The sequence below is a fragment of the Limnohabitans sp. MORI2 genome, assembly GCF_027925025.1.
In the GTDB taxonomy this organism is placed as follows: domain Bacteria; phylum Pseudomonadota; class Gammaproteobacteria; order Burkholderiales; family Burkholderiaceae_C; genus Limnohabitans.
Genome location: NZ_AP027058.1, coordinates 1 through 57671, shown reverse-complemented (window position 1 = coordinate 57671; position 57671 = coordinate 1). Strand labels below are relative to the sequence as shown.

General features: G+C 54.9%; 46 protein-coding genes and 1 riboswitch. Of the genes, 14 read left to right on the top strand and 32 right to left on the bottom strand.

What is annotated here, in order from left to right; genetic code table 11:
• Positions 1–158: 158 nt before the first annotated feature.
• A complete protein-coding gene (locus QMG27_RS00230; protein WP_281811973.1) occupies positions 159–1352 on the top strand; it encodes an MFS transporter in 1194 nt (397 codons plus the stop codon).
• Here the strand turns inward: QMG27_RS00230 and QMG27_RS00225 are convergent.
• From QMG27_RS00225 to QMG27_RS00210, 4 genes are read right to left on the bottom strand one after another with little or no spacing between them, the layout of a single operon-like run.
• Positions 1265–1840, bottom strand: a complete 576-nt coding sequence (locus QMG27_RS00225; RefSeq protein ID WP_281811970.1) for a DoxX family protein — start codon at positions 1838–1840, stop codon at positions 1265–1267. The two genes, QMG27_RS00230 and QMG27_RS00225, sit on opposite strands and share 88 nt — an antisense overlap.
• The gene (locus QMG27_RS00220; RefSeq protein WP_281811967.1) at positions 1837–2577 is read right to left on the bottom strand and encodes a putative DNA-binding domain-containing protein; all 741 of its coding nucleotides are present in this window, start codon (positions 2575–2577) and stop codon (positions 1837–1839) included. Before QMG27_RS00220 ends, QMG27_RS00225 begins: the two co-directional genes overlap by 4 nt.
• Positions 2577–3422: a DUF692 domain-containing protein gene (locus tag QMG27_RS00215; RefSeq protein WP_281811965.1), complete on the bottom strand. Its 846-nt coding sequence runs from the start codon at positions 3420–3422 to the stop codon at positions 2577–2579. The genes QMG27_RS00220 and QMG27_RS00215 overlap by 1 nt, the downstream gene beginning before the upstream one ends.
• Positions 3423–3452: 30 nt before the next feature.
• Positions 3453–3698 (bottom strand): hypothetical protein, encoded by a 246-nt coding sequence (locus QMG27_RS00210; protein WP_281811963.1) that lies wholly within the window; start codon positions 3696–3698, stop codon positions 3453–3455.
• Positions 3699–3844: 146 nt separating this feature from the next.
• Here QMG27_RS00210 and QMG27_RS00205 point away from each other — a divergent pair, with 146 nt between their 5' ends.
• Both QMG27_RS00205 and QMG27_RS00200 read left to right on the top strand, forming a co-directional pair.
• A complete protein-coding gene (locus QMG27_RS00205) occupies positions 3845–4393 on the top strand; it encodes a sigma-70 family RNA polymerase sigma factor (RefSeq protein WP_281814680.1) in 549 nt (182 codons plus the stop codon).
• Entirely contained in the window at positions 4390–5031 is a 642-nt protein-coding gene (locus QMG27_RS00200) for a DUF1109 domain-containing protein (protein WP_281811961.1), read from the top strand. The genes QMG27_RS00205 and QMG27_RS00200 overlap by 4 nt, the downstream gene beginning before the upstream one ends.
• Positions 5032–5086: 55 nt before the next feature.
• Here the strand turns inward: QMG27_RS00200 and metH are convergent, their stop codons facing one another.
• From metH to QMG27_RS00185, 3 genes are all read right to left on the bottom strand, one after another.
• Positions 5087–7822, bottom strand: a complete 2736-nt coding sequence (metH, locus tag QMG27_RS00195; RefSeq protein WP_281814678.1) for a methionine synthase — start codon at positions 7820–7822, stop codon at positions 5087–5089.
• 50 nt (positions 7823–7872) lie between these two features.
• Positions 7873–7954, bottom strand: a riboswitch (S-adenosyl-L-homocysteine riboswitch).
• 86 nt (positions 7955–8040) lie between these two features.
• Positions 8041–8283, bottom strand: a complete 243-nt coding sequence (locus QMG27_RS00190; protein ID WP_281811959.1) for a hypothetical protein — start codon at positions 8281–8283, stop codon at positions 8041–8043.
• Positions 8284–8400: 117 nt separating this feature from the next.
• A complete protein-coding gene (locus QMG27_RS00185; protein ID WP_281811957.1) occupies positions 8401–9444 on the bottom strand; it encodes a homocysteine S-methyltransferase family protein in 1044 nt (347 codons plus the stop codon).
• A 74-nt stretch (positions 9445–9518) separates the two neighbouring features.
• Between QMG27_RS00185 and recQ the strand changes: the two genes are divergently transcribed.
• Complete coding sequence (recQ, locus tag QMG27_RS00180; RefSeq protein WP_281811955.1) at positions 9519–11408, top strand: DNA helicase RecQ; 1890 nt, start codon at positions 9519–9521, stop codon at positions 11406–11408.
• 210 nt (positions 11409–11618) lie between these two features.
• Positions 11619–13466: a phosphoenolpyruvate carboxykinase (GTP) gene (locus tag QMG27_RS00175; protein ID WP_281811953.1), complete on the top strand. Its 1848-nt coding sequence runs from the start codon at positions 11619–11621 to the stop codon at positions 13464–13466.
• Between the two features lie 101 nt (positions 13467–13567).
• Here QMG27_RS00175 and QMG27_RS00170 read toward each other — a convergent pair whose 3' ends face one another.
• The 4 genes from QMG27_RS00170 to QMG27_RS00155 form a co-directional block, all read right to left on the bottom strand.
• Positions 13568–14401 (bottom strand): ion transporter, encoded by an 834-nt coding sequence (locus QMG27_RS00170; protein ID WP_281811952.1) that lies wholly within the window; start codon positions 14399–14401, stop codon positions 13568–13570.
• Between the two features lie 79 nt (positions 14402–14480).
• Positions 14481–15170 (bottom strand): response regulator, encoded by a 690-nt coding sequence (locus tag QMG27_RS00165; protein WP_281811948.1) that lies wholly within the window; start codon positions 15168–15170, stop codon positions 14481–14483.
• Positions 15167–16684, bottom strand: a complete 1518-nt coding sequence (locus QMG27_RS00160; protein WP_281811945.1) for an ATP-binding protein — start codon at positions 16682–16684, stop codon at positions 15167–15169. Before QMG27_RS00160 ends, QMG27_RS00165 begins: the two co-directional genes overlap by 4 nt.
• Before the next feature lie 39 nt (positions 16685–16723).
• On the bottom strand, positions 16724–18610 hold the full coding sequence (locus QMG27_RS00155; RefSeq protein WP_281811943.1) for a potassium transporter Kup: 1887 nt from the start codon (positions 18608–18610) through the stop codon (positions 16724–16726).
• Between the two features lie 224 nt (positions 18611–18834).
• On the opposite strand from QMG27_RS00155, the gene QMG27_RS00150 reads away from it, so the two are divergent.
• From QMG27_RS00150 to QMG27_RS00135, 4 genes are read left to right on the top strand one after another with little or no spacing between them, the layout of a single operon-like run.
• Complete coding sequence (locus QMG27_RS00150) at positions 18835–20016, top strand: ABC transporter substrate-binding protein (protein ID WP_281814675.1); 1182 nt, start codon at positions 18835–18837, stop codon at positions 20014–20016.
• A gap of 55 nt (positions 20017–20071) precedes the next feature.
• Positions 20072–22066 (top strand): ABC transporter permease, encoded by a 1995-nt coding sequence (locus QMG27_RS00145; protein WP_281811941.1) that lies wholly within the window; start codon positions 20072–20074, stop codon positions 22064–22066.
• Positions 22063–22836, top strand: coding sequence for an ABC transporter ATP-binding protein (locus QMG27_RS00140; protein ID WP_281811938.1), 774 nt, complete (start codon positions 22063–22065; stop codon positions 22834–22836). The genes QMG27_RS00145 and QMG27_RS00140 overlap by 4 nt, the downstream gene beginning before the upstream one ends.
• Complete coding sequence (locus tag QMG27_RS00135; RefSeq protein WP_281811936.1) at positions 22833–23501, top strand: ABC transporter ATP-binding protein; 669 nt, start codon at positions 22833–22835, stop codon at positions 23499–23501. Before QMG27_RS00140 ends, QMG27_RS00135 begins: the two co-directional genes overlap by 4 nt.
• Here QMG27_RS00135 and QMG27_RS00130 read toward each other — a convergent pair.
• The 9 genes from QMG27_RS00130 to QMG27_RS00090 all read right to left on the bottom strand — a co-directional run bounded on the left by QMG27_RS00130 (position 23498) and on the right by QMG27_RS00090 (position 37047).
• Positions 23498–25054: an alkaline phosphatase D family protein gene (locus QMG27_RS00130; protein ID WP_281811933.1), complete on the bottom strand. Its 1557-nt coding sequence runs from the start codon at positions 25052–25054 to the stop codon at positions 23498–23500. The genes QMG27_RS00135 and QMG27_RS00130 overlap by 4 nt on opposite strands.
• Before the next feature lie 38 nt (positions 25055–25092).
• The gene (locus tag QMG27_RS00125) at positions 25093–26373 is read right to left on the bottom strand and encodes an HlyD family type I secretion periplasmic adaptor subunit (RefSeq protein ID WP_281811930.1); all 1281 of its coding nucleotides are present in this window, start codon (positions 26371–26373) and stop codon (positions 25093–25095) included.
• The gene (locus QMG27_RS00120; RefSeq protein ID WP_281811928.1) at positions 26370–28532 is read right to left on the bottom strand and encodes a type I secretion system permease/ATPase; all 2163 of its coding nucleotides are present in this window, start codon (positions 28530–28532) and stop codon (positions 26370–26372) included. Before QMG27_RS00120 ends, QMG27_RS00125 begins: the two co-directional genes overlap by 4 nt.
• Positions 28533–28535: 3 nt before the next feature.
• Complete coding sequence (locus QMG27_RS00115) at positions 28536–29825, bottom strand: TolC family protein (RefSeq protein ID WP_281811926.1); 1290 nt, start codon at positions 29823–29825, stop codon at positions 28536–28538.
• 233 nt (positions 29826–30058) lie between these two features.
• Positions 30059–31261, bottom strand: coding sequence for a tetratricopeptide repeat protein (locus tag QMG27_RS00110; RefSeq protein WP_281811923.1), 1203 nt, complete (start codon positions 31259–31261; stop codon positions 30059–30061).
• Positions 31262–31425: 164 nt separating this feature from the next.
• The gene (locus QMG27_RS00105) at positions 31426–34002 is read right to left on the bottom strand and encodes a hypothetical protein (protein WP_281811922.1); all 2577 of its coding nucleotides are present in this window, start codon (positions 34000–34002) and stop codon (positions 31426–31428) included.
• Positions 33992–34975 (bottom strand): Ig-like domain-containing protein, encoded by a 984-nt coding sequence (locus QMG27_RS00100; RefSeq protein WP_281811920.1) that lies wholly within the window; start codon positions 34973–34975, stop codon positions 33992–33994. Before QMG27_RS00100 ends, QMG27_RS00105 begins: the two co-directional genes overlap by 11 nt.
• A 45-nt stretch (positions 34976–35020) precedes the next feature.
• Positions 35021–36052: an OmpA family protein gene (locus QMG27_RS00095; protein ID WP_281811918.1), complete on the bottom strand. Its 1032-nt coding sequence runs from the start codon at positions 36050–36052 to the stop codon at positions 35021–35023.
• Between the two features lie 428 nt (positions 36053–36480).
• Positions 36481–37047, bottom strand: a complete 567-nt coding sequence (locus QMG27_RS00090) for a cob(I)yrinic acid a,c-diamide adenosyltransferase (protein ID WP_281811915.1) — start codon at positions 37045–37047, stop codon at positions 36481–36483.
• Between the two features lie 102 nt (positions 37048–37149).
• On the opposite strand from QMG27_RS00090, the gene QMG27_RS00085 reads away from it, so the two are divergent.
• Positions 37150–38577 carry an FAD-linked oxidase C-terminal domain-containing protein gene (locus tag QMG27_RS00085; RefSeq protein ID WP_281811913.1) on the top strand — a complete coding sequence of 476 codons (1428 nt, stop codon included), beginning with the start codon at positions 37150–37152 and terminating at the stop codon, positions 38575–38577.
• On the opposite strand, the gene QMG27_RS00080 is transcribed toward QMG27_RS00085, so the two are convergent.
• From QMG27_RS00080 to mnmG, 8 genes are read right to left on the bottom strand one after another with little or no spacing between them, the layout of a single operon-like run.
• Positions 38546–40309, bottom strand: a complete 1764-nt coding sequence (locus QMG27_RS00080) for an ATP-binding protein (RefSeq protein ID WP_281811911.1) — start codon at positions 40307–40309, stop codon at positions 38546–38548. The genes QMG27_RS00085 and QMG27_RS00080 overlap by 32 nt on opposite strands.
• Positions 40306–42060, bottom strand: a complete 1755-nt coding sequence (locus QMG27_RS00075) for an ATP-binding protein (protein ID WP_281811909.1) — start codon at positions 42058–42060, stop codon at positions 40306–40308. The genes QMG27_RS00080 and QMG27_RS00075 overlap by 4 nt, the downstream gene beginning before the upstream one ends.
• Positions 42061–42065: 5 nt before the next feature.
• Positions 42066–42986: a ParB/RepB/Spo0J family partition protein gene (locus tag QMG27_RS00070; RefSeq protein WP_281811906.1), complete on the bottom strand. Its 921-nt coding sequence runs from the start codon at positions 42984–42986 to the stop codon at positions 42066–42068.
• Entirely contained in the window at positions 42976–43521 is a 546-nt protein-coding gene (locus QMG27_RS00065) for an alpha/beta hydrolase (RefSeq protein ID WP_281811905.1), read from the bottom strand. The genes QMG27_RS00070 and QMG27_RS00065 overlap by 11 nt, the downstream gene beginning before the upstream one ends.
• A gap of 31 nt (positions 43522–43552) precedes the next feature.
• Positions 43553–44350, bottom strand: a complete 798-nt coding sequence (locus QMG27_RS00060; RefSeq protein WP_281811902.1) for an AAA family ATPase — start codon at positions 44348–44350, stop codon at positions 43553–43555.
• A gap of 27 nt (positions 44351–44377) precedes the next feature.
• Positions 44378–44992: a LysE family transporter gene (locus QMG27_RS00055; protein WP_281811900.1), complete on the bottom strand. Its 615-nt coding sequence runs from the start codon at positions 44990–44992 to the stop codon at positions 44378–44380.
• Positions 44993–45022: 30 nt separating this feature from the next.
• Positions 45023–45676, bottom strand: coding sequence for a 16S rRNA (guanine(527)-N(7))-methyltransferase RsmG (gene rsmG, locus QMG27_RS00050; protein WP_281811898.1), 654 nt, complete (start codon positions 45674–45676; stop codon positions 45023–45025).
• The gene (gene mnmG, locus QMG27_RS00045; protein ID WP_281811896.1) at positions 45676–47712 is read right to left on the bottom strand and encodes a tRNA uridine-5-carboxymethylaminomethyl(34) synthesis enzyme MnmG; all 2037 of its coding nucleotides are present in this window, start codon (positions 47710–47712) and stop codon (positions 45676–45678) included. The genes rsmG and mnmG overlap by 1 nt, the downstream gene beginning before the upstream one ends.
• 151 nt (positions 47713–47863) lie before the next feature.
• Between mnmG and QMG27_RS00040 the strand changes: the two genes are divergently transcribed.
• Positions 47864–48235, top strand: a complete 372-nt coding sequence (locus QMG27_RS00040; protein ID WP_281811894.1) for a c-type cytochrome — start codon at positions 47864–47866, stop codon at positions 48233–48235.
• 4 nt (positions 48236–48239) lie between these two features.
• Here QMG27_RS00040 and QMG27_RS00035 read toward each other — a convergent pair whose 3' ends face one another.
• Positions 48240–50507 (bottom strand): heavy metal translocating P-type ATPase, encoded by a 2268-nt coding sequence (locus tag QMG27_RS00035; RefSeq protein ID WP_281811892.1) that lies wholly within the window; start codon positions 50505–50507, stop codon positions 48240–48242.
• 33 nt (positions 50508–50540) lie between these two features.
• Here QMG27_RS00035 and QMG27_RS00030 point away from each other — a divergent pair, with 33 nt between their 5' ends.
• The 3 genes from QMG27_RS00030 to QMG27_RS00020 all read left to right on the top strand — a co-directional run bounded on the left by QMG27_RS00030 (position 50541) and on the right by QMG27_RS00020 (position 52187).
• On the top strand, positions 50541–50735 hold the full coding sequence (locus tag QMG27_RS00030) for a cation transporter (protein WP_281811890.1): 195 nt from the start codon (positions 50541–50543) through the stop codon (positions 50733–50735).
• Positions 50732–51595: a pirin family protein gene (locus QMG27_RS00025; RefSeq protein ID WP_281811889.1), complete on the top strand. Its 864-nt coding sequence runs from the start codon at positions 50732–50734 to the stop codon at positions 51593–51595. Before QMG27_RS00030 ends, QMG27_RS00025 begins: the two co-directional genes overlap by 4 nt.
• Before the next feature lie 115 nt (positions 51596–51710).
• On the top strand, positions 51711–52187 hold the full coding sequence (locus QMG27_RS00020; RefSeq protein ID WP_281811887.1) for a Spy/CpxP family protein refolding chaperone: 477 nt from the start codon (positions 51711–51713) through the stop codon (positions 52185–52187).
• On the opposite strand, the gene gyrB is transcribed toward QMG27_RS00020, so the two are convergent.
• From gyrB to dnaA, 3 genes are all read right to left on the bottom strand, one after another.
• Positions 52184–54748, bottom strand: a complete 2565-nt coding sequence (gyrB, locus tag QMG27_RS00015) for a DNA topoisomerase (ATP-hydrolyzing) subunit B (protein WP_281811885.1) — start codon at positions 54746–54748, stop codon at positions 52184–52186. The genes QMG27_RS00020 and gyrB overlap by 4 nt on opposite strands.
• Before the next feature lie 70 nt (positions 54749–54818).
• Positions 54819–55925, bottom strand: coding sequence for a DNA polymerase III subunit beta (gene dnaN, locus QMG27_RS00010; protein ID WP_281811883.1), 1107 nt, complete (start codon positions 55923–55925; stop codon positions 54819–54821).
• A 233-nt stretch (positions 55926–56158) separates the two neighbouring features.
• The gene (dnaA, locus tag QMG27_RS00005) at positions 56159–57571 is read right to left on the bottom strand and encodes a chromosomal replication initiator protein DnaA (protein ID WP_281811881.1); all 1413 of its coding nucleotides are present in this window, start codon (positions 57569–57571) and stop codon (positions 56159–56161) included.
• Positions 57572–57671: the final 100 nt, after the last annotated feature.

Below are 57671 nucleotides of genomic sequence, written 5' to 3'. Positions count from 1 at the left end.
AGTGCCAATCGATGGCTCCAGGCCTCGTATTCGGCAGAGCTTCTGAGAACATGAACAAACGAATTTGCAAATCACCACCTTTTTGATAACAGCCCCAAAACCTCACAAATCGCGTAGGCGTCAATCTAAAAATTGAGGCTGCGTATCATTGACAACCCATGTCTCAAAACCATTTCCATCCGCGTGACGCACGCTTTGTTTGGGCGCTTTCGCTACTGCAACTCATCAGTTGGGGAAGTGTGTTTTACGGATTCGCTTTGTTCATGGAGCCGCTCGAACAAGCCTTGGGCATGAACCGGGCTGAATCGTCTTTGGGCTTTAGCTTGATGTTGTTGGCCGAAGGCGTGTTGGCTTTCCCAGTGGGTCGCTGGATTGATCGCGGGCATGAACGCACAGTGATGACAGTTGGCTCACTGCTGGTGGCATTGGCGTTTGTGCTGCACAGCCAAATCACGACAGTGCTTGAGTTTTATGCGGTGTGGGCTGTATTGGGTGTGGGCTTGGCGGGCACGTTGTACCCGCCTGCGTTTGCAGTGCTGACGCGACGATTTCCGCAGCACTTCAGACGCGCCATCATCATCCTCACGTTTTTAGGTGGCCTAGCCAGCACCGTGTTTATTCCGCTCGTGGCGTGGCTCATTGATGCGCTAGGCTGGCGCGATGCCCTGTGCGTGTTGGCCGCCATGCACTTGCTGGTATGTGCACCCGTGCATTGGCTGTTGTTACGCGATGCACCGCAACGCGCCGTGCTGGCATCCACACAAACCGACAGCGCCACGTTTTGGCACTTCGTGCGCCAGCCACAGTTTTGGCTGCTGGCCACATTTGTGGTGTTGCTCATGGGCGTCACGTCCGCCCTGCCCGCCCACATGGTGAGCTTGCTGCGCGAAAGTGGCATGGCCGAATCATGGGCGATTGCCGTACCGGCCAGCATTGGTGTGCTGCAAGTGATGGGCCGTTTGGGCTTGTATATGGCCGAACACCGCGTAGACGTGCACGCCACCAACCGTTGGGTGACGGTGCTCATTCCACTAGGCTTTTTAACGCTGCTCATTGGCGCTGGCCACGGACTGTGGGGCGTGCTTTTTGTGGTGTTTTATGGTTTGGGGAACGGCATGCTCACCATCGTCAAAGGCACGGTCATGGCGCAATACGTGAGCCGTGAACACATGGGCAGCTTGAACGGCTTGCTGGGCTTGCCCATGGCATTGGCCCGGGCCGCAGCCCCATGGTTGATGGGGCTGCTGTGGTCTGCCGAGGTCGGTTACACCGTGGGCTTGTGGGTCATGCTGGCGGCCAGCGTGGTGGGTGTAGCAGCGTTGTGGTTAGCACAGCGGCTGCGCAACACATAGTCAAACGACAACCGGCCAGGCCCCATCCACAACAAGGTCCACAACATGCCCATCAGCACCACGGGGTACTTGAAGTTGCCAAAACCTTTGTCGGTGAACACATAACCTTGCGCCAGCTCGCGCCAAGTGCTCCATGCCTCGGGCCAGTGCACGCTGGCTATGGCCACCACACTCAGCACCAGCAACGACACCGAGAAAAAGCGCGTGCCAAACCCGATGACAAAAGCAATGCCACCAAGCAACTCAAACCACATGGCCATTTGCCAGCTGATGTTGGGCGGCACGAGGTTGAAGGGAAACGGGAACTGATCTTGAATATCTGCAAACCAGTTTTCGCCGTTGAATTTTTCTAAACCGGATTCAAAAAAGTCCCAACCCAAGATCAAACGCAAGCTGAGCAGACCTAGCCACAAACCCAACGCGTCGAATGTGCCGAGGTATTGATTGAGGCGTGTTTTCATACACACGTGATGGATGCTGTGGCTCATGGCAGCGTTCCCAAAATAATGTCTTGTTCTTGAAGTTGCTTGAGCAAGCTGGTACCAAACGCCACCAGTTGTTCAGGCTGCGGGTGTTGCATTTGTTCGGCGATGTGCTGCATCGCTTGTGTACCGGTCATGGGCTGCACGTCTAGCAGCGCGAGCACATGTGCGGTGGCGGCATTCACTTCGGTGAACTGCACCGCATCGTCTGCATCGCGGTACACCACCAAATGCGTGTCCAAAGGTTTGCGTGGTTTGTGTTGCTCGCCAATGCGATGCACCGCCCAGTCGTAGTGCAAGTCCATGCGTGCAGGGTTGAGCACCACGGTGTTTGCCATCAGGTCGCCTTGTGGGTTGGCCGCTGGGCGCGTCACGTCCATCACATCCACCGCCAGCTCGGCCCACTCGTAATGCGCCAAGTCAGGCAACCAGCGCAGCAGCGGTTGCTTGGGGCTGCCCTCTTGCAAATAGCGCACAAACTCACGCGGTATGTCGCGAAACCATGGCGTGTGCAAAGGCCAATCGCGGTAAAAAGTACGGCACAAACGTCGCCATGCGGTGTCACCCAGCAACTTACGACTCAGCGGCATGCAGGTGTCGATGAAGCCGCACACGTTGTTGAACAGCATCTCGTTGTACACCGACATGCGCCGCACGGGCACGCCTGCTGGGCGCATCGTGTGATGCGGGTCACGCACGTGGCGCGCCATGTCTTGCTGAAAGCTTTGAAACATCGCCGTCATCACGCCACCTTCTTCATGCGTGGCGCTTGGGCCTGCAACCGTGCGATTTGCATGACTTCGGCCGCCAACTCGCTCAAGCCGGGTAAATTGAAATCTCGCTCTAAGCAAGTGGGCACATGGCCGCCGATGCGCTCATACGCGGCCAGCAGCAAATGCCACACAGGGTCAATCACCTCTGCGCCGTGTGTGTCGATCAGCAGGCCATCGGGCTCTACATAGTGGCCTGCCACATGCACATAGCACGTGCGCTCGAGCGGCAAGGTGTTGAGGTAGTCCAAGGCATCAAAGCCAAAATTTTGGCTGTTGACGTAAATATTGTTCACATCCAAATGCAGCAGGCAGTCGGCCTCTTTCACCACCGCCGCCACAAATTCGGCTTCGCTCATGTCAGCGCCGGGTGGAGCGATGTAGGTGGATGCGTTTTCAATGCCAATGCGCATTTCCAAAATGTCTTGCGCTTGCTTGATGCGCTTGGCTGTCCACATCACGGCCTCTTGGGTGCAGGGGATGGGCAGCAAGTCGTACAAGTGCGATTCATCATCAGAACACCAAGACAAATGCTCGGTGAAGAGCTGCATGCCATGCGCCTTCATGAAGGCTTTGGTTTTGTGCAGCAGTTGTGTGTCCAGCGGTGCAGGCCCACCCAATGAGAGGGACAAGCCGTGGCATACAAACGGGTAGCGCTCGGTGAAGTGACGCAAATCTTTGGCCGACCGGCCTCCCAAGCCAGCCCAGTTTTCGGGCGCGACTTCAAAGAAGTCGATGACGTTTGGCACGCCGTGTTTCAGCGGCTCTATCAATTCACGGCGAAAGCCAAGGCCTGCGCCTGAGAGGGGTCGGTTCATGATGGCGTCACTCCACGCGAGTTGCTTGAATTACTTCTTACCGCCGCAAGAAGCATCTTTCTTTTTGTCTGCGCCACATGAGGCTTCTTTTTTCTTGTCAGCACCGCACTTGGCTTCGCCGCATTTGCCGTCTTTTTGCTTCATGTCGGCTTGGGCCAATTGGTAGCCGCTGTCGAGCTTGCTAGCCTCAAATGGGTTGGCTGCGATAGCGGGGCTGATGGCGGCCACAGCAAAGGCAGAGCCCAAAGCCAATGAGAGGAATTGTTGTTTTTTCATGATGAGAGTCCTTTGAAAGGTGAGTTGATAATCATGACCAGCGGTCTTTGGGTAATTCGCCGCCGCAAACAAATTGGTTACAGATATTTATTTAATTTTTTCTGTAACTTTTCATCGTCCTCTGACGAACTGATGTCACCGTGGATATACAAACCTTAGAAACCTCATTGCACGCCACATGGATGCAAGCGTTAGCAGGCCATGCGCCCAGCTACGAAAAAGCGCTGTCTGCCATCAGTGGGCATTTGCGTGCGTTTTTGAAGCGTCGTTTGTATTCACGGCCCCAAGACGTCGAGGACCTCGTGCAAGAAACCTTGTTGGCCATTCATCAAAAGCGACACACCTACCAAAGCGACCAACCGCTGACGGCTTGGGTGTATGCGATTGCGCGCTACAAGTTGATTGACCACTTGCGTGCCCATTCGCGCCGCGAAAGCAAGCACGACGACATCGACGATTGGGCAGAGCAGCTGTGGACAAGCGAGGACGCACAAGCCAGCGATGCCTCGCGCGATGTGCACCAGCTGTTGTCTGAACTGCCCGACAAGCAACGTGTGCCGATTGAACACACCAAGCTGCATGGCCTGTCGATTGCTGAATCCGCGCAACTCACAGGGCAAACCGAAGCCGCTGTCAAAGTCAATATCCATCGCGGGCTCAAAGCCTTGGCTCAAAAATTTGGAGTCACCCCATGAAAACCAACCATCTCATTGCCATGCTGGCTGCTGAAGCCAGCGCCACTCCCACTGCCTCGCCCTTGCGCCGCTGCGCACAAGCCACCGCTGCCGGCATTGCCCTCAGCTTGGCACTGGTGCTCACGCTGTGGGGCTTGAACCCCGAGCTGAATACCCTCGCTCACACCCCAGCGTTTTGGGTGAAGGTGGTGTGGTTGGCCCTCATGTGTGTATTTGCAGCACCAGTGGTGATGCACTTGGCGCGCCCCGGCGTTGCTGCTGGCAAAGGCATGTGGGGCATCGTCGCAGCGCTTGCGGGCATAGCCCTGCTGGCGTTGATGCAAGTGGCCACTGTGGATGCGGACACGGGCATGCAGCTGATGCTTGGCCGTTCGTGGCAAGAGTGCAGCGCCAGCATTGCGGCGCTGTCTGTGCCCCTGCTCGCTACATTGCTCTGGATGCTGCGCGGCATGGCCCCTACGCGCCCAGCATTCGCGGGCGCAAGTGCTGGCTTGATGGCGGGCGCTATGGCGAGCTTGGTCTATTCACTGCACTGCACCGAAACCGCCTATGCATTTGTGGCAGTTTGGTATGTGGCGGGCATCGCCGTGATGACTGGTGTTGGCGCGTTGCTAGGCTCACGCTTGTTGCGTTGGTAAACCGCGAACCACGCACAAACAAAAAAGGCTCCGTTCACACGGAGCCTTTTTGCTTTTACAAATTAGGCGCCAGCAATCGCTCTAAATCTTTCACCGCCACCCCTTGGCGTTGCGCCAAGTCTTGCACTTGGTCTTCGCCGATGCGACCCACGTTGAAGTAGGTGGCCTCGGGGTGCGCCAAGTAAAAGCCGCTCACGCTGGCTGCGGGCGTCATGGCCAAGCTGCTGGTCAGGCCCATGTCGATTTCGTCGCACTGCAACACGGCAAACATGTCCTGCTTTGCACTGTGGTCGGGGCAGGCAGGGTAGCCAGGCGCGGGGCGAATGCCTTGGTATTTTTCTTTGATGAGGTCTTCGTTGCTCAGCGCCTCATCTGCGGCGTAGCCCCACAAATCGGTGCGCACGCGCTGGTGCATGCACTCGGCAAAGGCTTCGGCCAAACGGTCGGCCAAGGCTTTGAAGAGGATGGCTGAGTAGTCGTCGTGCGCGTCGATGAAGCGCTTTTCTTGCTTCTCTGCACCGAGACCTGCTGTCACGGCAAACAGGCCCACATAGTCTGCCGCTTGAGTTTGGTCGGCCACGAAATCAGACAAGCAGCGGTTGGGGTTTTGCACACCATCGCGCTCGGGCTTGACGGTTTGCTGGCGCAAGCCATGCCACGTCATCACTTGCTGTTGGCGGGTTTCGTCGGCATAAAGCACGATGTCGTCTCCCACGCGTTGCGCGGGGTACAAGCCCACCACCGCGTTGGCGGTGAGCCAGCGGTTGGCGATGATTTTTTTCAGCATCGCTTGGCCGTCGGCATAGACCTTCTTGGCTTCCGCGCCCACGACCGCGTCGTCGAGGATGGCGGGGAAAGGCCCTGCCAAATCCCAGGTCTGGAAGAACGGGGCCCAGTCAATGTATTTCTCCAACTCGGCGAGGTCGAAGTTTTTGAACACGCGACGGCCAATGAACTTTGGCTTGGCGGGTGTGTAGTGGTCAAAGCTCACATGCGCGGCGTTGGTGCGGGCTTCGGCCAAGGTCACCAAAGGCGTGTGCTTTTTGTTGGCGTGTTGCTCGCGCACTTTGGCGTAGTCAGCATTCAACTCGGCAATGTACTTGGCCGCTTGGTCTGACAACAAACCTTGCGCCACGCTCACGCTGCGCGAGGCATCGGGCACGTACACCACGGGGCCGTCGTAATGCGGCGCAATCTTCACGGCGGTGTGCACGCGGCTGGTGGTCGCGCCGCCAATCATCAGGGGCATGAGGCGGCTGCGGAAGTAGTCGTCTTTTTGCATCTCGCCGGCGACGTATTGCATTTCTTCCAAGCTCGGTGTGATGAGGCCAGACAGGCCAATGATGTCCGCGCCCTCTTCTTTGGCCTTGGCCAAAATTTCGTGGCAAGGCACCATCACGCCCATGTTCACCACTTCGTAGTTGTTGCACTGCAAGACCACGGTGACGATGTTTTTGCCAATGTCGTGCACGTCGCCTTTGACGGTGGCCATGACGATCTTGCCCTTGGCTTTCACGTCTTGGCCCGCTGCGGCTTGCTGGCGTTTTTCTTCTTCGATGTAGGGCACAAGGTGCGCCACCGCTTGCTTCATCACGCGGGCTGACTTGACCACTTGCGGCAAGAACATCTTGCCTTGGCCAAACAAATCACCGACCACGTTCATGCCGTCCATCAAGGGGCCTTCAATCACGTGCAGCGGGCGGCCGCCCTTGGCCAAGATCTCGCGATACGCCTCTTCGGTGTCTTCGTTGATGAACTCAGTGATGCCGTGCACCAGTGCGTGCGAGAGGCGCTCGGCCACCGCCACGGGTTGCTCGGGCGTGCCGCGCCACGCGAGTTTTTGGCTGTCGTCTTTGGCCGCGCCTTTGGCGGTTTCGGCCACTTCGATCAGGCGTTCGCCTGCCGTGAGGTGGGCCTCACCCTCTTTGTATTTCGGCATGCGGTTCAGCACCACGTCTTCCACACGCTCGCGCAGCGTGGGCTCGAGATCGTCATACACGCCCACCATGCCCGCGTTCACGATGCCCATGTCCATGCCCGCTTGGATGGCGTGGTACAGGAACACGGTGTGAATGGCTTCGCGCACAGGGTCGTTGCCGCGGAAGCTGAACGACACGTTGGACACACCGCCGCTCACCTTCGCGCCGGGCAGGTTTTGCTTGATCCAACGCGTGGCTTCGATGAAGTCCACAGCGTAGTTGTCATGCTCTTCAATGCCGGTGGCAATAGCGAAGATGTTGGGGTCGAAGATGATGTCTTCGGGTGGGAAGCCCACTTCATCCACCAACACGCGGTAGGCGCGTTCGCAAATTTCAATCTTGCGGGCGTAGGTGTCGGCTTGGCCTTTTTCGTCAAACGCCATCACCACGGCCGCTGCACCGTAGCGCTTGACCAGCTTGGCTTGACGCTTGAACTCGTCCACGCCCTCTTTCATGCTGATCGAGTTGACGATGCCCTTGCCTTGGATGCAACGCAGGCCCGCTTCAATCACGTCCCACTTGCTGGAGTCCACCATCACAGGCACACGCGCAATGTCGGGCTCGCCCGCCATGAGGTTCAAAAAGCGCACCATGGCAGCTTGGCTGTCGAGCATGGCTTCGTCCATGTTGACGTCAATCACCTGTGCGCCGTTTTCGACCTGCTGACGCGCCACGGCCAAAGCCTCTTCGTATTGGCCGTTCAAAATCATGCGGGCAAACGCTTTGGAGCCCGTCACGTTGGTGCGCTCGCCCACGTTGACAAACAAGGAGCCCTCGCCGATGGAGACAGGCTCAAGGCCAGACAGCTTCATGGGGGGAACGGCTTTTGAAATCATGGGGGTACTCACCTGGGAACTCGCAAATCAGGTGAGCGTCGTTGCAAAAGATTCGGCCCCAAGCCTGACTTCACGCGAGTTGGTGAAGCTGCAACGCTCCTCGGGGGATTGTGTATTTTAGCTGCACCGTAATGCCGCGCTAAAAAGCAAAAAGCCCGCATGAAAGCGGGCTTGGTAAGCATCGCATGGCTAGCTCAATGAACCTTGAATTTGCTGTGTGCTCGGTAGCTGTTGTGCATGGTGTCCCATTCCAGAACTGGCGCATGGGCGCTGAGAAATTCGCGCAGCAATTGGCTGGACTGCAACTTGGTCAGCTCCAACTTTTCAGAGATCAAACTACGGTTGACGTGGCCGTGCTCTTTGTAAATGGCCATGACGGCCTCCACACGACTTCTGAGATGGCGACCAGCTGGGGTATCGATGAATTTTTGAGGCATCACAAAACTGACAAAACTTCTAATATGTCAATTTTGTGAATATTCAATCCCCGTGTAAATCCGCCAAATGGCGTATTTAGGCACATGCAACTTACGTTTTTTGTAAGTTGCGATTAATTATGCGGCTTCTCTGTAAAACGGCCCTGCACTCAGCGCACGCGCTTTGTCATTGGCCACGGCTTGGGCAATCGCACCAATGTGGTCAGGCGTGGTGCCGCAGCAACCGCCCACGATGTTGACCAAGCCTTCGGCCGCAAACTCGTGCACCAAGCGGCTGGTGACGTCCGGCGTTTCATCAAAGCCGGTATCGCTCATGGGGTTGGGCAAGCCAGCATTGGGGTAGCAGCTGATGAAGGTATCTTCGGCCACGCGGTTGAGTTCTTGGATGTAGGGACGCATGAGCGTGGCGCCCAAAGCGCAGTTCAAGCCAATGGCCAAGGGCTGCGCGTGGCGCACGCTGTGCCAAAACGCGGTCACGGTTTGGCCGCTCAAGATGCGACCCGAGGCGTCGGTCACGGTGCCGCTGATGATGAGGGGCAAGCGCTCGCCGCTGGCTTCAAAAAACTCTTCAATCGCAAACAACGCAGCTTTGGCATTGAGGGTGTCAAAAATGGTTTCAACCAACAGCACATCGGAGCCGCCCTCGACCAAACCTTTGACTTGCTCGTAGTAGGCCGCGCGCAACTCTTCAAAGCTCACATTGCGTGCGCCGGGGTCGTTCACATCGGGGCTGATGCTGGCAGTTTTAGGCGTGGGGCCCACGGCGCCCGCCACAAAGCGGGGTTTGTCGGGCGTGCTGTATTTGTCGCAAGCTTCGCGGGCAATGCGGGCCGAGGCCACGTTCATCTCGTAGGCCAAGTCGGCCATGTCGTAATCTTCTTGCGCAACCGTGGTGGCGCCAAAGGTGTTGGTTTCAATCAGGTCAGCACCGGCGGCGAGGTAACGCTCGTGGATGTCGCGAATCACATCGGGGCGGGTGAGGCTGAGCAACTCGTTGTTGCCCTTCACGTCTTTGTGAAAGTCTTTGAAGCGCTCGCCACGATACTGCGCTTCGTCTAACTTGAAGCGTTGAATCATGGTGCCCATCGCGCCGTCAAGGATGGCGATGCGTTTGGCCAAGATGGCGGGTAATTCTTTTGCGCGTGTGTAGGCTTGAGTCATCCCGCCATTGTAAGAAGCAGGGACAATAGCGCCTTCATGCCTCTGCCAACGCCCACCTCCCCCCGAAAGTCGCCGTGCCCACGTCTGTGAATCCGCAAGACATCTTGCGCGAAGTGTTTGGCTACAACGCGTTTCGCGGCCCCCAAGAAGCCATCGTCAACCACGCGTGTGGCGGTGGCGATGCGCTGGTGCTCATGCCCACGGGCGGTGGCAAATCACTCTGTTACCAAATACCAGCCATTGCCCGTCAACGCGCGGGGTACGGCATCACCATCGTGGTGTCGCCGCTCATCGCCCTCATGCACGACCAAGTGGGTGCGCTGCATGAGGCGGGTGTAGAAGCTGCCTTTTTAAATTCCAGTTTGAGTGGCGAAGAAGCCAATGCAGTAGAGCAACGCCTGCGCCGTGGCGACATCACGCTGCTGTACGCCGCGCCCGAGCGTGTGACCACGCCGCGCTTTTTGGCCCAGCTCGACATGCTGCACGAGCAAGGCCGCCTGAGCCTGTTTGCCATTGACGAAGCCCATTGTGTGAGCCAATGGGGCCACGACTTCCGCCCCGAATACCGTAGCCTCACGGTGCTGCACGAGCGCTACGCAGGCGTGCCACGCATCGCGCTCACTGCCACGGCTGACGCACTCACACGGGCCGACATTGTGGAACGTTTGCAGCTCGAAGACGCGCAGCAATTTGTCAGCAGCTTTGACCGCCCAAACATTCGTTACACCATCGTCGAGAAAAAAGACGCCTCGCTGCAACTGCTGCGTTTCATCCAGCGCGAGCACGTCGGGCCTGACTGGCAAGACAGCGGCATCGTGTATTGCCAATCGCGCAAGCGCGTGGAAGAAGTGGCCAAGAATTTGTGCGATGCCGGTATCAACGCTCTGCCTTATCACGCGGGGCTCGACAGCGCCGTTCGCCAAAAAAACCAAAACCGCTTTTTGCGCGAAGAAGGCCTGGTGATGGTGGCCACGATTGCGTTTGGCATGGGCATCGACAAGCCCGATGTGCGCTTTGTGGCGCACTTGGACATGCCCAAAAACATCGAGGGCTACTACCAAGAAACCGGCCGCGGCGGCCGCGACGGCCAAGAAGCCCACGCATGGATGGCCTACGGCCTGAACGACGTGGTGAACCAACGCCGCATGATTGACGAAAGCCCGGCGGGCGAAGACTTCAAACAAGTCATGCGCGGCAAACTCGACGCCCTCTTGGCCTTGGCCGAAGCGACCGATTGCCGGCGGGTGCGACTGCTCGGTTATTTCGGCGAGACCTACGCCCCCGATGGGGCACCTAAATACACCTGTGCGAGTTGCGACAACTGCCTCAACCCGCCCGACATTTGGGACGGCACCGAGGCTGCCCGCATGTTGCTATCCACCATTTACCGTGTGAAGCAGCAAAGCGGCATGTCGTTTGGTGCAGGCCACATGATGGACATCTTGCGCGGCAAAGATACCGAGAAGGTCAAGCAGTACGGCCACGACACCCTCAGCACCTTTGGCATTGGCGCGCACTTCAGCGAGGTGCAGCTACGCGGCGTGTTGCGCCAGCTCATCGCGCTCGGCGCTTTGGGTGTGGATGCGCAAGCTTTCAACACCTTGTATTTAACTGAGGCCTCACGGGCCGTGCTCAAGGGCGAGGTCACCGTGCGTTTGCGCGCCTCGGTGTCCACCCCTGCCGACCGCAAAGGCAAACGCACGGCCAGCGGCGCCTCCAAACCCGCGCCCATCGCCTTGGACGATGCGGGCCAAAAACGTTACGACGCGCTCAAGGCCTGGCGCTCAGAAGTGGCCAAGTCGCACAACCTGCCCGCGTACGTCATCTTTCACGACGCCACTTTGGCCGCCATAGCGCAAGCCGAACCGCAAGACCGCGATGCCTTGCAGGGCATCGCGGGCATCGGCGCCAAAAAGCTCGAGGCCTATGGCGACGAGGTCTTGCGGGTGGTAACTTCTGCCTAGGGCCTTCCCTAGAAATTACATAAAACCGCCTTAAAAGTAATACTTTTCGGGGTTTTCATGTAACTCATAGGGTTTTTGCAAGGTTCGGGAAGGGGTGAGTTTCATAAAATAGCCACCCCGCTGATGTAAACCGGCGGCAATGAATTGAGGTCAGAGCCTCGCAGCAACTCGCTGGGCTCTGACCTCAATTTTTTGACTTAGGAGCTTTTTATGAACATCAACGCACCCGCGTATGTGAAGAACCCCAAGCTGGTAGCTTGGGTGGCCGAGATGGCCGCACTCTGCAAGCCCGACACCGTCTACTGGTGCGACGGCAGCCAAGAAGAATACGACCGCCTGTGCCAACAGCTCGTGGACGCTGGCACCTTCAAAAAGCTCAACCCTGCCAAGCGCGCCAATTCATTCTTGGCTTGCTCTGACCCTTCAGACGTGGCCCGCGTGGAAGACCGCACCTACATCTGTTCTGAAAATAAAGAAGACGCCGGCCCCACCAACAACTGGATGGAACCCGCCGAGATGCGCGCCACGTTGAACCCCTTGTTCGACGGCTGCATGAAGGGCCGCACCATGTACGTCATCCCGTTCAGCATGGGCCCTCTGGGTTCGCACATTGCCCACGTCGGCATTGAGCTCTCCGACAGCGCCTACGTGGTGGTGAACCAAAAACTCATGACCCGCATGGGCAAAGCCGTGTACGACGTGATCGGTACCGACGGCCCCTTCGTGCCTTGCGTGCACACCGTGGGCGCACCTTTGGCTGCTGGCGAAAAAGACACCACCACTTGGCCTTGCAACCCCAACACCAAGTACATCGTGCACTACCCAGAGACCCGCGAAATCTGGTCTTACGGCTCGGGCTACGGCGGCAACGCCTTGTTGGGCAAGAAGTGCTTTGCCTTGCGCATTGCCTCCAACATGGGCCGCGACCAGGGTTGGTTGGCCGAGCACATGCTCATCTTGGGTGTGACCAGCCCCGAGGGCAAAAAGTACCACGTGGCAGCTGCGTTCCCTAGCGCTTGCGGCAAAACCAACTTCTCCATGTTGGTACCTCCCGCAGCCTTCAACGGCTGGAAAGTCACCACCATCGGTGACGACATTGCTTGGATCAAGCCCCACGCCGACGGCAAGATGTACGCCATCAACCCCGAAGCTGGCTACTTTGGCGTCGCTCCCGGCACCAACATGAAAACCAACCCCAACTGCATGTTGAGCCTGCACAAGGACGTGATCTTCACGAACGTGGCTTTGACCGACGACGGCGACGTGTGGTGGGAAGGCATGGAAAAAGACACTGGCAAATTGCCCGATCACCTGATCGACTGGCAAGGCAAAGACTGGACCCCCGCCATCGCCAAAGAGACTGGCGCTAAGGCCGCTCACCCCAACGCCCGCTTCACCGTGGCCGCGACCAACAACCCCGCTTTGGACCCCCAATGGGACGACGCCAATGGCGTGGCTATCGACGCCATGTTGTTCGGCGGCCGTCGCTCCACCACCGTGCCACTCGTCACCGAAGCACGCAACTGGACCGAAGGCGTGTACATGGCTGCCACCATGGGCTCTGAAACCACCGCTGCCGCCTTTGGCGCACAAGGCGTGGTGCGCCGCGACCCCTTCGCCATGTTGCCCTTCTGCGGCTACAACATGAGCGACTACTTCCAACACTGGTTGGACATGGGCGCCAAGCAAGAGGCCGCTGGCTACAAGCTGCCCGCGCTGTATTGCGTCAACTGGTTCCGCAAAGACGAGTCTGGCTCATTCGTGTGGCCTGGCTATGGCGACAACATGCGCGTGTTGAAGTGGATCATCGACCGCTTGGAAGGCAAAGCCCAAGGCCACGACACCATGTTTGGTGTGGCCCCCAACTACAGCGAAATCAACTGGACTGGCATCGAGTTCAGCGCCGACGACTTCGCCAAAGTCACCAGCATCGACAAAGCCGCTTGGGCCGAAGAGTTCAAGCTACATGAAGAACACTTCAGCAAGCTGGCCCACAACCTGCCCAAGGCCATGAGCGACACGCTCAAAGCTTTGGAAGCACGTTTGGAAACGGCTTAATCCCGCTTTGCCTCACGCGCCCAACGGCGCGTGACCCAGGCACAAAAAACCCCGCAAGGCCAAAAGCTTTGCGGGGTTTTATTTAGGTTATTGAGCTGGTCTTAGTCTTCGTTTTTGAGTTTTTCGCCGAACAGCACCACCATCATGGTCTTGCCAACCACGTTCAACAAAATACCAAACAACACCAAGCCCAAGAACATGGTCAGGCCACCAATGATGCGCCCACCCACCGTGACTGGGAACATGTCGCCGTAACCGGTACTGGTCAAGGTCACGATGCACCACCACATGGCGGTAGGAATTGACGTGAAGAAACGCTTGTCTTCAGGAATCAAGTTCCCTGAAATTGGATCGACAGGAACGAATTTCTCTGGCTCTTGACCTTGGGGTGTGGCTTGGTCAATCAGGGCTTGACCAGCCTCCATGGCATCAGGCGCGTACAAGCTGCCCTCGACAAAGTACATGGCCGTACTAGAGATCATCATTACCGAGAAAAAGATGATGAAGTAAATCTTCAGGTTGGCCACCAACGGGTTGGAGGACTGGCTCACCTGCATGGCCTGACGTGCCAGCTTGAGCACTCGCAACACCCGCGCCACGCGCAGCAAACGCAGAACCTTACTGCCTTGCAAAGCCGTGAAGTTAAACAACATCAAGTAGCTGGGCAAGATGGATACCAAATCAATCACGCCCCACACTGTGAAGGCATAGCGCCAACCTTTTTCTGAGAAAACCAAATTACCCAAGTAATCGAGCGTGAAAATAACCACGGCCACCCACTCAATGGTGTTGAACAGGCTGTGATAGCTTTCTGAAAGATCAGGCACCGTGTCCAAAGCCAAGGTGATGCATGAGATAAAAATAAACAACGCCACCACGTTGTTCCAGGCTTTAAAGCCTGAACTGGTCGGTTGTGTAAAGACAGATTTGAACATCGGTTCCCCTTCTTGTTAGAACGCTGAAAATCCTAAAAGGCGGGGTGTAAAAATCTTATAAAAAGTTACAAATTCGACTTTATTGCTTGAAACGGTAGCCCACGCCTATTTCCGTCACAAAGTGCTTTGGGCGCGAAGGGTCGTCTTCCAACTTTTGGCGCAGATGGCTGATGTAAATACGCAAATAGTGGCTGCTGTCCTTAAAGGCGGGGCCCCACACATCTTGCAACAACGCTTTTTGCGTCATCACCTTGCCAGACGACCTCACCAAAGCCGCCAGCAGTTTGAACTCGGTCACGGTCAAATGCACAGGCACATCGTTTTTGAAAATTTCACGCTTGGTGAAATCAATGCGCACCGAACCAAAGCTCAGCACCGAAGTGGGCAAATCGTCTTGTCGCTGATGGCGTCTTAGCAGTGCTTGCACGCGCGCCTTGAACTCGGCAATGCCAAATGGTTTGGTGAGGTAATCATCCGCGCCCAAATTCAGCGCATCCACCTTGTCTTGCTCCATCGCTCTGGCCGAGAGCACCAGCACAGGCATGTCAGACCAACTGCGCACGCGCTCAATCAGCGTTTGACCATCGACATCGGGCAACCCCAAATCCACCACCAACAAATCAGCGGGATTGACAGACAAGACATGCATGGCAGACATGACGCTGTCGGCCTCAGTCACCACGCAACTCATGGCCTCCAAGGCGCTTTTCACAAAGCGCCGAATCTCAGGCTCATCTTCGACCAACAACACACGGGGCTTGGCACTCATACGATTTCCTCTGGCACGCTTGGGGGCACACCCTTGGGTAGGCACACACACAACTCTGCACCACCTGAATCGCGATTGCTGGCAGTGATACGGCCACCGTGCGCTTGCACAATCACCTTGCAAATCGACAAGCCCAAGCCAAACCCTTGGATGCTCGACTCTTTGGTGCCGCGCTCAAACATGTCAAACATGGTGTCAAGCTTTTGTGGATCAATGCCTTGTCCTTCATCGCGTACCACCAACAGCAACTCCTCTGACGTTTCCGACACTTGCAGCGCAATAGACGAACCCTTGGGTGAGTACTTGGTCGCGTTCTCCAACAAATTCGTCACCACGCGCTCCATGAGCGTGGCATCAATTTGCACCAACGACACATTGGAAGGAATGTGCACAGACACAGGGTGCGCCTTCAGCGCATCCCCCAAGTGCTCTATGCTGGCGCTCACCACATCGGTGATGTCATGCCAATCCAAGCGCAGCTGCACATTGCCTGCATTCAAACGCGCCATCTCTAACAAGTTAGACACCAAGCTCGACAAGCGCCGTGCTTGGTCTTGAATGGTGCCCGCGGTTGCCACAGCGTCAGCAGGCAAAGCAGGCTCGTGTGTTGCCAATGAATCGGCCAAGCCCACCAACACGGTCAACGGAGTTCGCAAATCGTGCGAGAGCGCAGACAAGATGGACGAGCGCAAACGTTCCGAGGTGACACTGAGCTCGTGCGCATACGCCACTTCCACAAAATGCAAACGCTCTAAGGTGATCGCCAACAACGAGGCATAGGCTTCACAAAACGCCACTTTTTCAGGTGTGACTTCCGAGGTGTCTTCGTGCGCGGCCAACACCAAAATGCCATGGCCATGCTCCGCCGAAAGCAGCGGGATGTACACACAGCCCCAACCCGTGGTGTTGAGAGCGCTGCTGCTGACCGTTTTTTTGCTCGTCAACGCCAAGGAGGCCAAATGTGTCTCCACATGAAACTGCGCAGCCCCCACCATTTGGTTTTGCACCACCTGTTCATCGGTCACGATGACATAGGCTTTCAATCCCACTTGGGCAAGCAAGAATGTTTCACTGATATTCGCCGCATCACTCACCGATTGAGTACCAGCCAAAGCCCTCGCCACTTGGTACAGCGAGTTTGTACGTGCCTCTCTCAGCTGCGCATCCTCAGCACTCTTTTTCAAACGCGCCGCCATTTGGGCTGACACGATGGCAGTGATGAGCATCACCGCAAACGTCACCAAATGCTCAGGGTTGGCCACCTCCAACGAAAAGCGAGGTGGCACAAACAAGACATCAAACAAAAACACGCTGTAGACAGCCGCCACCACACCGCTGGTTTGCCCAAGTTGAATGGCCACCATCAAGACAAACAGCAAAAACAACATGACGATGTTGGCCAGCTCCCAGCGCTCTGCCAAGGGCATCAACAAAAACGCCAGCAGCGAGGTGAGCAACACCGTCAGCACTGACTTGTGCCAAGCACTGAGGTGTTTGGATGTATGTTGGCTCATGGTTGTACTCCCTGGGTCTACCTTACCCGATGCAGCAGATCAAAGCACCACTTGCGATCCCAGCTCCACCACGCGGTTGGAAGGCAAACGGTAAAACGACGTGGCGCTGTCCGAGTTGCGGTACATGAAGATGAACAACAGCTCACGCCAATACGCCATGTCGGACTTGATTTTCGGAATCAAGGTTTCACGGCCCAAGAAGTAAGACGAGTCCATCAGCCCAAAGCTCACGCCTGGAATCTTGCAATGCTTGAGCGCATCCGGAATGTTGATGTCGTCCTTGAAGCCGTAATTGATGCTCACCGCCCAGAACGAATTCGACAAAGTTTCCACATGCATGCGCTGCTGTGCGGGCACATAAGGCACAGTGTCCAAAGTCACTTTCAAAAAGATCACATGTTTGTGAATCACCTTGTAGTGCTTCAAGCTGTGCAACATGGCTTGCGGCACATAGGTGGTATCGGTGACCAAGAAGATCGCTGTGCCATCCACACGCACCACGCCGCCGTGGTCTAGATTTTTCACAAAGTCACGCAGCTCCAGCGCATCGTCAGCCATGCGATCGCTCACCAAATCGCGACCACGTTTCCAAGTGCTGAACACAATGAACACGGTGAGACCAAAGATCAAGGGAAACCAACCACCATCGGGAATCTTCAGCGTATTGGCGCCAAAGAAACACCCATCAATGACCAGAAACGGCAATGCGCCCAACACCGCACGCATGGGGTGCCAATGCCACAAACGTATCGCCACTGAAACAGCCAACACATTGGTGATGAGCATGGTGCCCGTCACCGCAATGCCATACGCAGCCGCCAAGTTAGACGATGACTGAAAGCCCAGCACCAAGAGAATGATGGAGACCATCAAAAACCAATTGATCGAGGGCACATAAATTTGGCCAATCTCATCTTCCGAGGTGTGCAACACCTCCACACGCGGGGTGTAGCCCAAGCTCATGGCTTGCTTGGTCATGGAGAACGCACCCGAAATCACCGCCTGTGACGCAATGATGGTCGCCACCGTGGCCAAAGCCACCAGCGGCGTGAGCGCCCAATCGGGGGCCAACAAATAAAACGGGTTTTCAATCGCCGCTGGGTTGCTCAGCAACAAAGCCCCTTGGCCAAAGTAGTTCAGCACCAAAGTGGGCAGCACCAAATACAACCAACCCGAACGAATGGGCTGAATGCCAAAGTGGCCCATGTCAGCATACAAGGCCTCAGCCCCCGTGATGCACAACACCACCGAGCCCAAAGAGAAAAAACCTAACAAGGGGTTCTCAGCCAAAAAGTTCACACCATGCAAGGGGTTCACCGCCACCAACACCTCTGGGTGCTGCACGATGCCTGACAAACCGAGCACACCCAACACCACAAACCACACCACCATCACCGGGCCAAACAAAGCGCCCACACTCGCCGTGCCTTTGCGTTGCAACACAAACAAGCCCACGATGATGACCAAAGAAAACGGCACGATGAACGGCTTGAATGCGGGCGTCACCAGCTCTAAGCCCTCGACTGCCGACAGCACCGAAATGGCTGGCGTGATGACCCCATCGCCATAAAAGAACGCCGCACCAAACAAGCCCAGCGTGACTAAAAAGCCATAGCGCCAAGGGCCCATGGTTTTCTTGTCAATCGCCAGCGTCATGAGCGCCACAATGCCGCCCTCGCCCTCGTTGTTGGCGCGCATGATGAAGCTCACGTACTTCAGCGTGACCACCACCATCAACGACCAAAAGAACAGGGACAAAATGCCCACGATGTTGTCGGGCGTGATGGGTACGGGGTTGTGCGCGCCGCCAAACACTTCTTTGAGCGCGTACAAAGGGCTGGTGCCAATGTCGCCATACACCACGCCTAATGCGCCCAACACCAAGGCGGCGTAATGGCTGTTGGCACTGTGTTCTTTATTTTTCATCTTGACCTCAATTTGCATGCATTCAATGAGGCGCAAGATAGCGGCGTTGCCGTAAATACCGCATAAATATTGCCGGATTAAACGCAAACTTTTACGCTTTATTGATACTGCGCAACTTGGGGTCATGCCCAAACCGTATGCAATGAGGCTCAAAGTTTGCAAGACAATCCAAGCTTCTCGCTTTTCAAAAGGCATCTGTCGTGAACTTTTCTTTTGCTTCTACCCTGCGCACCGCCGCCCTTGCCGCGAGCGTGGCTGCTTTGCCCGCCTTCGCTCAAAACGTCATCAAGATTGGCGAGATCAACAGCTACAAAGCCCAGCCTGCTTTTTTGGAGCCCTACAAAAAAGGCATGGAGCTGGCCGTGGAAGAAATCAACGCCAAAGGTGGCGTGAACGGCAAACAGCTGCAACTCATCACGCGTGACGACAACGCTTCGCCCGGCGACGCTGTGCGTGCCGCCGAAGAACTGCTGAGCCGCGAGAAGGTGGATGTGCTCTCGGGTGCCTTCCTTTCGCACATTGGCTTGGCACTGGGCGACTTTGCCAAGCAACGCAAAGTGTTCTTCCTCGCAGGCGAACCTCTGACCGACAAAATGGTTTGGCAAAACGGCAACCGCTACACCTACCGCCTGCGAGCGAGCACCTACATGCAAGTGGCCATGCTCGTGCCTGAGGCCGCCAAGCTCAAGAAAAAGCGCTGGGCCGTGGTCTACCCCAATTACGAATACGGTCAATCGGCAGCCGCTACCTTTAAGCAACTCTTGAAAGCCGCCCAGCCCGATGTGGAGTTTGTGGCCGAACAAGCCCCAGCGCTAGGCAAGATTGACGCAGGCTCGGTGGCGCAAGCCATTGCCGACGCCAAGCCCGATGCCATCTTCAACGTGTTGTTTGCCACTGACCTCGCCAAGTTTGTGCGTGAGGGCAACACACGCGGTGTGTTCCAAGGCCGCGAGGTAGTGAGCCTCTTGACCGGCGAGCCCGAGTACTTGGAACCCCTCAAAGACGAAACGCCCAACGGCTGGATCGTCACCGGCTACCCCTGGTACGGCGTGCAAACGCCCGAGCACAAAGCCTTTTACTTGGCCTACCACCGCAAATACAACGACCACCCCCGCTTGGGCTCGGTCGTGGGCTACAGCATGATCCAAGCCTTGGCTGCTGGCATTGGCAAAGCCAAGAGCACCGACAGCGAGCAACTCGTCACGGCCTTCAGTGGTTTGAAGTTCAGCACACCTTATGGCCCCGTGACCTTCCGCAAGCAAGACAACCAATCGACCATGGGCGCGTTTTTGGGCCGTACCAAAAACGACGGTGGCAAGGGCGTGTTGGTAGACTACCGCTACATCGATGGCGCCTCTGTGCAACCCAGCGATGACGTTGTGAAAAAGCTCAGGCCGAGCAACTAAACCTCACCCACAACGCCCGCCATTGCGGGCGTTTTAATTTCAGCCCACACACTTTATGGACGTCGCCAGCTTCATCGTTCAAGCCCTCAACGGGTTGGCTGCGGCTTCGTCTTTGTTTTTGGTGGCAGCGGGTTTGTCGCTCATTTTTGGCGTGAGCCGCATCGTCAACTTTGCGCACGGCTCGTTTTTCATGCTGGGCGTGTATGTGGCGTATTCGCTGGTGTCGCACTTGGCGCCCAACGTGTCGGGCGTGCTGGCCGTCTTGTTGGGCGATGGTGCTGCGGCCACCACGGCTTACTTTGTCATGCTGCTGATGGCGGCACTCATCACGGGTGCATTGGGCGCGGCGGTTGAGGTGCTGGTGCTGCGCCGCATTTACCAAGCGCCTGAGTTGTTTCAATTGCTCGCCACCTTCGCCTTGGTGCTCGTCATCCAAGACGGCGTGCTGTGGCTGTGGGGCGCTGAAGATTTGTTGGGCCCTCGCGCGCCCGGCTTGAGCGGTGCGATGGATGTGATGGGCCGACGCTTGCCGACCTACGACGTGTTCCTCATCGTCATCGGCCCCGTGGTGTTGGCGCTGCTGTGGGCGCTGTTGCAACGCACGCGCTTTGGCGTGCTGGTACGTGCCGCCACACAAGACCGCGAGATGGTGGGCGCCTTAGGCATCAACCCACGCCATTTGTTCACCGCGGTGTTTGCTTTGGGCTGCGCTTTGGCAGGCTTGGGCGGCGCACTGCAACTGCCACGCGAGCCCGCGCACTTGGGGCTAGACATGGCCACTATTGGCGATGCGTTTGTGGTGGTCGTCGTCGGTGGCATGGGTTCGATTCCGGGTGCATTTGTGGCGGCTTTGTTGATTGCCGAAGTCAAAGCTTTGTGCATCGCACTGGGCACGGTGGAATTTTTCGGTGTGTCGTTTGCGTTTTCTAAGCTCACGCTGGTGGCCGAGTTTTTGGTGATGGCTGTGGTGTTGATGGTCCGGCCTTGGGGCCTCATGGGCAAACCGCTGAGCGATGCGCGTGCACCCGTGGTCACCCACCACCATGCTGAGTTGCCTGCAGCGCAACGTCGTGTCGCGTGGCTGGTGGTAGCCGCAGTGGCCGTTGCTTTGCCATGGCTCAGCAGCGAGACACCTTATGTGTTGGTGCTGGCGGTGGATGTGCTGGTGGCCGCGCTGTTTGCGGCGAGCTTGCACTTCATCATGGGACCTGCGGGCATGCACTCGTTTGGCCATGCCGCGTATTTGGGGCTGGGCGCGTATGCGGCAGCCCTCTTGGTATTGCAAGCGGGCGTGTCGCCCGAGGTGGCGCTGATCGCCGCGCCGCTCATCACCGCGCTCATTGCCATGCCGCTGGCGTGGTTTGCCGTGCGTTTGTCGGGCGTGTACTTGGCCATGCTCACGCTCGCGTTTGCGCAAATTGTGTGGTCCATCTGTTTTCAGTGGGACAGCTTCACCGGCGGCAGTAACGGCCTCACGGGCGTGTGGCCCAGCGCGTGGCTGCAAGACAAAACCCATTACTACGCGCTCACCTTGACCTGTGTGACTTTGGGCGTGTGGGCGCTGCGCCGCCTCATGGCCTCGCCCTTGGGCTACGCGCTGCGCGCCAGTCGTGACTCGGTGGCACGCGCCCACGCGATTGGTTTGAACGTGGCGCGACTGCAGTGGGTGGGCTTTGTCATTGCCGCCACATGGGCAGGTTTGGCTGGGGCGTTGCTCGCGTTTTCTAAGGGCAGCATTTCGCCCGATGTGTTGGGTGTGAGCAAGTCGGTGGATGCGCTCATCATGGTGTTGTTGGGTGGTGTGGAATCTGCCGTCGGCCCGCTGGTGGGCGCGCTCACATTCACCGTGCTGCAAGACAGTTTGGCGCGTAGCACCGATTACTGGCGTGCCGTCATGGGCGGCGTGATGTTGTTGTTGGTGCTGGTGTTTCCGCAAGGCATTGCGGGTGGTTTGCATCAGCTCTGGTCGCGTTGGACCTCGCGCACGCAAGCAGGCGCTGAGCCTGCGGCGCACACACCTCGCCCCACTTCTAGCGGAGGCTCGCGATGAGTGCACCTTTGTTGCAAGTGAGCGCTCTGCGCAAATCATTTGGCGGCAACGTGGCCGTCAACGATGTGTCGTTCAGCTTGCAAGCGGGCGAGTTGCTCGCTCTCATTGGCCCCAACGGCGCGGGTAAGTCCACCACGTTTAATTTGGTCAACGGCCAGCTCGCACCCGATGCGGGTGGTGTGTGGCTTGATGGTCAGTCTCTCTTGGGCTTACCGCCCCATGCACTGTGGCGCATGGGCGTGAGTCGCACGTTTCAAGTCGCGCAAACCTTTGCGTCGTTCACCGCGCTGCAAAACGTGCAAATGGCGTTGCTGTCTGCGCAAGGCAAAACATTCAACCCATGGCTGCGCGCCAACGCGCAGTTGCGCGACGAAGCCATGTACTTGCTCGACCAAGTGCACTTGAGCGCGTATGCCGACCACGCCTGCGGCGCATTGGCCTATGGCGACATCAAACGCTTGGAGCTGGCCATTGCCTTGGCCAACCAGCCGCGCTTGCTGCTCATGGACGAGCCTACCGCCGGCATGGCTCCTGACGAACGCCACGCCCTCATGGACCTGACGCGTCAACTCGTGCAGCAGCGCCAAGTAGGCGTGCTGTTCACCGAGCACAGCATGGACGTGGTGTTTGAACACGCCCACCGCGTGGTGGTGATGGCGCGTGGCCAGCTCATTGCTCACGGCACACCGCTGCAAATTCAGCACGACCCACAGGTGCAAGCCGTGTACTTTGGCAGAGGCAAAACTTTTCACCAAGGTGACCACGCATGAACGCACACCTGTTAGACGTGAAGCAGCTCAACGCGCACTACGGCGCAGCGCAAGTGTTGTTCGATGTGAGCCTGCATGTGCAACGCGGCGAAGTGGTGGCGCTGGTGGGCCGCAACGGTGCAGGCAAATCAAGCTTGCTCAAAGCCATCATGGGCCTCATGCCGCAGCGAAGCGGCAGCGTGTACTTGGACGGACACGACATTTCGCACGCGCAGCCTTACCAAGCGGCGCTTTTGGGTCTGGGCTTTGTGCCCGAAGACCGCCGCATCTTCACCGACCTCACGGTGCTCGAAAATTTGCAACTTGGCATACAAGCCCCACGCCACTTTGCCACGGGGCAGGCCGCACCGGTGTGGACGCTCGACCAAGTGTTTGCACTGTTCCCCAACTTGACCGACATGCAGCAACGCCGCGCCAGCCACATGAGCGGCGGCGAACAACAAATGCTCACCGTGGCCCGCACCCTCATGGGCAACCCGCTCATGGTGTTGTTAGACGAGCCGTCTGAAGGCGTGGCTCCTGTGATCGTGGAGCAAATGGGCGAGGCTATTCTTGCGTTGAAAGCCCAAGGCGTGAGCGTGCTGCTGTCAGAGCAAAACACCCATTTCGCACAGTGGGTGAGTGACCGCAGCTACTCGCTCGACCGAGGTGTGCTGCGGAGTTAAACGGGCTGCGGCCCCGCCTTGCCGTTTTTCACCACATAGCTCGCTTGCGTTTTCAAACCTGCTTCGCTGCCTGCGGGAAACTTGGTGGTTCTGAAGTCGCAGCGCACCTCTTGAGGCGTGACAGTGATGAGCGAATAGCCGCGCTCGTCAGATCGGTAGTGCAACAAGTCAGGATTGCTCTCTCGGATGAGCGCTGCGGCTTTGTCGCCTAAGCCGCGAGAGGTGATGGAGGTGGTCACAAACTCACTGGCCACGATGGGTGACTGTGGGTTGTTGGGCTCCATTCGCAAAGGTGCGGCCACATTGCAGTGCACATCACCGCCTAAGGTGACCACATTGTTCAACTTGGCGTCGACCACGGTTTGCAGCAGGCGTTTTCGGGCTTCGGGGTAGCCGTCCCACGCATCGTTCCAGTAGCTGCGTCCCACAGGCGCGGGCACGCTGGTGCTGCTGATTTGCGTGGCTTGCGCCACCAGCTTCCACTGACGCTTGGAAGCACTCAAGCTCTTGCTCAGCCAACGCTCTTGCTCTAGACCCAGCATGGTCCGACTTACGTCGTTCAACTCGTCACATTGCATCACCGGGCGAGCACCTCCTCGCACCGGATCTCGACACGCTTGGGCACTTCGATATTGGCGGCAATCAAGCGTCCACACATCGGCCAACTTGCCCCAGCTCAGCTGGTCATACAAACGCATGTTGGCCGGACTCTGTGGGTCGGGCCCAAGCAAAACTGGTTGATGCTCGAAATATGCTTGATAGGCGGCCGCGCGTCGCAGCAAAAACTGCTGAGGGTCTGTGTACTGACGGTCTTGATCGTTGGCATAGTCATTGACCACTTCGTGGTCATCCCACATCATCACCCACGGATGGGCAGCATGTGCCGCCTGCAACATCGGATCTCGCTTGTATTGTTCGTACCGCTCACGGTATTGGGCTAATGTTTTGGGCTCTTCGCCGCTGTGTTTGCGAATCGCGTATTGCGGGTTGCTGCTTTCATAGATGTAGTCCCCCATGAAGAGCACAAAGTCCAGCGATTGGTTCGCAATTTCTGCGTGGGCGATGTATTGGCCTTGTTCGTAGTGTTGGCATGAGGACAACGCAATGCGCAGCACTCGCACATCTGCATTCAGCGCTGGCGCTGTGCGTGTGTGGCCCACGGCACTCTGAGCATCGCTCTGTGAGAAACGGTACCAGTAGTCCGTGCTTGGTTGTAGATGCCGAACATGCACATGCACGCTGTGCCCACGCGAAGCGTCTGTTCGCACCTCTGTTTGATACACACGGCGGCGGAGCTTTGAGTCGGCAAACACTTCAACCGTCACAGCCAAAGATTCACCCGCTAAAAGTAGATCTTCATCAGCCAGCACAAGCCTCGTCCATAGCACCACGCTGTCGGCACGAGGTCTGCCACTCGCTACGCCCAATGCAAACGGGTTGTTTTGCCAGTGCCTTGGCTTGTTAGAGGGGGCCGCCACGGCGGTCAGCCATGGACTGAGTGCCAGTGCGATGGCGCTGTGTTGCAGGTGTTGGTTAAATTTGCGTCGTTGCATGTTGGCTCAGTGTCTGAGCCAACATGTTAAACGGCAGCTTATCGTTCGCGCAGCGCTTGCGATACGTTTTGCAGCGGTCTGAACAAATATTCAAGTACCGTTTTTTGACCTGTGCGTATTTCAACCGTGGCCGTCATGCCGGGTGTAGGTTCAATCTTCACCCCCTTGCGCACCAAGTTCGGGTCTTTGATACGAACCAAGATACGGAAGTAGCCTTCTTCTAAATCAACGGGGTTGGCGCCCGGACGACGCTGCTGGCGCTCATCTTTGAGGGTGTCTGGGCTTAAATGCTCAAGCTCCCCTGCGAGTCCACCATATTTGTTGAAATCAAACGCCGTCAGTTTGACCACTGCTTTTTGGCCAACCTGTAAAAACGCCACCTCCGAAGGTTTGACATAGGCTTCGACCAGCATTTCGTCTTCGGTCGGCACGATTTCCAAGATCGGTTGGCCCGCTTGAATCACACCACCAACAGTTGTCACTTGCACATTCTTCACCACCCCCTTCATGGGTGATTTGATGGTGGTGGACAGATAAGCATCCTCTCGTGCTGATGCGTTTTCTTTGGTCTGTGAGAGCTCTGAATTCACACGCGTGAGTTCGTTGTTGGCATCCGTGATGTAGCGGTTTTTGCGTTCTGCGCGCTGACCCATCAGGTCTGCCTGCTGGCGTTTCAAACGCAACAGCTCCACCTCCGACATCACGCCACCTTTGACCAGTGGCGCAGTCAATTTAATTTCGCGCGTGATGGCAGACAAAGAAGCGTCCACCGCTTCGAGCGAATCTGCCAATGCAATTTTGCGTGCTTTGTAGGCGTTGGTTTCTTGCGTGATTAAATGCGGGGCTTCTTTCAATTCGGGCGGAAACGTCAGTGCCGTGCTGTTCGCTTCTGCTCTTAACCGCGCTGCAATGGCAAGAAGTGACAAATATTTTTCATGCGCCTCTCGATAGCCTGCGCCTGAGCGTGCATCTTCCATTTGCAAGAGCACTTGGTCTTTTTCAACCAAGTCGCCTTCGCGCACCAACATCTGTTGCAACACGCCCGAATCCAAGCTTTGAATCACCTGCTCGCGGCTGGACGGAATCACTTTGCCTTGGCCACGGGTGATTTCATCCAAGCTGAAAAAGCCAGCCCAAATCAAACCAAAAAACAAGGTGGCGGCTGTGGCCCACACCAACACGCGACTGGCGTCACGCTCGTCATCTTCAACCGTACGCACGCCAAAGCCTGCGGCCTTTTTATCGTCTTGCCAAAACTCTTTGAGACGAAGCCATGTGTTTTTTAGCTGGCTCCAAGTGGATGGTTTTTTGTCATTCATGCGCCTGCCCCATGGGTCGCGTTGGTTTTGATTTCTACACCACGCGACAACTTGTCAATCATCTCTTGCCTCGGCCCCGACAGCACACACTGCCCTGCCTCAATGACTGCCACCGTGTCAGCCCACTCCAGCAACTGCGGGCGGTGGGTGGACATCAACAAAGTGCGGCCCTTGAGCCAGCCCTTCAACACAGAAATGACATGCGCTTCGGTGTTGCCGTCCATGTTGGCTGTGGGCTCGTCCATGAAGACCAACTGCGGGTCGCGCAGCATCATGCGTGCAATCGAAATCAGTTGTCGTTGACCGCCCGACAATCCCCCACCCGCTTCGGTAATGGGCATGTCTAAACCCCGTGGATGCGATGCCACCATGTCATACAAGTTCAAGGTTTTCAGCACATCCACAATCTTGGTGTCTGTGATCCACGTTTCAGACAACACCATGTTTTCGCGTAAGGTGCCCATGAAAAGCTGGGGATCTTGGCCCACGTAGCCGATGCAGCTGCGTATTTCTGCCGGCTCAATTTGTTGCATCTCAACACCATCCAAGCGGATGCTACCTGCGAGCGGGGTATACAAGCCTGCCATCAAACGCAGCAAGGTGCTTTTGCCACTGCCAACACGCCCCAGCAATGCCACATGCTGGCCTGCTTCGATCTTCATCGATAACCGTTTGATCACAGGGATGGCGTGCTCGCCTGGATAACCAAACTCAACCGCCTGCGCTTCCAGTGCGCCATACACATGTTGCGGCACCAAATAGGTTTGGCCATGCTTGCGGTCGCGTGGGCGCTTCATCAAAGCATCCAAAGACTCGAGCGCCGATGAGGCCTGCTGATAGCGCGATGCCAATGACATTACGCCCCCCAAGGGCCCCAATGCGCGGCCGGCCAAAATCACGCAAGCAATCAAGCCGCCGAGCGTGAGTGCATTGCTATGGATCAAGTGCACACCCACCACCACCATCACCACGGTGACCAGTTGGGTCACTGCTGTGGTGCAACCCATGATCCAGTTGGTGATAGAGCGAATTTCTTTGTAGGAGTCTGAGCCCGCTTTGTTGGAGGTTTCCCAACGGCGCTGTAAATAACTTTCTGCGTTATGCGCTTTGAGCAATTCCAGATTGAGCAAAGATTCGACCAGCACGCTTTGCTTATCGCCAGCTTCTTTCATATTGGCACGCATGGCCTTCATCAAAGGCCTTTGCGCCATGATGCCTTGCGCCACCAAAATCGGCACCGCCAAGCCAGGCACCCAAGCCAATGGGCCGCCCACCATGGCGATCATGACCAAGAACATCAGCACAAACGGCATGTCGGCCAACACCACCAGCGACGCCGATGAGAAGAAATCGCGCAACGATTCAAAGTCACGCATGGAGCTGGCAAACATACCCACCGATTGCGGGCGATTCTCTAAGCGAATGCTCATGATTTCGCGCAACAAGGTGGCATTGATGGCCAAGTCGGCTTTCTTGCCACCCAAATCCACCAGCCGCGCTTTGAGCCAGCGCATGATGAACTCCATCACGATGGCCACCGATGTGCCAATGGCCAAGGTCCACAACGATGCATAGGCTTGCGTTGGGACCACGCGGTCATACACGTTCATCGTGAAAAACACACTGGCAAGCGTGAGGATGTTGGCCACCACCGTAGCCACCATGGACTCCACATAGAAATGACGGAAGCGCCACAACGTGCCCCAGAACCAGCTAAAGGCTGCGCCTTCCATGGGTGCCAACGTTTGGTCGCTGCGCTTGGGTTGCAACCTGACGATCAACACCTCGTCGCGTGCCAAGCCTTGCAACTGCTCTAACGACACGTAGTCGTCCAGCTCGCCGGTTTCGGCCCACCACACCACGGCATAGCCGTTCTTGACGGCGCGCAACACGCAGGCTCGACCATCGACCAGCGACACCAACACTGGCATCACATAGCCAGGAATCTCTGACAGTTTTTTTCGTGACCAGCCCGCGAGCAAGCCATGCTGATGCGCTAAATCGGGGTAGGACTCGAGGGGGATTCGCCCAGCATCATCTAAGGCAAAGCCTTGGCGCATGGCAGGCACATGCAGCGGGTGGCCCAACTGCTTGGCCACCAAGGCAAGACACACCAACAGTGCATCCGCGGACCCATCCGCTTGCTCAGGCGTTCTCATGGGTTAAAACCTTTTGGCCAAATCACCCATGGCTGCCAACATGCGGGCGCGGGTGATTTGCTCGTCATAAAAAGCCGTAGTGGCAGCGCTTTGGTAACCAAACGCTTCGGCTTGAATGTTCAGCAAATCCAAAAGTTGACGGCGTGCCAAGCGGAACTGTTGGCGATAGCCTTCGACCACTTTGTCACCCACACGCGCTTGGTTTTGGCCTTGCACGGAACGACCTTGCGCATTGACCCACTCTTGATAAGCCACCGAAATCTTTTCGCGTGCCAACAAGCGGGCCTCGTCTAACGTGTTTTGTGCTGCGGTCAGTTGGCTCACTGCCGTGCGCACACCGGCTGATGTAGCACCACCGCTGTACAGCGGCATATTGACCTGCACCTGCGTAAACGTGTCTTCTTTGTACGTGGCTGGGAACGAGCTCACCAAATTGAGCTGACGGGTTGCGCTCAAATCGACTGTTGGCCAATATTGGCCCTTTGCCATTCTGACGGCAGCCTCGGCGGCATCCACCTGCGCTTTTTGCTGCGCAATGGCGGGCAAGCTCTCTGTGACGGCGTCAAGCACTTGATTCAAGTTTTGTGGCACGCGACCCAAGCGGCCGTTGGGGCTAAGGGCCTCTTTCAAACCCACTGGGGTTTTAGGCAAGGCACCTTGCCAAAAACGGCTGAGCCGTTGCTGCGCTTGTGCCAATTCGGTTTGGCGCTGCAACTTGGTCAAATTGGCGCTGTCCATGCGCACTTGCGCTTGCTCTAAATCGATGCGACGGCCTGTGTCGGCATCTGCAATCTTTTGAATGTCATTCAACGTGATCTTGATGGAATCCACGTTCTTGGTTGCCAGCTCTAGCAACTCGATCGAACGCGCCCAATTGATATAGGCCTCGGCAGCCAGCAAGGCCACATCGTCGCGCGTGAGCGCTTCTTGCAATTCGTTGCTCAGTGTCAGCGCCTCGGCACGCTCAGCATCGGCTTCAATGCGGCCACCCGACCACAAATTCAAACGTGCGGTGGGCGTGCTGGCGTTTTGCTTGATGGACGCAGGCAAATCGCTGTTGTTGTATTTGCTACGCGCAAAACCGTAGCTGATCTGCGGCATGTGCGCGGCACGGGCACGGTCAATGTCCGAACGCTGCGCCTCTGTTTTGGCTTTGGCCGCCAACATAGAGGGGTAAATGGTCAACGCGTTTTGGACCACATCTGTGAACGACTGCGCTTGTGCATGTGCGCTGAGCGCACACAAAGCAGCTGCAACACATGTCAATTTGATTTGCTGGGTTTTGGTTTTCATATTTGCTAGTTTCTATTAATTTGAAGCGTGAAACATTAAAACTTGTAAACCAATTGTACTCTTTAAATTGGCAAAGGTACCTACAAATCGTAAAAACGTTGAGTAGCGGTTTTAACCCTTTAGGGTATCCGTTTGCAACAAACTCGACAAATTCAATTTGATTGTGTTTGAAGGAGTCGTTGACCCGTTACTCGCGAGACCAGTGATATCGATCACCTCCACGCTTTTAGCCGTTAGCAATGTGTCACTGGTTGCGACGGATGTAGCAAGGTGTTGACTGAGTGTTGATCCAACAACTCGCCCACCACCAGCCCTAAGCGCAGGCGACGACCTGCAAATGGCTTGCGCACAAACGAATCACGGCTACGTGCACCTTCGCCCCATGATGCAAACAAACGTCGCTGCATCACTGCCACATCTTTGGCTGAATACGCATCGCTGAACAACGCACTGATTGCCGCGCTCGACGCATAGCTGCCTTCGCCTTTGGCTTCATTGGCGAGCTCAATGTACAAAGCCAGTGCTTTTTCCACATCGCCCGCTAGGCTTGCGGCCTCAGCGCGCAAGGCGCGTGCATCTGGCACAGGCGCCAATGCTTCGGCTTGCTGCAACACACCTTCGGCTTCGCCCATGCGCCAACACTTCACCAGCATGTTCGCCAAATTCCAGTGCGCGGTTTGGCTCTGCGGATGTAAGGCCACACTGCGACGCGCCACAGAAACTGCTTCGTTCCAAAACCCGTTGCGATGGCTCACCATCGACAAACGCGTCAATGTGGCTTCTTGCGTTGCGGTAGATGCTGATGTGAAAAACTCCATCGCTTGCGCTTTGTTGCCCAGGCGCATGCTGGCATCCCCGGCATCCATCAACACTTCCGCTGCGAAGTTCACAGGGCCTGCATCTGTGAGTGTTTTGGAAGATTCCAATGCAAACGCAAAACACGCCAACGACTCTTGGGCGTGACCCAACTCCAGCATGCATTGCCCCATTTGCCAATGCACCTGCCCCAACGCTTCATCGCCCACGATGGTTGCCTGATTCACGGCTTGCTCATAGGCTTTGTTGGTTGCTTCGCTTTTGCCTTGCTTGGCCTTGACCAATGCCATTGCAAGATGTGCCTCGTAACGCTCTGGCGCTACTTCCAGCGCTTGTTGATAGGCAATGACCGCTTGGTCTAACTCTCCCATCTGTTTGCACAAGTCACCAGCCTCTAACCATGCTTTGTAGTTGGTAGGGTCCAGACGCAATGTTTTGGCAAACATCTTTCGTGCTTCTATCAGTTCACCCATGTTGGCCAAGCACTGCGCTTTCAACAAATTGGCTGCCACCAATTTGGGCTGCACACTCAAGGCGCGCTCGCAGGCTTGTAATACCTTTGTGCAATAGCCTTTTTTGTACTGTGTAGTACTAACTTTGCAAGTTTCGGTTTTATACATGTTGTCTTTTAGTTCTCAATCGAACTGTTAGTTTAAACGATGTAGTAATTTTCGCTCACAATTTTATTAATTCCATGCGCCTTAATATTTCTTATTGAAAAAAAGCCCGTACTCCAAAAGAGTACGGGCTTTCCCTTGGTCTAATTTAATTAATTAGTATTCACTTAGCTCGCATGGTGCGAATTCAGTGTTGTTTGGTCGATCAACTGTTGGTTTGGATCGACCACCACAGCCAGCGCGCAAGCCTGTTCGTCGTGCGAAACAGGCAAGTCAGTTTTAGCAGTTTCAGCCGTCACGGAGTCCATCGTCAGCGTGTCTGGGCTTGCAACTTTCAACTCAACCTTTGTTGAAGTTGAAGTTGCTTGCTCAACGTCCGTAGCGCCCATACCGATTTGGTCAATCGCCAACTCGGTCGCACTGCGCGCAACCGCTGGTTGAGCCACCACTGGCATTGCCGCGAACTCTTCAAAGCCTTCGTCTGCGAAGCTCAGCACAGCAGGCGCTTTGGAGTTAATGCCTGCAGCCAAGTCTGCTTGGATGGCACTGTGGTTGTAATCCATCGCAACATCACTGCTGAAATTCAAAGCCACAGGCGCAACATTGCTGTGCACTTCCACGCTTGACTTCACCAACAAGCTGTACAACTCGCCTGCGTCGGTCACGCCATCGCCATCCGCGTCTTCCCACAGGCGCAACAAGTTGAACTTGGCGTCTTGTGCGTCGATCTTGCCGTCGTGGTTGCTGTCCAGCGCACGCAATGCAGACCAGCCATCTTTAGCCAACGAGCCATCGGCCAGTTGGGCGTGATCACCAAACAGCTCAGCACCCGAATTGATCTGGCCATCACCATTCAAGTCAATGGCCAACAACCCATCTTGCTTACTGACCCAACCCACATGTTGCTTTTGGCCGGACGCAAGCAAGTCAAACTGTGTGCCCTCACTGATGCTGGTGGTCTGCACACCGTCACCGTTGAGGTCAAGCACCAAAGGCGTCGTAGCAATGTTTAAGTTGAAAACAGACGAAGCCAACACACCGCCTGTGCTTGATTTGAAGCGGGCTGTGTAGGTGTAACTTCCCACGGAACCGGTAGTATCAGTGAACGACCAAGCGGTGGAGCCAACGCTGATGTTGGCGTTGCCAAGCGAGGTTGAGCCGCGCAATATTTCCACCGTTTCGCCAGACTTAAGTGCTCGGCTAATTGAGCCATTCAAATCAGGTGTTGTGTCGAGCACAGTGCCACCCGAACCCACCGAGTAAGGCGTTGAATCTGCTGATGTCTTGAAAGTCAAGTCATCTATGGCAAATCCGTTGTCATCGCGCATGGTGACTTTGAACTTAGTGGCTTGGCCTGAGAAACTGATGTTTCGAGTGGTCGAGTCATAGGTGTAAGTGCTTCCCTTGCTTGTGACCTGATCAAAACGGAATGAGTCTGTAGCGACCACATTGTTATTTGCATCGAGATATGTCACAACAACCGGTGAGGAAGCCGCTCTCATCACATCACCCCAACCCGTCACAAAACTCAGACCCGTGAACGAAGCACCGCCTTTGACAGCAAAGTTATAGCTACTGTTTGTCGAACCGTTACCTGATAGCACGCCAATTTGCAACTCAGAACCAGTAATGACCCAATTCGTTGGCGCGGAAGAGCTGCTGACCCATCGAGCCAAGGCGCCAGTGCTGGTCGTGACATCCCAGAATGCGGTGCTCAAACTGTTCACGTCCGCCGAGGTGGTGCTGGTCGTAAATGAATCGGTCGTGCTACTGGCCGTAGTGGCAGTTGCCGAAGTAATGCTGACAGTCACGGGAGCGTCCACACCATTCGCCGACTGTTTCAAAGCGAAGCTGGGTGACTCAAACTCTACGACATTGGTACTGTTCACAACCTTGGCGACAAAATTACTGGCAGTACCAGTCGCCAAATTTGCACCAAATGTCCAATTGGTCCCTGTGACCGTGGCGACACCTTTGTCCACGCCGTCTTGGAAAATATGAACCGTCTCACCCGTTGTGAGTGCACGGGTCAATGTACCTTCTAGGGTAGGCGTTGTGCTGACCACGCTGTCACCACTTGCCAATGTGCTCACGATGGTCGTTGGCACGCTACTGCCGTTAACGGTCACATTGTCAATGTTCCAAAGGTCAAGCGTGCCGCCACTGATTTCGAAATACGAAGCTGGACGCGATAAGGTGCCCGAGTTGAACGTACCGCCATTAGCACTGATCGATGTAGACGAAATTTGTGAATTATTGGCGTCGAAGAACGTGATTGTTTTGCTGGTGTTTTGCAAATCAGTCCAGTTAAACGACATGGTGGTGAAGGTACCGACTTTGGACGTGAATCGAATCGGTGCATTCTGGTTGTAGTTCTTGGTGGGGTCACCAGAAACAGGTCCTTGAATGTTGACAATGTTGATCCTATACGCCGTACCCGTCACACCGTTTTGTGCAAACGAAGCGCCGTACTCAACATAAGCTTCACGATTAGCAGTGTTTGAACCACTGTAGTTAATCACCTCAGCGCGCCAGAAATCAGTATTTACTGTTCCGCCACCGCCAGCAGTGTTCGTGGCATGTGTGGTCGCATCTACCGTATCAACTGCCGTGCCAGGACCAAACACGGTCGAAAATGCCTTGCCGTTGGTAATGCTGACAGACACATCGCTGAGTTTGGCACTGTCGTTAGGCGCTGTGTCGGTGGCTGCATTACCTGCTGCGTCCACATAATTAGCCGTCACGGTTTGAATTGTCGAAACGCTGGGCTTGGTGAATGTGACATCGAACGATTTGTTGGTGATGTCTGTCGCTGTCAGCACATGTGTAATAGGCGTCAGTGCCGTGCCAGCATTGGAGGCTGAACGCGGTGCCGTTGACAGTGCTCGTGCCCGATGCATTGGTGACCTTGATGACCGGTGTGTAGGTGCCATCGGCGGTGATGGCTGGACTGACGTTGATGGTGTAGTTGCCATTGCTGTCAGCGGTGGTGGTGTAAGGGCCGCCGACGGTATTGCCATTGGCATCTTTGAGCGTGACCTCAACCGCAGCACCTGCTGTGGCTTTGCCTGTGATAGTGGGCGATTTGTTTTGGGTGATGTTGTCACCTTTGACGCCGGTGTCTGAGCTGTCTGCAAGTGCACCGGTTTGGCCTGAGGGTGCTGGCGTTGTCGCAGGTGTGTTGTTATTGTTATTTGCAGCGACGGCAGCGACCCCTACCGCGGCCAAGGCCGCAGCGCCCAAGCCACCCAGACCTGCTGCTGCAACCAATGGCAACGCGCTCAACGCAAAGTCATCACCAATCTGTCCACCACCCAAAACCTGGCTGACTGGCTTGCCGCCCTCTTCTAAGTTATTGGGCAAGCCGTCTACGGTGGGATCTTCAGGAATGTATTCGTAGAGGTTGCCGTCTTCGGCGCGACCGTACAAGCCGCGGTTGCTTTCTGCAACGACTTCGTCGTCGTAATAGCCTTCAATGATGAGATCTGCTTGACCACCACCGTCCAGCATGATGTGCAGGTTTTTGCCGACACGTTTGCTGCGAATTTTCTCTGGGCCGACATTTTTGGCCGTTGTATCTTCTAATTGGTAGCGCGCACCCTTGACGGCTTTGATGCGCTCGGCTGAGCCTTTTTTACCGTTATCGATGACGACTTCAACGGTTTTGCTGGTTTCTTCGTTGCCCGTGTTGACGATGAGGTTGATTTTCTTGGCCATGATTTTGATCTCTTAATTCTTGACTAGGTAATGAGTGGCGATCGCTCAGCGCACCAACTCTTGGACAACGACCACCACACGGCGGTTCGGTTTGTTGCATTGGATGGATTCAGGGGTGGCGGCTTTGGCGCATGTGTTCACAACAGGTTGTGAAGCGCCCTTGCCTTCAATCGTCATTTGTTTGGCGCTGATGCCGCCCTCCATGAGGTAGCGGCGTACGCTGATTGCACGCGCTTCCGAGAGGCGTTGATTGAATAGCGGGCCACCAAGTGGATCCGCATGACCCGTGATATGGAGCATCACGTTTTTGTCGGCGCCATATTTTTTCTGTAAGCGGCTATTTAAATCAGCCAGCGCGGTACGACCCTGTGGTGTCATGCCATCGATATCGCCGCGGTCAAATGCAAATAGAGCATCCGTGCTTAACACCACGCGCTCTTTGGTCACCACCTCTACAGACTCATCGTGGTCAGCACCGGTTCGAGCCTCTGCGCTGTAGCAGCTCTTGGCGTCTGCGTAGCGTGAAATGGCATGGAGTTGGCGACGCACTTCCTTGAGCTCCGGAATCGCCACCTCTTCTCTCACAACTGTCAGCGTTGCGCGACCATCGCCGTATTCAAACACTCGCACATACAGATCTTGTGCGGCTTGTGGTTTAAGCGTGGCTGTATCGTCTTTGGAGTTTTTGAGTTCCCCGCCGGTATGCACCATCTGCGCGGCGACTTCGACAGCGTTCGGTTCGAGGCACACCTCGTTGTAACCACCCAGCTGGAGTGCTGCGTGAAAGTGCCCGTTGATCGAAATACTGGCAACCCCTGTAGAGAACCCTTGTGCCGGGCGGTAGAAGGTCACACGGGCCAGTTGTGGGCTGCGCGTTTTAGGTGCAATGTAGGCTCGGCCTTGTGGCACAGCCACGGAGCCTTCACCCGTCGCCCTATCCGATGCACCTGTTTGCAGGGGCTCTTTGACCGCTTGTTGGGCCCGAACTGAGGTAGCACTCGCAAACGCCAAAAATAAGATCGCGGTCGCAAAAGCAAGGCGCTGACGGCTAGAAAAACTCAAAACCAAAGACATCATAAGTATTCTTTTTAAGTTGTTATCACGAAAAATTGAGGTTATTTTGCCCTACATTTCTTTGTGAATTACGGATTTGGATTGCCAATTTCGATATTTTTGCAACTTAATAGGACCAATAGTGTTAAGTTTTGTTAATGAAGGCCTGTGGCGACTTTGGCGAATCTATTAATTAATTCTTATGTATTCTTTTTGGCGCAGATGCGAGATGACCGCCAATGGCTCGCCTCACGCGGGGATAAAACCAACGAGAACTCGAAAACTTGCAGAAACAATAAAAACATCAGTCAATCGATAAGACCGATGGAATTTTCTTGGTTTTAGGCTTGGAGGTACATACGCCAACAGGCGTATCTTGGGCATGGTTGAGCCGTTTTTGCCACTAAACAGGCTCTATCGTGGGGGGAACTTAATTTAAATGTAAGTTTTACTTACTTGCCGTCGCTGCGCTTCATGCGCTCGCTTTTCCAATACACATCATCCCCGCCATTCATGCGGTTGAGCACGCGAGCCAACACGAACATGAGGTCACTCAAGCGATTGAGGTACTGGCGTGGCGCATCACCAATGGCTTCTTCATTGCCCAAGGCCACCACTGCACGCTCTGCGCGGCGCGCCACGGTGCGGCAGACATGAGAAACGGCTGCACCTCGCGTCCCTGCCGGAAGAATGAACTCTTCAAGCTTGGGCAACTGAGCGTTGTAGGTGGCCAGCGCCTCATCTAAAGCTTGAACCGCCTCTGCTTTGAGCAACTCAAACCCTGGGATCGAGAGCTCTCCACCCAGGTTGAAAAGTTGATGCTGGATTTCCACCAAAACATCGCGCACATCGTGCGGCATGTCTTCACATAAGAGCACGCCAATGTTGGAGTTCAGTTCATCCACCTCGCCCATGGCGTGTACACGCAAGCTGTTTTTTGAAACGCGTTGGTTATTGCCCAAGCCCGTCGTGCCGGCATCGCCTGTGCGGGTGGCGATTTGTGAAAGTCGATTGCCCATGTGCGTGATGTTCTTTGATGAATAGCGCTATTGTGCCTGTCGCCAAAGCAGCGCTGCAAAACTTTCGAGCTTCATAGAATGAGGGATTGCCAAGGAGTTTGTATGAATGCGCCGACCCACCCCAACCATTTGACCCCCGCCGTGAAGCAGCGTGAGGTCTCCGCCGAGTGCTTGGCCGAATTGCAAGCACGGTTTGGCGCCAATTGCTCGGTGGCCATGGCCGTGCGTGAGCACCACGGGCGCGACGAATCTCCATTTATCGATGTTCCGCCGCCTGCCGCGGTGATCTTTGCGCAAAACACGCAGGATGTAGCGGATGCGGTGGCCTTGTGTGCCGCGCATGGCGTACCCGTGATTCCTTATGGTGTTGGCTCGTCGCTTGAGGGGCATTTACTGGCGGTGCAGGGGGGCGTCAGTTTGGATGTGAGCCGCATGAACCAAGTGCTGAGTGTGAACGCTGAGGATTTGACCGTGACCGTGCAGCCAGGCGTCACGCGAAAACAATTGAACGAAGAAATCAAGAGCACGGGTTTGTTTTTTCCGATTGACCCTGGTGCAGATGCCTCGATCGGCGGCATGTGCGCCACACGGGCCAGCGGGACCAATGCCGTGCGCTATGGCACGATGCGAGAGAACGTCCTGGCCCTAGAGGTGGTCACTGCCAGCGGCGAAGTGATTCGCACAGGTACGCGCGCGAAAAAATCATCCGCTGGTTACGATTTGACGCGTTTGTTTGTTGGAAGCGAAGGCACGCTTGGCGTGATGACCGAGATTTCTTTGCGCATCTATCCATTACCAGAGGCGGTGTCCGCAGCGGTGTGTTCATTTCCGTCGTTAGAAGCGGCGGTTCAAACGACGATTGCCATCATTCAAATGGGCGTACCTATTGCACGCGTTGAATTGATTGATGCAGCAAGCGTACGCGCCGTGAATGCCTATGCCAAGCTAGATTTGGCGGAAGCGCCTTTATTGCTGATGGAGTTTCATGGCTCACCTGCGGGGGTCGAAGAACAGGCGAAAACAGTGCAAGAAATTGCACTTGAACACGGCAGTGTGTCTTTTGAGTGGGCAACCACCCCCGAAGAGCGGACACGGTTGTGGACCGCTCGCCACAACGCTTACTTCGCCGCATTGCAAAGCCGCCCCGGTTGTCGCGCCGTGACGACAGACACTTGCGTACCCATCAGCAAGCTGGCAGAGGCCATGCTCGACTCCATCGCCGAAGCAGAAGCCTCTGGCTTGCCCTATTTCTTAGTAGGCCATGTGGGAGACGGCAATTTCCATGTCGGTTATTTGATTGATCCCAATGATCCCAAAGAGTATGAAACGGCCGAAGCACTGAACCAACGCTTGGTCCACCGTGCGCTCACGTTAGGAGGCACGTGTACGGGTGAACACGGGGTGGGATTGCACAAAATGGATTTCTTGCGAACCGAAGCTGGCGACGGCGCCGTGGAGATGATGCGAACCATCAAGCGGGCGCTGGACCCACACAACATCATGAACCCAGGGAAGATCTTTTCTCTATAAGCATTTCTTCAACTTTGGCGCAGACCTTGGCTGCATCAAAGGGCTTGAGCACCACGGCGCTGACGCCTGCGGCAGCAAATCGCTCGAGGTCAAGCGGATTGACGTTGGCTGTGAGGCCTAATACCGGGGTGTCGCGCACTGGCTGGTCAAACGTCAGGCGCAGTGCTGAGGTGGCCTCAATGCCGTCCATCTCCGGCATGACCATGTCCATCAAGATGACATCGAACTCTTGTTGTCGCAATGCCTCGAGCGCTTTGAGCCCGTTTTCGGCTTCGACGAGTTCACAGTTTTTCCAATTGTTTTTCAAAATTTGGCGCACAAGCAATCGGTTGATGGGGTGATCGTCCACCACCAAAAACCTTTGCGTTGCAGACGTTGGCAGGCTGGTCGTTTTGGCCTTGGGTGCCTCCACAGTTGGCGCAGCAACGTCGACCAAAGGCAAGGTGAACCAAAACATGGAGCCTTGCCCCGGCTTGCTTTCAAAGCCGATATGCCCCCCCATCAACTCAACCAGTCGTTGTGTGATGGATAGGCCCAGGCCATTGCCGCCGTAGCGCGATTGAATGTCGTCTTCCGCTTGTACAAAACGCTGGAAGATTTTGGGCTGTTGCGATTCGGGAATGCCAATGCCACTGTCACGCACAGAGAAGTGGACGCACAAAGGCTGACGGCGCACAGACAAAGTGACGTACCCCTGATGTGTGAACTTGATGGCATTGCCCAAGAGGTTGACCAAGATCTGCATCAGCCGATGGCGATCTGTGCTGACCCAGTGGGGGACGTTGTCATCAATGGTGCAGGTGTATTGCAAGTGCATGCTTTCGACCCGTTGTGCAAAAAGGTCAAACGCTGTGTTGACGGTATCTCTCAGGGCGAAGGTCTCTGCATGGACATTGATCTTGCCCGCTTGCAGTTGTGAGTAATCCAGCACGTCGTTGATCACAGTGAGCAAGTGGTCTGCCGATTGCCGCGTGTGGTTGAGAATTTTCAGCGCCTGCAAGTTGTCGGACACCCGCGCCAAAAGCATGTTGTTGAAACCCAAGATGGCATTCATGGGCGTACGTAGTTCGTGGCTAACGGTGGCGATGAATTGCTCTCGCAAAGCAGAAGTGCGCAAAAGCTCTTGGCGTTTCTCTTCAAGCTCTTGGTTGCGCTGTAGGCTCGCGTTGTAGGCCAGCCGAAATGCGTTGTCATACAGAAATGGGACGGTGATCAAAATCAAGGTCACCACCGAGTAGCTGGCAAACGATGACATGACCTGTGCCGCACCTAGGGTCGGGTTGTCTGGCAACCAACTGTGCCAGGTGAGATAACTCATCAGCATTTCGACCAAGAGGACCAAGACCAACCAAACCACCCCCGTGCGGCGACTGACGGCATAAAACGGCACCAACGGAATGACGGTCATCCACGCCATTCGCGGAGAAAAAATACCCCCCGACATCCAAGCGGCATAGGTGACCTGAGTTAACCCTGCCAACAAGCCCAAATTAACCGCAACAGAAAATGGCAAGCCCCAAATAAATAACAGTTGCAAAACAAGCAACACAAAGGCAAACGCCAAAGGAACAGGCACACCATTGGGATACGGCGTGATGATGGCCAAGATGACCATCACACCAATTAAGACCCACACCACAAAGAAGAGATACGGCAACCGCCCCTCGCGGAAACGCTCTGGCAAATGCGGAACGGCCAATGCAGCTAGGTGTTCAAGCGTGTAGCGCGTCATGCTTGACCCCTTGTTGCATGAATCGCGAGTGCGTTCGAAATTTTCGAAATAAGTTGTGATTCATCCAAAGGCTTGTGCAACACATCATCCATGCCGGCGGCCAAACAACGGTCGTGATCTACTGGATTGGCACTCGCAGTCAACGCCAAGACGGGCATGTGACAAACTGGTTCTGGAAAATCAAGGCGCAACGTTTGTGTCACTTGCATGCCGTCCATCTCGGGCATGACCATATCCATGAGTGTGAGATCAAATGTTTCAGTTCGCAGCTTTTCCAAGGCCTCTGCACCACTGTTGGCTTGAACGATGTCGGCTTTTGGAAAACATTTCTTAAGCATCATGCGGGCAACCAACAAGTTAACGGCGTTATCGTCGACCAGCAAAACTCGAATAGGTTGATCAACCAAGGCTCTCGCCATGTCTGCAGCGGCCTGCGCGTCTTTGACGGCGATGCTACGTAAGGGCAATTGAAACCAAAAGCGCGACCCTTCACCTTGCACGCTACTCACACCAATGGTGCCCCCCTGCAGCGTGACCAGTCGCTCACAAATGGACAAACCCAATCCTGTGCCGCCGTATTGACGGTTGGTCTGCACATCGGCATGTTCAAAGCCATTGAAAATTTGTTTTTGTCTGTCGACAGCAATCCCAATGCCCGAGTCTTGCACCTCAAACAAAAGACCGCCGCCGATGGCTTGGGCGCGGATCACGATGTGCCCTTGTGCCGTAAATTTGATCGCGTTATCAAGCAGGTTATTGAGAACTTGCAACAAGCGTTGTCGATCACCCTTGACCCACATGCCGTGTACAGCGCTAACTTCAAAGCTCATGCGGATGTTTTTAGCTTCTGCTTTTTTCTCATGGTTTTGAAAAAGCGCAGTCCAGACATCACGTAATGCAAACTCCTCTTCGTGCAGCGTCAAGCGCCCCGCTTGCAGTTGAGAAAAGTCAAGAATGTCGTTGACGACTTGCAGCAGCTGTTCGGTCGATCGGCGTATATGGTCAACCACTGCGGCGTCTTCAGGCCTCCCCGCAAGCTCTGTGCGAAGAATGCCATTGAGGCCCAAGATGGCATTCATGGGCGTGCGTAGTTCGTGACCAACAGAGGCAATGAATTCGTCTTTGTGCGCTTGCGCACGAATAAGGGCTTGGTGTGTACGCTCAAGCTCAGCGTTACTTTCATCCATTTCCGCGGCTTGGCTTCGATGCATGGTCTCCGTCACAAACACCGCGTAAAGCGCCAAAGCAATGACGAAAAGTTTATTGGCCACGGTCCATGCCATGACATCGTTGTTCATGTTGATGTCCGTGTTGACCCATCCATATTGGGTAATGAGCAACAACAATAAATTGGCCAAGAAAACGGCAATGATCCAAAAAAATGCCGCCGCCCGGTCAAGCAACAAAACAGCTGGCAAAACAATGATGGTCATCCAAACCATCACCGGAGAGTTGATGCCCCCCGTCATCGCGGCCAAATAGGCCACATAAAAGATGGACCACAGCAAACCCCCATGAACCACCCAAACATAAGGAGCGCCCAGCAACAGTGTGCCGAGCAAAAGCCAATAACCCGCCGTACCAACGAGGTTGGCAACATGGTTGTAATCGGGGTGGGGGATAAAGTAGAAAGGCAATGAACATGCGCCAATCAAAAGCAGCATGTACATCAATAAACTGCGACGACGCTCCAACTGAGAGCCTGTGAAAAAGCTCCTCGGCAAGAAAACGTGACGCAGTTTGTCAATCATGTGCGTTAGGGCTTTCGCAGTTCGTCAATCAAGCCGTTGAGCTCATCAATGGAGCCGAATTGAATTGAGAGCTCACCCATCTCTTCAACTCTGCCGTGTCGTTTGACACGTTTTTTAACGCGCACCTCAACTTGTGCCGTTAGCAAATCAGACAGCTCTTCTTCGATGCGTTTGATATCGCGCGATTTTTCGCTCTTTGGCTTTTGCGGCACCAAATTAAATTCAGCACCCAGTTTTTTGACCAAGCTCTCTGCCTCGCGGACCGACATTTTTTTGGCGCTGATTTGGTTGGCCGCTGTGATCTGTGTTGCTCTGTCGAGGGCCAACAACGCGCGTGCGTGGCCCATGTCGATGTCTCCAGCCATGAGCATCGATTGAACTGGCTCAGCCAAGTTGAGCAAACGCAACAAATTGCTGGCTGCGCTGCGCGAACGGCCTACGGCTTGCGCAGCGAGTTCGTGCGTAAGACCGAATTCTTTGATGAGACGTTGCAGACCTTGCGCTTCTTCTAGCGGATTGAGGTCTTCGCGCTGAATGTTTTCAATCAAGGCCATCGCAGCGGCGGCTTCGTTGGGCACGTCGCGCACGAGCACGGGCACGGTGTCGAGGCCCGCGAGTTTGGCTGCGCGGCTGCGTCGTTCGCCCGCGATGATTTCGTATTTGCCGGCGTTGGGACCATCGTGCAACTGGCGCACGAGGATGGGCTGCATGATGCCTTGGGCTTTGATGCTCTCAGCCAACTCATACAAAGCGCCTTCGTCCATGCGTGTGCGCGGCTGGTACATACCCGCCACCATTTGGCTCAGTGGCAAGGTGCTGGGCAAGCCTTCGGCGGCGGCGGTTTTTGCAGCGACGGTGTCGTCGACCTTGGGGCCGAGCAAGGCTTCAAGGCCGCGGCCTAAGCCTTTGGTTTTTTTAGTGACCATTTTTTTCTTTCAGTAAATCTAGTAGCAAAGCATGGCCCTCGGGCCAGTCGCCAAGGTGTGAATCTGTGTTGATGTGACCCACGGCGCCGCAATCGACCAAACGAGAGCCCCAGGCATGCGCCAATGCACTGGCGCGTAAAAGGCTGCAATACGGGTCGTTGCGGCTGGCCGCCATCACACTAGGAAAAGGCAAACGCTCGCGCACAATGGGGCTCCAGCTGTGGAGCATGTGTTGCATTTCGGGGCGCTCTACATCGGCAGGTGCGACAAGTAAAGCCGCTTTGACCTTGTGCGCGTGACGCGAGTGCGAGGCCCACGCCGCCACCAACACACAGCCCAAACTGTGCGCCACCAACACAGCGTTAGGGTTGGCTAACACGGCCTCTTCGAGCTGAATCATCCAGTCGCCACGCAACGGGAAATCCCAATTGTGTTGCTCCACCCGTGTGTAGCCATGCGCGTCCTGCCACAGGCTTTGCCAGTGGTCGGGGCCGCTGTTGTGCCAACCGGGAAGAAGGAGGACAGACGCTGTCACAGGGTGTGGCCGTTGGGCTTCTTGCTTGACATCAAAGCGTTTTCACGCGTTCGACCATCTCGTGTGCAAAGTCCACAAAGGCATGGCTGCCTTTGGCCGAAGGGTCAAACACCACGCCGGGCAAACCGTAGCTAGGTGCTTCGGCTAGACGTACATTGCGTGGGATGACCGCGCTGAACACTTTGTCACCGAAGTGGTCTTTGAGTTGATCGCTCACCTGCTGCTGTAAAGTGATACGCGGATCAAACATCACTCGCAACAAGCCAATGATTTTGAGTTCGCGGTTGAGATTGGCATGCACTTGTTTGATGGTGTTGACCAAGTCGGTCAGGCCTTCAAGAGCAAAGTATTCGCACTGCATCGGAACGATCACACCGTGCGCTGCGCACAAACCATTGAGCGTCAGCATCGAGAGTGACGGGGGACAATCAATAAGCACAAAGTCGTACTCTGCATCCACCACGGCCAAAGCTTGTTTGAGGCGATTTTCGCGGCGCTCTAGCGACACCAGCTCAACCTCCGCACCCGCCAAATCACGGTTGGCTCCCAGTACGTCATAGGTTGGGATTTTGGCACGTACGCCCTCAGTACCCCAGTTGCTGCGAATGCGAGCATCGGCAATGGTGGCCTCTTCCAACAGTACGTCATACACGGAGAGTTCCATTTCGCGTTTGTCGACGCCCGAACTCATGGTGGCATTGCCCTGGGGGTCTAAGTCAACCATCAACACACGCTGGCCAACAAAGGCCAAGCCTGCCGCCAAGTTGACGGTGGTGGTGGTCTTGCCGACACCACCTTTTTGGTTGGCAACGCAGAATATTTTGGCCATACAGAGCTTTCGAAAGAGACGGAAAAATTATTTGAACAAGGCCAACTTGAGGCCAAACGCGATGAGCAACACGCCTGCAATTTTGTTGAGCGCTAGGCCAATGAGCGGATTGGCTCGGACACGCTCAGCGGTGTGATGCGCCAGTAGCACCACCACCAAACCATAGACGAAGGTCAGCGCGGCGATGGTGGCAGCCATTACAGCAAATGTGAGTAGCCCCATATGAATAGCAGGGTCAACAAACAAGGGAAAAAACGCCATGTAAAACACAATGGCTTTCGGGTTGAGGACCGTGATGAACAGGGCTTGGCGTAAGTAGTGGCCGGGTTTCATATTCAGCACAGGCGCATCACCAGGCTTGACCTTGTAAAGCGAATAACCCAACCCCATCAAGTACGCAGCCCCCACCCACTGAACAGTGCTGTACAGGCTGGGATAGTTGATGAGCACGGCTGACAAGCCCGCCACGGCCAACCACAACAAAACCTGGTCGCCGGCTATCACACCCAATGTAGCGGCCAAGCCCGCGCGCACCCCACCCTTGCCTGTTGCTGTGAGCAAGGCCAAGTTACCAGGGCCGGGGATGGCCAAAAAGACGATGATGGCCACGACAAAAGCGCCGTAGTCCGCGATACCGAACATAGAAAACCCAGATTTTTAACTGAAAGAAGTTTAACCGCGCATCCAGATGATGCAGCGCTCAGCATCCAAACCAGGCACTTGGAGTTGTTCCACGTGAAACACTTTGATGTTTTCAGGCAACACGACCAGCTCTTGGTCTGGGTGTTTGCCCTTCATGGCCATCCATACCCCATGATCAGCCAAGGCCGCATGCGACCAACCGGTGAAATCCACCAAAGAAGCAAAGGCTCGAGAACAGACCACATCAAAAGGATCGGTCAAGCTCTCAACCCTTGCGTGCAAACCTTGGAGGTTAGGCAGCTTTAGAGTTGCTGCCACCTGCTGAATGAAGGCAGCCTTTTTGGCAACCGTGTCGACACAAGTCACCGCAACCTCAGGACACGTAATAGCAATGACGATACCGGGCAAGCCAGCGCCGGACCCAACATCCAATAATTTGTAGCCCTGCCCTGCTGGCAAGTTCAACTTAGCCAACTCGCGACGCAGCGGCGTAATGACAGCCAAGCTGTCGAGCAGGTGGTGCGTGAGCATTTCATCAGCATCGCGCACAGCCGTCAGGTTGTAGACCTTGGTCCACTTGGCAATCAAGTCCATGTAGACCAACAATTGGTTTTGCCGCTCCAGCGTCAGAGTCAAGCCCAAACCATCTAGCCCTTTTTGCAGGACGGGCAAAAGTGGATGCATCACGCAGCCTCGGCCGAATCGGCAACAACCTCTTGCGCAAAGCCTTTCACGCGGGAGCGCTTGAGGTGAATCAGCAACAAGGAAATAGCTGCAGGCGTGATGCCCGACAGGCGCGACGCCTGCCCCAAAGTTTCAGGGCGCTGGCGAGTGAGGCGCTGACGCACCTCAAACGACAAAGCCGTGACTTGGTTGTAATCCAAGTCTTCGGGCAGTTTGAGGTTTTCGTAATGAGCGGCACGCTGCACTTCGTCGCGTTGGCGGTCGATATAGCCCGAGTATTTGGCAGCAATCTCGACCTGCTCAATGATGGCGCGGGTAGTTTCACGTGAAACATCATCGCCACGCAAACCATCTAGCAACTCTTGATTCTGGTACTTGGCGCCATCCAACGACATCAAGCCTTGATAGCTCACATCTGGACGGCGGAGCAAATCGGCCAAGTTGTATTCGCGATCAATGCCCTTACCCAACACGCGCTCAGCCTCGGCAGCAGGCAAGTTGCGTGGGTTAACCCAGATGGATTTGAGGCGCTCTGTTTCACGTGAAACAGCATCGCGCTTGCGGTTGAAGGCCTCCCATCGCGCATCATCTACCAAGCCCATTTGGCGACCCAACTCAGTCAGGCGCATGTCGGCATTGTCTTCGCGCAACTGGAGACGGAACTCCGCTCGGCTGGTAAACATACGGTACGGCTCAGTCACACCCTTGGTGGTAAGGTCGTCAACCAAGACGCCCAAATAGGCCAAGTCTCGACCCGGCGTCCACGAGCCGCCAAAGTCGTTGGCGGCTCCGGCCAAACTACGGCATTGCAAGGCGGCGTTGATACCCGCGAACAACCCTTGTGCCGCGGCCTCCTCGTAACCGGTGGTACCGTTGATTTGCCCAGCAAAGAACAAGCCGCCAATGGCACGAGTTTCAAAACTGCGCTTGAGTTCACGCGGATCAAAATAGTCGTACTCGATGGCGTACCCTGGGCGAATGATGTGGGCGTTTTCCAGACCCTTCATCGAGCGAACCAAGTCGTACTGAATGTCAAACGGCAAACTCGTGCTAATGCCGTTGGGGTAATACTCGTGGGTGGTCAGGCCTTCGGGTTCCAAAAAGATTTGGTGGCTGTCTTTGTCAGCGAAGCGGTTGATCTTATCTTCGACGCTCGGGCAGTAGCGTGGGCCGACACCTTCGATCTTGCCGGTGAACATGGGGCTGCGGTCAAAGCCAGAGCGAATGATGTCATGGGTGCGCTGATTGGTGTGCGTGATCCAACAGGGCATGTGCTGCGGGTGCATGGAGGCACGCCCCATGAAACTGAAAACGGGCACTTCGCCCAACACGCCCGCCGAAGGTGCACCGTTGTCGGTTTGGTTGGCCACACCATCGCCCGGTTGCTCAGTGCATTGGCTGAAGTCAATCGTGCGCCCATCAATGCGCGGTGGCGTGCCAGTCTTCAAACGTCCTTGCGGCAGTTTCAACTCTTTGAGACGGGCCGACAAACTGACAGCCGGCGGGTCCCCTGCGCGGCCGCCGGCGTAGTTGTTCAGCCCAACGTGAATCTTGCCGTCTAAGAACGTGCCCGCCGTCAACACCACGGTTCGGCTGCGAAACTGAATGCCTGCTTGGGTACAAGCGCCGACCACACGGTCGCCCTCCACCATCAAGTCGTCCACGGCTTGTTGGAAAAGCCAAAGGTTAGGCTGGTTTTCCAGCATACGGCGAATCGCCGCTTTGTACAAAATACGGTCGGCCTGCGCACGAGTGGCGCGCACGGCTGGGCCTTTGGAACTATTGAGAATGCGGAATTGGATACCTGACTCATCGGTAGCCAAAGCCATCGCCCCGCCCAAAGCATCCACCTCTTTGACCAAATGGCCTTTGCCGATGCCGCCGATAGACGGGTTGCAGCTCATCTGGCCCAAGGTTTCGATGTTGTGGCTTAAGAGTAAAGTTTTAGCGCCCATGCGTGCTGCGGCCAGTGCGGCTTCGGTGCCTGCGTGGCCACCGCCAACGACGATGACATCAAACTCTTGGGGATACAACATAAACAACCTTTGGGTGTGCCTAGGCACAGAGTCGCAGGGGCTGTTTGCCGCCCTGCTTAGCAGGGCGCGATTTTACTAGGGCATATCAAAACTGGGAAAGGCTGCGGTTTATCAGTCAAAATTCACCATCAATCAACTCAGGGTGAGATGTATGAACAAACAACTGTTGTCGCTTTTGTTGGCGGTGAGCGCAAGCTGTGCTTGGGCTGGCGGGGAAGAAACATTCCAAAACGTTTGCTCCACATGCCATGCACAAGGCGATAAAGGCTCGCCAAAAATTGGCGACGTCAAAGCATGGAGCAAGCTCATCAAAGAGGGACAAGCCAACATCACAGCTGATGGCTATGCGGGCGTTCGCGCCATGCCTGCTCGAGGCAACAAACCCGAACTGAGCGTGGCCGAATTTGGCTCAGCTGTGGTGTACATGGCAAACTTTGCCGGAGCGAATTGGAAAGAGCCTGACGAAGCAATGTTGAAAAAAATCAACGCGCTTATCGACAAGCGCAACACCGCCAAGAAATGAGGGGCTACGGTTTCCAGCGCTTGAGCAGCAACGCGTTGGTCATCACACTCACCGAGCTGAGCGCCATCGCGGCGCCTGCCACCACTGGGCTTAAGTAGCCCATGGCGGCAAGGGGAATGCCAGCAGCGTTGTAAGCAAAGGCCCAAAATAAATTTTGGCGGATTTTGGCTACCGTGCGCGCAGAAATATCCAAAGCCCCGGCCACCAAAGCCACGTCTCCTCGCATCAAGGTAATGCCCGCAGCTTGCATGGCCACATCAGCGCCCCCTCGCTGACCCTCTGCATTCAAATTAGCCATGGCCAAGCCCACGTCTGCGGCAGCCAAAGCTGGGGCATCGTTGATGCCATCACCCACAAACGCCACGACATGGGGTGTGCCATTGGGGCTGTGTTGCAGGCTGCGAACCAAGGCTGCTTTGTCGCCGGGCATGACATCGGCGTAGACCTCATTTGGCATCAAGCCCAGCCGTGCGGCCATGGCTTGCGCAGCACCCATGTTGTCACCCGAAATCATGGCCAAACGCAAACCACGCGCACGTAAGGTTGTCAGCGCGGCTTTCGCACCAGGCTTAGGCTGATCGCCGAACGCCAACACGGCGATCGCTTGAATGCCGGTGTTCGTGCGCTGAGCCAACACCGACACAGTGGCACCCTGCGCTTGCAAAAGCTCTACCTGTCTATGCAGCGCGCCCAAAGGCACAGCAAGCTCGTTCATCCAACGAACGCTGCCAAGCAATATCTGTTGTCCATTCACCTTCCCTTCACTGCCAGAGCCCACCACGGCTTTGGCGTCTTGAGGTGATGTGATGCCCAACCCTTGTGTTTTCGCCGCTTGCACCACGGCATGGGCCAAAGGGTGTTCGCTCGCGCTTTGCAAACTGGCCGCTACACCGAGCCAATGTTTGGCATCTTGTGTGAGTGCTGTCAGCGGCAAAGATGTAGCGCCCTCCTCTGCCAACAAGACAGACAGCAACTGTGGCTGGCCTAAGGTCAGCGTTCCTGTTTTATCGAACGCCACCGTATTTACTTGGTGCGCAACCTCCAAGGCTTGAGCGTCCTTGATAAGAATGCCGTGCTTCGCAGCCACACCCGTGCCTGCCATGATGGCCGCAGGTGTGGCCAAACCCAACGCACATGGGCACGCAATGACCAACACCGCCACGCAATGGATGAGCGACACCTCCACACTGTGCCACGTGAACCACCACGCCAACAATGTGGCCAAGGCCAGCACCAACACGACGGGAACAAATACAGCAGACACTTGATCGACCAACCGTTGAATGGGCGCCTTGGCAGCTTGTGCATCTTCAACCAACCGGATGATGTTGGCCAGCACCGTGGCTGTGCCTGTGGCACTGACGCGCACCACCACACGGCCTTCACCGTTGATGCTGCCCCCGGTCACTCGTGCTTCAACTGTTTTGTGCACAGGCAAAGGCTCTCCGGTGAGCATGGCCTCGTCTACTTGTGTTTCGCCCTCAAGCACCACCCCATCTGCTGCAAAACGTTCGCCAGGCAAGACCACCAAGCGGTCGCCCACCAACAGTTCTTCAATAGGAATATCGACTTCTCCATCCAACGTGATCACACGGGCTTGCGCAGGGCGCAAAGCGTGCAAAGCGCGAATGGCGTCCGTGGTTTGGCGTTTGGCGCGAGCCTCTAGCCACTTGCCCAGCAACACCAAGGTGATGACCACTGCTGAACCTTCAAAGTACAAATTCACCATCGCACCCATTGGCGCATTGAGCCACAGCCACACCGACAAAGCCCAACCTGCCGTGGTACCCAAGGCCACCAGCAAATCCATGTTGCCGCTGCCAGCAAGCAAGGCATGCCAACCAGCCTTGTAAAAACGTGCGCCCAACACAAACTGCACAGGTGTGGCTAGCAAAAACTGCCACAACGCTGGCAGCATCCAATGCTGACCCAATGCATCTCCGAGCATCGGCAAAACCAAAGGCGCACTCAGCATCAAACCCACAGCAACGGGCATGAACCCGGCCCATGCACCCTCGGGCTTGTTTTCCAGATGCTCCGCAGCCAGCGGTTCGTACCCCGCATCGCGCACTGCACGGCGTAGGCGGGCTTGCTGGGTTTGCGCATCTTCTTCAGCTTGTGACGTGGCCCATTGAACCCTCGCGGACTCTGTGGCCAAGTTGACACTGACAGACTGAACGCCAGGGAGTTTGGCGATCGCGCGTTCTACACGGGTCACGCACGACGCACAGGTCATTCCACCAATACCAATATCGCAGGACAATTCAGACATAGGGTAAGGTTACATCTTTATAAGGAGTCAGCGATGGATAACACGTTTCAAGTTCAGGGTATGACCTGCGGCCACTGCGAAATGGCAGTGAAAAAAGCCATTGTCCGTTTAGACCCCGAAGCCAAAGTGGAAATTGACCGTGGCACAGGCAAGGTTGATGTGCACAGCAGCAAGTCACGCGAAGACATTGCGCACGCCATTGCAGACGAAGGTTACCAAGTCGCATGAGCACGCTCTCTCAGCCTCGGGGCGTTGAACGATTGGTACAAGGCCAAGACACCCAAGATGGTGCTGGCGTACGCCTAACGCGTGTACTCAGCCATGATTTACAAGAACGTCTCGACCCGTTTTTGATGCTCGATGCTTTTGGCAGTGACAACCCCGGCGACTATATTGCCGGCTTTCCTAACCATCCACACCGCGGATTTGAAACTGTGACCTACATGATTGCCGGTCGTATGCGACACAAAGACAGCGGAGGGAATGAAGGCTTGCTTGAAAACGGCGGTGTGCAGTGGATGACTGCTGGGCGTGGTTTGATTCACAGCGAAATGCCAGAACAAGAAGAAGGTGCGATGGAAGGCTTTCAGCTGTGGCTGAACTTACCCTCTAAAAACAAGCTATGTGAGCCTTGGTATCGGGACATCCAAAGTGCTGACATTCCTGAAGTGACCACTGAGCAAGGTGTATTAATTCGTGTCATTGCAGGCCGCACACATGGCACGGATGGTGCAATGCAACGTGAACACACAGAGCCTGTCTATTTAGACCTGCACTTTCCTGATCGCGACAACACCGTGTTTGAGCAAAGCCTGCCTGCCACACACAACGCATTTGTGTATGTGTACCGTGGTGGTTTAGAGGTAGTGCAAGGTGAACGCACTACTGCCGTACCCATCAAACGCATGGCTGTGTTGACGAACGGCGGTGATGGTGTGGTGCTACGTGCCCAAGCCAACACGCGTGCCATTGTGATTGCGGGTCAACCATTGAACGAACCCATCGCACAGTACGGCCCATTTGTGATGAACACGCGCGAAGAGCTGGTGCAAGCAGTGGATGACTTTCGCGCTGGGCTGATGGGCTAAAGCCAGCACAACAAAACTTTACGAAACTTGTGCATTCGTGCACATCGGCGTAACACAAGCGGTTCACAGTACAAACTTGTCAGAGGCACTTCGCTTCTGCTTTCAAGGAACTTCTATGACCCGTTTGAACACCACTCGTTTTGTGCTGTCTATTTTGTTGGCTGGTTCAGTCTTGGCTGCTGTGGTACCCACACAAGCTCAACCCATGATGGGTGTACACCACAACGATGTCCGCATGCAAGAGCGTATGGCCAAGCATTGGGAACAACGCCAAGCTGAGTTAAAGGCGAAACTTCAGCTCACACCCGCTCAAGAACCCGCTTGGAATGCTTTTGTGCAAAGCATGAAAATGCCAGCCAAACCACTGGCACAACCTGTGGACCGTGAAGCTCTAGCAAAGCTGAGCACCCCCGAGCGTTTAGACAAAATGAATACGGCGCATGATGCTAATTTGGCGGTCATGCAAGCGCACATCAGACAACGCACAGAGGCCACGCGTACGTTTTACAACCAGCTAACTGCCGATCAACAAAAAGTGTTTGATGCACAAACCCTTCCAGAGCAAAACCACTGGAAAGGCAAGCGCGATTAAACGTCGATGTTGCCCGCGCGTAAGGCGTTGTCTTCGATGAAGTTGCGGCGAGGTTCCACCTCGTCGCCCATCAACATCGTGAAAACGCGGTCTGCTTCAATGGCGTCGTCAATTTGCACACGCAATAAACGGCGCACATTGGGATCCATCGTGGTTTCCCAGAGTTGCTCTGGGTTCATCTCGCCCAAACCCTTGTAGCGCTGGCGAGCAGTGCTGTTTTCCGCTTGGGTGATGAGCCATTTCATGGCTTGGCGGAAGTCAGACACTTTTTCTTCTTTGGCTTTATCGCCTTCGCCACGATGAACTTTTGAGCCTTCGCCCAACAAACCTCGGAAAGTTTGTGCCGCTTCGGCCAAAGCTGCGTAATCTGCGCCATGCACAAAGTCTTGCGTAATGACACTGCTCTTGATGTTACCGTGATGACGGCGACTGATACGCAAAATGGGTTTGTCAGAGCGCACATCAAACTCGCCTGAGGCTTCTGAACCACTGCCTAACTCGCGGAGCTTTTCTTGCATTGCGGCTGCAGATTTTTCGGCGTCAGCCACCGTATCCAGATTCACAGACACACCATCGGCCATGGCACGCAAAGCTTCGGCATCCATGAAGCCACTCAAGCGAGCAATCACAGCTTCAGCAACTTGGTGTTTGCGAGCCAATTCGGCCAAAGTGTCGCCACTGAGTGTTTGAGAATTGCTGCCACCGGTGCTGATGCTGGCGTCTTTCAAAGCGATGCGCAACAAGAAACCATCCAAAGCTGAAGCGTCTTTGAGGTACAGCTCTTCTTTGCCAGCCTTCACTTTGTACAAAGGTGGCTGCGCAATATAGATATGACCACGTTCCACCAGCTCAGGCATTTGACGATAGAAGAAAGTCAGCAACAACGTACGAATGTGCGCACCGTCGACGTCCGCATCGGTCATGATGATGATGCGGTGATAGCGCAGCTTGTCTACATTGAAGTCGTCTGTGGCTGACTTGCCAGACTCGGCACTGGCTTTGCCAATGCCGGTACCCAAAGCAGTAATGAGCGTCAAGATTTCGTTGCTGGTCAACAGCTTTTCGTAACGCGCTTTTTCAACGTTCAAAATCTTGCCACGCAAGGGCAGGATGGCTTGGAATTTACGGTCGCGGCCTTGCTTGGCCGAGCCACCCGCAGAGTCACCCTCCACGATGTAGATTTCGCACAGCGATGGGTCTTTTTCTTGGCAATCGGCCAATTTACCTGGCAGGCCCATGCCATCCAACACACCTTTACGGCGTGTCATTTCGCGGGCTTTGCGTGCGGCTTCGCGGGCCTTGGCTGCTTCGACAATCTTGCCTGTGATGATCTTGGCATCGTTGGGGCGCTCTTCTAAAAACTCGGTGAGCGTTTTGGCCACGATGTCTTCTACAGGAGCACGCACTTCGCTCGATACCAATTTGTCTTTGGTTTGGCTCGAAAACTTAGGCTCAGGTACTTTGACGCTCAACACGCAGCACAAGCCTTCACGCATGTCGTCACCTGTCACTTCAACCTTTTGCTTTTTGGCAATGTCGTTTTGCTCGATGTACTTGCTGATGACACGCGTCATCGCTGCACGCAAACCCGTTAAGTGGGTGCCACCATCACGCTGGGGAATGTTGTTGGTGAAGCATAAAACGCTTTCGTTGTAGCCGTCATTCCACTGCATGGCCACTTCCACACCAATGCTGGTGCCTGGAATACCACCGTAGCTGTCGGCTGGACGCTCACCTTCAGCATAAAACGCATTGGGGTGCAACACCTTTTTGCCTGAGTTGATGAAGTCCACAAAGCCTTTGACGCCACCTGCACCGGAGAAGTCGTCTTCTTTTCCTGTGCGTTCGTCTTTCAAGCGGATGCGCACACCATTGTTCAAGAAGCTCAGCTCGCGCAAGCGCTTCGCCAAAATCTCGTAATGAAAGTCGTTGTTTTGCTGGAAGATTTCTGTGTCGGGCAGAAAGTGAACTTCGGTGCCGCGCTTTTCTGTCTCACCAGTGATGCGCATGGGAGAGACCTCCACGCCGTCCACCACTTCGATGATGCGGTTTTGCACAAAACCTTTGGAAAACTCCAAGGTGTGTACCTTGCCCTCACGACGCACGATCAAACGCAAAGATTTAGACAAGGCGTTGACGCAAGACACACCCACACCGTGCAAACCACCTGAAACCTTGTAGCTGTTTTGATTGAATTTGCCACCTGCATGCAATTCGGTCAGCGCTATTTCAGCAGCTGAGCGTTTAGGCTCGTGCTTGTCGTCCATCTTCACACCCGTTGGAATACCACGGCCGTTGTCAGTGACGCTGATGGAGTTGTCTGAGTGAATGGTGACCACGATGTCATCGCAATGACCAGCCAAGGCTTCGTCAATCGAGTTGTCGACCACCTCAAATACCAAGTGGTGCAAACCTGTGCCATCAGAGGTGTCGCCGATGTACATACCCGGACGCTTACGAACCGCCTCTAGGCCTTCCAAAATTTGAATGGAGCCCTCACCATAGCCTTCACCAACTGGAGGTGTTGCTGCGTTGTCAGGAGTTTGCGTAGGTTCGGTCATAACAAGTCTTCATGCGTGAGGCACAACGTCTCACGGGTTCAATCGTAAAAAAGAAAAAGCAGTCAATGCGTTAAATGCGCATTGGCATCACCACGTATTTGAAAGTGGTGTTTTCGGGAATAGTGATGAGCGCTGAGCTGTTGGAATCAGCCAAGTCCACTTGCACCATGTCTTGGTCCATATTGGTCAAAGCATCAATCAAATACGTCACGTTGAAACCAATTTCAATGGCGTCGCCGTTGTAATCAATTTCAAGTTCATCGACAGCTTCTTCTTGCTCAGCGTTACTAGATGCCACGCGCAACACACCTGGCTCTAAATTCAAACGTACACCTTTGAATTTTTCGCTGGTCAAAATAGCAGTACGTTGCAAAGTCGCCAACAGAGCTGTACGCCCCATGGTGATGGTGTTTTTGTGGTTCTTTGGAATCACGCGGTTGTAATCTGGAAACTTGCCTTCCACCAACTTAGTCACAAACTCCATGCCGTCGAATGTGAACTTAGCTTGGTTACCCGCAAACTGCATTTCGATTGCGCCTTCTTTGTCGCTCAACAAGCGTTGCATTTCCAGCACAGTCTTGCGAGGCAAGATCACCTCTTGGCGAGGTACTTCGACGTCTAACGTCGCTGAAGCAAAAGCCAATCGATGGCCGTCTGTTGCAACCAAACTGAGTTGCTTACCTTCAGCTACAAACAAAATGCCGTTTAAGTAATAACGGATGTCGTGCACAGCCATGGCGAATGAAACTTGGTGCAACAACTCTTTCAGTGTCTTTTGTGGCACGCTGAAAGAAGGTCCAAAGTTAGCTGCTTCTTGCACCAGCGGGAAATCTTCAGCAGGCAAACTTTGCAATGTGAAGCGACTCTTACCGCCTTTCAAAATCAGTTTGTTCTGACTCGATTCCAAACTCACGGTTTGATCAGAAGGCATGGTGCGCAAGATATCAATCAACTTACGTGCACCAACAGTGGTGGTGAAGTTACCCGCATCACCATCGAGTTCTGCAGTGGTACGAATTTGAATTTCTAAATCGCTGGTGGTCAGTTGCAATGCACTGCCAGTTTTACGAATTAATACGTTTGCCAAGATTGGCAATGTGTGACGACGTTCAACAATGCCTGCAACAGATTGCAGGACGGACAAAACTTTGTCTTGTGTTGCTTTCAGTACGATCATCTCTTCCTCTTGTTTTCTTTATTTAAATTAGTAGTAGTAGTTAAGCAAAGCATCTTTCTGTGCAAAACAGCATTTTCCTCTTTTTTTTCAAGGACTTGAGCTAACTTCAAAGGTGTTGGTAAGTTAGCTTTTCTGCTGTCTTTCAAATTTGGATAACTTTGATTTCCTCACTTTTCTGTGGATAACTCTGTTGTTATTCAGAAACTACCCACAAGGTTGTTCTTTTTGATAGCTTATCCCTTGAGTGTTTGCTCAAGTACATGGAGCTGCTGGTTTAAATCGGCCATTTGTTGGCGTTCTGCTGTGATTTTTCGAACTGCATGTAAAACTGTTGTGTGATCTCTTCCGCCAAATAGTTCGCCAATTTCTGGAAGACTCTTTTGTGTGAGTTCTTTGGCAAGGTACATCGCGATCTGTCTTGGTCTTGCAATCGAAGCGGGACGCTTCTTAGAGTACATGTCCGCTACTTTGATCTTGTAATAGTCAGCAACGGTTTTTTGAATGTTCTCTACGGAAATTTGACGATTTTGAATAGATAACAAATCGCGTAAGGCATCACGTGCGAGTTGGATCGAAATGTCTTTTTGGTTGAAACGAGAGTAAGCCAATATCTTTCGGAGCGCACCTTCGAGCTCACGCACGTTGGAACGCACGTTTTTTGCAACGAAAAAGGCAACTTCTTCCGGCATTTCAGAGCCTTCAGAGCGTGATTTACTGATCAAAATGGCGACGCGCATTTCGAGCTCTGGCGGCTCAATGGCAACAGTTAGGCCTGCATCAAAGCGCGACACCAAGCGTTCGTGAATATCCGTAAGCCCTTTGGGATAGGTATCACTGGTCATCACAATGTGAGACTTTTTGGCCAACAAGGCTTCAAACGCGTTAAAAAACTCTTCTTGGGTACGTTCTTTGTTTGCAAAGAACTGCACATCGTCAATCAAAAGCAGATCTAGGGAGTGATAACGCTCTTTGAACTCGTCAAAAGTTTTGCGTTGGTAAGCCTTAACCACATCTGAAACAAACTGTTCTGCATGGATGTAGAGAACTTTGGCATCAGGCCGCTCAGCTAAGAGTTTGTTGCCCACAGCATGCATCAAGTGGGTCTTACCCAGGCCTACACCGCCATAAATGAATAAGGGGTTGTAGAGTTGACCAGGCATCGTTGCAACATGCATGGCGGCTGCACGTGCCATGCGGTTCGCTGTACCCTCTACCAATGTGTCAAAAGTCAGGGCTGTGTTTAAACGTGTTCTTGGGCCGCTAGGAATGCCTTCTTCCAAGCCTACAAAACTTTCAGGCAGAGATTCCAGCTCTTGAGAAAAAGGAATAGCTTTAATCTTGACTGGGGTTTCTTTGGGAGTGATTACTAACTCAACCAAAATATTTTGCCCATGTAGTTGCTGTAGCAAACTTGCGATTCGATGGGCATATTGAGCACGAATCCAGTCTAATTTGAAGCGATTACCAACAAAAATAACCACTTTGCTGAAGTCTTCAGCAACGCTGGCAACTAGTGGCTTGATCCACGTATTGAACTGCTGCTCTGGCAGTTCTTGAGCCAATTGATCGACGCAAGCCTGCCACAAACCTTCGCCAGAAGAAGGAGGTAAGCGGTCGGGATGGGAGGGAGAGAGGCCGGAATTCATGCGCGATTGATCTGTGGATAGCTGTCCTTAAATGACAAGCAACGGGACACTTTATCAAAAATTTATCCACAGGACCAGCGACTAAGACTGCTTTTTACAA

What these genes read in the sequence shown, in the direction of transcription:
- QMG27_RS00230 (WP_281811973.1), top strand. Translation starts at nt 159, where the DNA reads ATGTCTCAAAACCATTTCCATCCGCGTGACGCACGCTTTGTTTGGGCG.
- QMG27_RS00225 (WP_281811970.1), bottom strand. Translation starts at nt 1,840, where the DNA reads ATGAGCCACAGCATCCATCACGTGTGTATGAAAACACGCCTCAATCAA.
- QMG27_RS00220 (WP_281811967.1), bottom strand. Translation starts at nt 2,577, where the DNA reads ATGACGGCGATGTTTCAAAGCTTTCAGCAAGACATGGCGCGCCACGTG.
- QMG27_RS00215 (WP_281811965.1), bottom strand. Translation starts at nt 3,422, where the DNA reads ATGAACCGACCCCTCTCAGGCGCAGGCCTTGGCTTTCGCCGTGAATTG.
- QMG27_RS00210 (WP_281811963.1), bottom strand. Translation starts at nt 3,698, where the DNA reads ATGAAAAAACAACAATTCCTCTCATTGGCTTTGGGCTCTGCCTTTGCT.
- QMG27_RS00200 (WP_281811961.1), top strand. Translation starts at nt 4,390, where the DNA reads ATGAAAACCAACCATCTCATTGCCATGCTGGCTGCTGAAGCCAGCGCC.
- metH (WP_281814678.1), bottom strand. Translation starts at nt 7,822, where the DNA reads ATGAAGCTGTCTGGCCTTGAGCCTGTCTCCATCGGCGAGGGCTCCTTG.
- QMG27_RS00190 (WP_281811959.1), bottom strand. Translation starts at nt 8,283, where the DNA reads ATGCCTCAAAAATTCATCGATACCCCAGCTGGTCGCCATCTCAGAAGT.
- QMG27_RS00185 (WP_281811957.1), bottom strand. Translation starts at nt 9,444, where the DNA reads ATGACTCAAGCCTACACACGCGCAAAAGAATTACCCGCCATCTTGGCC.
- QMG27_RS00175 (WP_281811953.1), top strand. Translation starts at nt 11,619, where the DNA reads ATGAACATCAACGCACCCGCGTATGTGAAGAACCCCAAGCTGGTAGCT.
- QMG27_RS00170 (WP_281811952.1), bottom strand. Translation starts at nt 14,401, where the DNA reads ATGTTCAAATCTGTCTTTACACAACCGACCAGTTCAGGCTTTAAAGCC.
- QMG27_RS00165 (WP_281811948.1), bottom strand. Translation starts at nt 15,170, where the DNA reads ATGAGTGCCAAGCCCCGTGTGTTGTTGGTCGAAGATGAGCCTGAGATT.
- QMG27_RS00160 (WP_281811945.1), bottom strand. Translation starts at nt 16,684, where the DNA reads ATGAGCCAACATACATCCAAACACCTCAGTGCTTGGCACAAGTCAGTG.
- QMG27_RS00155 (WP_281811943.1), bottom strand. Translation starts at nt 18,610, where the DNA reads ATGAAAAATAAAGAACACAGTGCCAACAGCCATTACGCCGCCTTGGTG.
- QMG27_RS00145 (WP_281811941.1), top strand. Translation starts at nt 20,072, where the DNA reads ATGGACGTCGCCAGCTTCATCGTTCAAGCCCTCAACGGGTTGGCTGCG.
- QMG27_RS00140 (WP_281811938.1), top strand. Translation starts at nt 22,063, where the DNA reads ATGAGTGCACCTTTGTTGCAAGTGAGCGCTCTGCGCAAATCATTTGGC.
- QMG27_RS00135 (WP_281811936.1), top strand. Translation starts at nt 22,833, where the DNA reads ATGAACGCACACCTGTTAGACGTGAAGCAGCTCAACGCGCACTACGGC.
- QMG27_RS00130 (WP_281811933.1), bottom strand. Translation starts at nt 25,054, where the DNA reads ATGCAACGACGCAAATTTAACCAACACCTGCAACACAGCGCCATCGCA.
- QMG27_RS00125 (WP_281811930.1), bottom strand. Translation starts at nt 26,373, where the DNA reads ATGAATGACAAAAAACCATCCACTTGGAGCCAGCTAAAAAACACATGG.
- QMG27_RS00120 (WP_281811928.1), bottom strand. Translation starts at nt 28,532, where the DNA reads ATGAGAACGCCTGAGCAAGCGGATGGGTCCGCGGATGCACTGTTGGTG.
- QMG27_RS00115 (WP_281811926.1), bottom strand. Translation starts at nt 29,825, where the DNA reads ATGAAAACCAAAACCCAGCAAATCAAATTGACATGTGTTGCAGCTGCT.
- QMG27_RS00110 (WP_281811923.1), bottom strand. Translation starts at nt 31,261, where the DNA reads ATGTATAAAACCGAAACTTGCAAAGTTAGTACTACACAGTACAAAAAA.
- QMG27_RS00100 (WP_281811920.1), bottom strand. Translation starts at nt 34,975, where the DNA reads ATGGCCAAGAAAATCAACCTCATCGTCAACACGGGCAACGAAGAAACC.
- QMG27_RS00095 (WP_281811918.1), bottom strand. Translation starts at nt 36,052, where the DNA reads ATGATGTCTTTGGTTTTGAGTTTTTCTAGCCGTCAGCGCCTTGCTTTT.
- QMG27_RS00090 (WP_281811915.1), bottom strand. Translation starts at nt 37,047, where the DNA reads ATGGGCAATCGACTTTCACAAATCGCCACCCGCACAGGCGATGCCGGC.
- QMG27_RS00085 (WP_281811913.1), top strand. Translation starts at nt 37,150, where the DNA reads ATGAATGCGCCGACCCACCCCAACCATTTGACCCCCGCCGTGAAGCAG.
- QMG27_RS00080 (WP_281811911.1), bottom strand. Translation starts at nt 40,309, where the DNA reads ATGACGCGCTACACGCTTGAACACCTAGCTGCATTGGCCGTTCCGCAT.
- QMG27_RS00075 (WP_281811909.1), bottom strand. Translation starts at nt 42,060, where the DNA reads ATGATTGACAAACTGCGTCACGTTTTCTTGCCGAGGAGCTTTTTCACA.
- QMG27_RS00070 (WP_281811906.1), bottom strand. Translation starts at nt 42,986, where the DNA reads ATGGTCACTAAAAAAACCAAAGGCTTAGGCCGCGGCCTTGAAGCCTTG.
- QMG27_RS00060 (WP_281811902.1), bottom strand. Translation starts at nt 44,350, where the DNA reads ATGGCCAAAATATTCTGCGTTGCCAACCAAAAAGGTGGTGTCGGCAAG.
- QMG27_RS00055 (WP_281811900.1), bottom strand. Translation starts at nt 44,992, where the DNA reads ATGTTCGGTATCGCGGACTACGGCGCTTTTGTCGTGGCCATCATCGTC.
- rsmG (WP_281811898.1), bottom strand. Translation starts at nt 45,676, where the DNA reads ATGCATCCACTTTTGCCCGTCCTGCAAAAAGGGCTAGATGGTTTGGGC.
- mnmG (WP_281811896.1), bottom strand. Translation starts at nt 47,712, where the DNA reads ATGTTGTATCCCCAAGAGTTTGATGTCATCGTCGTTGGCGGTGGCCAC.
- QMG27_RS00040 (WP_281811894.1), top strand. Translation starts at nt 47,864, where the DNA reads ATGAACAAACAACTGTTGTCGCTTTTGTTGGCGGTGAGCGCAAGCTGT.
- QMG27_RS00035 (WP_281811892.1), bottom strand. Translation starts at nt 50,507, where the DNA reads ATGTCTGAATTGTCCTGCGATATTGGTATTGGTGGAATGACCTGTGCG.
- QMG27_RS00030 (WP_281811890.1), top strand. Translation starts at nt 50,541, where the DNA reads ATGGATAACACGTTTCAAGTTCAGGGTATGACCTGCGGCCACTGCGAA.
- QMG27_RS00025 (WP_281811889.1), top strand. Translation starts at nt 50,732, where the DNA reads ATGAGCACGCTCTCTCAGCCTCGGGGCGTTGAACGATTGGTACAAGGC.
- QMG27_RS00020 (WP_281811887.1), top strand. Translation starts at nt 51,711, where the DNA reads ATGACCCGTTTGAACACCACTCGTTTTGTGCTGTCTATTTTGTTGGCT.
- gyrB (WP_281811885.1), bottom strand. Translation starts at nt 54,748, where the DNA reads ATGACCGAACCTACGCAAACTCCTGACAACGCAGCAACACCTCCAGTT.
- dnaN (WP_281811883.1), bottom strand. Translation starts at nt 55,925, where the DNA reads ATGATCGTACTGAAAGCAACACAAGACAAAGTTTTGTCCGTCCTGCAA.
- dnaA (WP_281811881.1), bottom strand. Translation starts at nt 57,571, where the DNA reads ATGAATTCCGGCCTCTCTCCCTCCCATCCCGACCGCTTACCTCCTTCT.